Consider the following 57,117-nt stretch of genomic DNA (forward strand, 5'->3'; position numbering starts at 1 on the left):
GTCCGACATGGAGTCAGCCGCTACGATGTTCAAACCGGATTCGTTCAAAATTTTCTTCCCGAGATCGACGTTCGTGCCTTCGAGACGGACAACAAGCGGACGATCCAAGCCTACTTGCTTGGCTGCCTCGACGACGCCGTTCGCGATGACGTCGCACTTCATGATGCCGCCGAAGATGTTGACGAAGATCCCTTTTACTTTTGCATCGGACAAGATGATCTTGAACGCTTCCGTTACTTTCTCGGTTGTCGCGCCGCCGCCTACGTCGAGGAAGTTGGCCGGCTCGCCGCCGAAATATTTGATAATGTCCATCGTCGCCATAGCCAGGCCCGCACCGTTAACCATACAGCCGATGTTGCCGTCCAGGGCGATGTAGCTCAGGTCGAACTTGGACGCTTCGATTTCCTTCGCATCTTCTTCATCCAGGTCGCGCAGCTCCACGATGTCTTTGTGGCGGAACAGGGCGTTGGAGTCGAAGTTCAGCTTGGCGTCCAGCGCCATTACGTCGCCGGAGCCCGTTACTACCAGAGGGTTAATCTCGGCGATCGAGCAATCTTTGTCCACGAACGCGCGATAAAGAGCCGTCATGAATTTGACCGCCTTGTTCACGAGTTCATTCGGGATGTTGATGGCGTACGCCAGCTTGCGCGCTTGGAACGGTTGCAGGCCGACAGCCGGGTCGATTACTTCTTTGAAAATTTTCTCAGGCGTATGTGCAGCGACCTCTTCAATCTCCGTGCCGCCTTCTTCCGAAGCCATCATGACGACGCGACCCGTGCCGCGGTCAACGACAACCCCGATATAATATTCTTTCTTGATATCGCAGCCTTGCTCGATGAGCAGTCGCTTTACTTCCTTACCTTCCGGGCCGGTTTGATGCGTCACGAGCGTCTTGCCCAGAATCTCGCTGGCGTATTTGCGCACCTCGTCCAGATTTTTCGCAACTTTGACGCCGCCCGCTTTACCGCGGCCGCCTGCATGGATTTGAGCCTTCACGACAACAACGGCAGTTCCGAGCTCTTTGGCCGCTTCTACAGCTTCTTCCACTGTGAACGCCACCTTGCCCTGCGGAACGGCAACCCCATATTGTCTCAGGACTTCTTTCCCTTGATACTCATGGATATTCATTCTCGAATCCTCCTATCAAATATGTTGCAGAAATGTAAAGGAACAGTAAAGCCGAAACAGTAGCTTTGCTGTTGCAAAACATAAACCTTTATGTGCCGGCTTGGCACAAAAAACCTTATCTATTGTACCACTTTTCTTCGACACTTTCCTTACTTTTTTTCATGGTGATTTGTTAAAGTTTCACGAACGATCGCTATGCTTGGAACCGTAACCAGTATTTCCTGATTCCGGCCATTTTACTAGTTGCAGGAGCAGGAATTTGGATTGCGGCGGCGAATAGAGAGTAGGAATAGGAACAAAAGGAAGCACCTTTTTCCGAAATTAACGCTTCAGGGATTGTCGAAATCCGTCATGATGCGAAATGAGGAAGAGGTGTTTTTACGTTGTATGGAAAAGTGACGGGCGCTTGCCTGCAAGGCGTAGAAGGAAACTTGATCGAGGTCGAAGTCAATCTGATGAGCGGTCTTCCGCAGATGACGATCGTCGGCCTGCCGGACTCGGCGGTGAGAGAATCGGTGGAGCGCGTGAGGGCGGCATTGAAAAACTGCGAGTATAAATTCCCGCTCGAGCGGATCACGGTCAACCTCGCCCCCGCGGATATGCGCAAGGAAGGCGCTTCGTTCGACCTGGCGATTGCCGTCGGATTGATTGGGACAAGCGGGCAAATTCGTTTGGCAGGGTTGGAGAAATGTCTAGTGGCTGGGGAATTGGCGCTGGACGGCAGCCTGCGGCCCATTCCAGGAGTGTTGTCTATGGTGGAGGCGGCCCGCAAACGCGGGTATACGCACGTCATGCTGCCTCGCATGAATGCGCCCGAAGCCCGGCTCATCGAGGGCATCGAGGTGATCGGTCTCACGCATCTGAATGAACTGCGGGAAGGGACGGAATTAGCGGCGTGGGCAGATAGGGAGACTATTAAGAGCGGGAGTGAATCGGTGAACCGGCGTGGGGTTAAGGATTTGGGGGAGGAGTACGCCGGGCTCGAGGACTTCGCCGACGTGAGCGGCCAGCAGCATGCGAAGCGCGCCTTGCTCCTCGCCGCCACCGGCATGCACAACATCCTGCTCGTCGGGCCGCCCGGCTCCGGCAAGACGATGCTCGCCCGCCGGCTGCCGTCGATCCTGCCTCCCCTCACCGACCAGGAGGCGCTTGAGGTGACGAAGATCTACAGCGCGGCCGGCGCGATCGTAGACCGCAGCCAGTTCATTCGCGTCCGGCCGTTCCGGTCGCCTCATCATACGATCTCGCCCGGAGGGCTGGTCGGAGCCGGTTCGATCCCGAAGCCGGGCGAGATCAGCCTGGCGCATAAGGGTGTGCTTTACCTCGACGAAATGCCGGAGTTCCCCCGGTATGTGCTCGAGGCGCTGCGGCAGCCGCTGGAGGACCGGCGTGTCACGATTAGCCGGGCGAAGGCCGTCTTCACCTTCCCCGCTCATTTCATCATGGCTGCTTCCATGAACCCTTGCCCTTGCGGTTATTTCGGGAGCGATCCCGGCGGCGTAGCCTGCACTTGCAGTCCGCTAAAGGTACAGAATTATCGCGCTCGGCTGAGCGGTCCCCTGTTGGACCGCATCGATATGCATGTGGAAGTGCCGCGCGTGGACTTGCATACACTGTCGGAGCCTAGCGCGAGCGGCTGGTCCTCCGCGGAGATGCGGGAGCGAATGCTAGTCGCGCTCGAGCGGCAGGCGCACCGCTATGCGGGCTTGCCGGTCCGGTTCAACGGCGAGCTCGCCGGCCGGCTGCTGCGGGACGTATGCGCGATTCCGGCCGAGGCAGAGCGGATGCTGCTGCAGTCGTTCGATGCGCTCGGCCTGAGCGTCCGGGCGCACGACCGGATCTTGAAGCTCGCCCGCACCCTCGCGGACTTGGACGATAGCTCGCGCATCCGGACGGAGCATATTGCGGAAGCGATCCAGTATCGGGTGTTGGATAAGAAGTGGGGGTAGGGTCTATTGGGGGGAGTTAGCACGTTTTCGTGCCAATTCGGCGGCGACCATGGCCCTTAGGGGCAATTAAAACGCATTCTCGATATGATCCAGGCTGGCGAGGCTGCCGTCTCGCGAGAACGTTGCGCAAATGACATCGAAGCGAATCGGCGTATTGCCGTCCCATTTCGATTGGTGCAAATACACTTGGGCAATTTCGCGGACTTGCCGAATTTTGCGCGCGTCGACCGATTCCTGAGGGGTTCCGAAGGTGCCCGTATTCGTGCGCGAGCGTACCTCGACGAAGGCGAGCACCTCGCCATTATCGGCGACGAGGTCGAGTTCTCCGCTCCGGCAACGCCAATTGCGCGCGACGATGCGGTAACCGACCCGCTCCATGTGGTCCGCGGCCAGCTGCTCTCCACGGGCCCCTAGTTCTCGGCGGGATGGACGGTTGGAGGACGAGCTATTGTCTAAGGTCATCTCTAAGGCTCCCTCCAATGTCTCGCACGTTGGTCCGATCGGTAGATGAAGCTGAGCACTTCCGCTACGAGCTGGTACAGTTCAGGAGGAATTTCCTGGTTCAGGTCCAGCTTCGACAGCACCTCTACGAGGGACGGATCCTCCTGGAGCGGAACGCCATGCTCCTTCGCTCGCTTGATAATCTCATCGGCAATCGCCCCCCTGCCCTTCGCGACGATGACCGGCGAAGCGTGCTTCTCGGGCGCATACTTCAGCGCCACCGCCTTCTTGGGAGCGGATGGGTTCGGTTCCTTCATACGCGAAAATCCACCCCTCGGTAAGGCTTCACATGGTACGCAGCGGCTCCAGCCGATCGTGGAGCGGCTGACGGCGCACCTTCGCTCTCTCCTGTCCCGGTCAACGGTTGCGGCTGCAGCTCGGGAAACGGCGCGCAGCGCAGCGTCACGAGCGAATAGCCGGACTGGACGAGTGCGGCCTCGATCTCCTCCCGGTACGTGTCGAGGAGGCCAAGCATAAACGGATGATCGTTATGCACCTGCAGCTGCACCTTCCGGTCATACACTTGCACATCGACGAGCGTATCGCCGATCGCCTGCATGCGAAGATCGAACAGCAACCGGCAGTTGTGCGCATCGATCTCGCCCTTCTTGCCCTTGCGCGATTGGATATGGATCGAGGCCGTTTGTTGGCCGGCCCCGTTGTAGAACGGCACGAACAACGTAATGTGCGACATAACGGCTCCCCTGTCCGGGGTGAGCAGCAGTTGCTGGCCGGTGACGTGCTGCAGCGCCTGCTGGACCTGCTCCTTGAGCGCGGGCGGCACCCCGTCCGCGTCCGAAAGCTGCAGCAGCACGCTCTTCAGCGACTCGGCCGACGCCTTCTGCGCCGCATTGTCGGCAGCTGGGGATTCCGGCGCGTCGAGCGGCCCTCCCGGGAGGAGGATCTCCGTCCCGGCTACTACGACGCGCGTCTTGGCCTCGCCGCCGTCGTGGAGCAAGCTCTTCGCGACGGTATGCTCGTGCTCCACCCCGACGGCTCTCAGCAGCCGGGGGATCCAGTCCGCGGCCGCGCCGCCCAGGCGCTCGGCCGGCCGCTGCGGCGCCGCAGCGCCGCTCGCGCGGGCATCGCCCGCGGGCGCCGGCGACTCGCCGCCGCGCGGCGCGGACGCGCCCGCCGCCGCGGGCCGCACCGCGTCGCCGGCGCTTGCCGCGCTCGGCGCGACAGGCGCGGCCGCGGGCGCTGGCGCTGGCGCGTCCGCCGCGCGGCCGAGCGCGCGCGCGCCGCCGGCGCCGCCCGCTGGCGCGGCGCCCGGGCCCGCCGGCGGCGCGGCCAGCGGCGCGCGCGCGGGCGGCTCGCCCGGCCGCGCCTCGCGCGGTGGCGCGCTCGCGCCTGCGCCGGGCGCGGGGCCCGCGCTGCCGCGCGAGGCCGCGGGCGCGCCCGGCGCAGGCGCCTCGGGCGCCGCGTCCGCGGCGGCGCCGGCGGCGGCGCTGCGCGCGTCGCCCGCGAGGCCGCCGAGCAGCGCCTGCAGCTTGCCGGCCGCCTCGCGGACCGCGGGCGGCAGCTCGGCCGCGCGCGACGGCTGCAGCGCCTCCGCGAGCCGGTCCGTCAGCTCTGCCAGCTCCTGGTGGAACGGCGGTCCGAACATGACCTGCTGCAGCGCGCGAACCGTGCCGACGGTGACCGGGAGCTGACGCTTCATTGCCACGATCGCCGCTTCCGTCCATTGCTCCGGCTTCGCACCTGCCGGCAGCTGCTCCAGGACATTCTGCAGCTGCAGGACATTCCCCCGAGTCAGCTGTACGCCGGACTGCTGCATCGTCTTCACCAGCTCGCGCGAAGCCGGCTGATCCTTCAGCCCCAACCCCTTCACGAGATCGCCCAACGTCTCGTCGGACAAAGCCGCCTCAGGCGACACGACCGGCTTCAAAATCAATTGATTGCCGCCCCCGTTCGGCTGCACCTGCAAGAGCGTCACTTGCCCTTGCTGCAAAGGCGTCTCCAGCTTCGCCCGGACATGCACGCCCCCGATATTGACGAGCGCTTCCTGATCGCTGATGAGCTGCAGCACCATCCCTTTGACAACTTGACCGACCTTCAGCTCGAGCGACTTGGCATCGCCTGCTTGCACATCCCCCATCAGGCCTCGCAGCATTTGGCCAATCTGCATACTCACGGGCGTCCCTCCTCCGTTCAACCCCATGCGGTTCCATCTATGTATCTATGTATCGGCTAAAGCGGCCCTCTTCAACAGCCTATTCAGAACAACTCCTGCTGCACGTTCAAAATCTTCCCCAGAAACGATTTCCGGTGTAGAGGACTCGGCCCGTATTCCGTAATCGCCTCGCGATGCTGTTTCGTCGCATATCCTTTATGGACCGCGATCCCATATTCCGGGTAATCGAGATCCCAATGCCGGCACATGCGGTCTCGGGTCACCTTCGCTACAATCGAAGCCGCCGCGATCGATTGGCTGAGCGCATCCCCATGAATGATCGCGAGCTGGGGAAGCTTGCTGTCCACCTTCTCCGCATCGATGAGCAAATATTCGGGCGTCACCGTGCCCGCCACTTGCTCGAGCGCCTGTTTCATGGCTAGTCTCGCCGCTTGCTTAATGTTGATCGTATCGATCGTCTCCGCATCAACTTGCCCTACGCCGATCGCTACAGCACTTTCCAGTATCGCTTCGTACAGCTCTTCCCTGCGCTTCTCGCTCAGCTTCTTGGAGTCGTCGATCCCTTCGATGACGAGTCCCGCCGGGAGCACGACCGCGGCTGCGACGACATCTCCGAACAAGCAGCCGCGCCCGACCTCGTCGATGCCTGCCACGTGCTGCAAGCCCCGCGCCCACAAATCTCTCTCATAATCCAACATCTATGTATTCCCTCCCAGCTTATCTAGCTGTAAGCCTCTATCTCTCCATTGTACGGGTTCTCGTCCATGAAAAAAAGCACTTTCCCCGATCCGGAGAAGCTTCAGCGCCCAATAAGCGACTGATGCTCCATCCTGTAAATCGGTTCAGGTGCTTCCCGTTCCCGCTTCCGGCCGTTCCAGACTGATCCGGCCCAGCTTGCCTCCGCGCAAATCGCGCAAAATAACCATCGCCGCCTTCTCGAGATTCACGCCGCCCCCGCTCTGCAAGCAGCCGCGCCGGCGGCCGATCTGCTCCATCACGTCTACGACGTCATTCGCCTCCAGCTCGTCGCTGTAGGCCGGAACCGACTCCAGGTCGTAGCGCTCCTTCAGCTCGTTCCCGTATTCCTTCAGCATGTAGCGAACCGCTTGGTACGCGACATCCTCCAGCCCGAGCAGCTGGTCCTTGATCGAGCCGATCATCGCCAGGCGGTAGCCGACCATCTGGTCCTCGAACTTGGGCCACAAAATGCCCGGTGTATCCAGCAGCTCGATACCGCCGCCGGTCTTAATCCACTGCTGGCCTTTCGTCACGCCCGGCTTGTCCCCGGTCGCCGCGATGTTGCGTCCCGCCATCCGGTTGATGAGCGTGGATTTGCCGACATTGGGAATGCCCACGATCAGGGCCCGAATCGCCCGCGGGTTCAACCCTTTGCTGATTTGCCTGTCGATCTTTTCCTTCAGCACGACCTTCGCCCGCTCGGGAATTTCCTTCACCCCGAAGCCTGTCGTCGCGTCCATCGGCAAGGCGTCGATGCCCCGATCCGCGAAATACGCCACCCATTCCTTCGTCACCGCCGGATCGGCTAGATCCGACTTGTTCAGCACGACGAGCTTCGGTTTTTGCTGCAAAATTTCATCCACCATCGGATTGCGGCTCGACAGCGGCACACGTGCATCGAGCAGCTCGATTGCGATGTCGATCAGCTTGAGCTTTTCTTGAATTTGCCGTTTCGCCCGGGTCATGTGCCCCGGGAACCATTGAATAGTCATTTTTCACCTCAACTTGCTAGTGGATCAGGCGAATCTTCGACGCCGGCCAGAAAATGACGTCCGCCCGTCCGACCACCTTCTCCAAATCCACCGGACCGACGGTTTTGAACCGGCTATCCGTGCTGTTCGGCCGGTTATCGCCCATGACAAAGACGCTGCCTTCCGGAATTTTCGTTTCCGGGAAATCGGTGTTGTTATAATTTCTCCCTGCCGCGTGGGCTTTATCCACCGCTTCCTTCAGATACGGCTCGTCCAGCAGCTCGCCGTTGACGTACACTTTGTCGCCTTGCACGCGTACGGTTTCTCCCGGAAGCGCAATGACCCGCTTGATAAAATCTTTTTCCTCCGTCGCATGGAACACAAGCACCTCGCCGCGCTTCGGCTCCCGCACCGAGTACAAAATTTTGTTCACGATGATCCGCTCGCCGTTCTCGAAGTTCGGCTCCATCGACTGCCCGTCCACGATAAACGGCGCGAAGATGAACCAGCGTATGACGAACACGAGCCCGAGCGCGATCAGCAGCGCTTTGGCCCATTCCCACGCTTCGTTCTTGGCACTGTTCTTGGTATGTATAACCGTTTTCTCCGTCGTCTCCCTAGGCTCATCCGGGGTCGTCGACGCTGCGAGCGACGGACTTGCTTCGACTTGCGCCTCCGACCGTTCGTCGCGAGGCTCGTCCGTATCCGGACGCGATTTGTTCGCTTCGTTATCCATACAGCCACCATTCCTTCTATGTAACGGTTCTACCGGTTTCCCCAAAATGACGCAAAAGGGGACTTGTATCCAAGCCCCCTCCCGATCTCTTATCGAATTTCTTTGATTCTCGCTGCTTTACCGCGTAGGCCGCGCAAGTAGTACAGCTTGGCGCGACGAACTTTACCGCGGCGAGCCACATCGATCTTATCGATCTTCGGCGAATGCACCGGGAATGTTCTTTCCACTCCTACGCCATACGATACTTTACGCACCGTAAACGTTTCGCTGATGCCGCCTCCACGACGGGAGATGACAACACCTTCAAAAATCTGAATACGCTCGCGGGAACCCTCGATAACTTTTACGTGTACTTTCAAAGTATCGCCGGGACGAAAGCTGGGAAGATCTTTGCGGAGTTGTTCTTGTGTAATGGCTTGAACAAGATTCATAGGACTTCCTCCTTCCACTCAGGTGTTCGTACGCGTTCCAAGAGCGAACCTATGTCGCTCTGTCATTACGAGCAGCGGACCACCGATCTGAAAACTGCAACAGATGAAATTTTACCACAAACGCTAGGCGATTACAAGCTATGTCTCGTGATTGTTCTCGCTCTCCAGCTTGGCCAGCCATTCCCGGTCTTCCTTCGTTAAAGCTGCGGATTCGAGCAAGTCGGGACGCCGCTTCCAAGTCCGGGCCAAAGCCTGCTGACGCCGCCACTTCTCGATATTGCCATGGTGGCCCGAGATGAGCACCTCCGGCACCGTCCAGCCGCGGAAATCGGCGGGACGCGTGTAATGCGGATATTCCAGCAGTCCGGTGCTGAACGAATCCGTAACCGCCGACTGCTCATTGCCCAGCACGCCCGGCAGGAGCCGTACGACGCTGTCGATGATCGCCATCGCGGGAATTTCGCCGCCAGTCAGCACGTAATCCCCGATCGACAGCTCGTCCGTCACGAGGTGCTCGCGGATGCGCTCGTCATAGCCTTCGTAATGGCCGCAGATGAACACGAGGTGCTCGGCTTGGCTCAGTTCCTCTGCCTTGCGTTGCGTATAGCGCTCCCCTTGCGGGCACAGCAGGATGACGCGCGGTTTCGCAGCCTCCGGCTCCACGGCGAGCGCTTCTACGGCCCGGAAGATCGGATCGGGCTTCAGCACCATGCCGCCTCCGCCCCCGTACGGATAGTCGTCCACCGTATTGTGCTTGTTCTCGGCGTAATCGCGGAAATTGATTGCGCCGAGCGAGACGAGGCCTTTCTCCCTAGCCTTGCCCAGTATGCTCGCCTGGAAAACGGCCTCGAACATTTCGGGGAACAACGTCAGCACGTCGATTCTCATACGTCCAAGCCTTCCATCATGTGTACGCGAATGCGCTTGGCCTCGACATCCACGTTCAAGATCACATCGTCGATGACCGGCAGCAGCAGCGGCTTCCCTTTCGGCCGGTTTACGACCCACACATGGTTCGCGCCCGGCGTTAAAATCTCCGATATGGTGCCCAGCGTTTCGCCTTCATCCGTCACAACTTCGCACCCTACGATTTCATGGTGGTAGTACTCGTCCTCTTCCAGCTCGGCCAACTGGTCTTGATGGATTTTGAGCGCCCAGCCCTTGTATTTTTCTACATCATTTATGTGGTCGTAAGCTTTGAGCTTAACGATGTATGCGTTCTTATGTAGCCGCGCGGTTTCCACTTCCACCGGCACCTTTTCCTGATTCGAAGCGTCGATCAGCGTGAGCCGGCTCCCTTTGGAGAATCGCTCTTCCGGGAAGTCCGTTTGCGGGATGATTTTCAGTTCTCCTCGAATGCCGTGCGTATTCGCCACTTTGCCCACATTGAACCATTTCGTTTCCAAGGCAAGTCCCTCCAACCCAGCTTATTGCGGTTTCCCAACCGTGTATATACCAGAAAAAAGGGTTAGGCGCGGTACACGTTCCTAACCCTTCCTCTGTGAAGTTTGCCTGTCCGAGCGGCGGTCTATGCATGTCCCGGCGTCTTGCGGCGCTAGGAAACAATTTCAACCGAAACCCGCTTCGGTTCTTTCACGGCAGCCGAAGTGACGACGGTACGCAGCGCTTTGGCGATGCGTCCCTGCTTGCCGATGACCTTGCCCACGTCGGACGGGTGCACGGCCAGCCGGTAAATCGTCTCGTCCTTCTCGTCCACCACATTCACGATCACATCTTCCGGATGATCCACCAAAGCCTTAGCCAATACCGTGATAAGGTCTTTCATGAGGATTGCCTCCGATCGAACGGATTACTTCTGAAGCTTGCTCTCGTGGAATTTGGTCATGATGCCGGCTTTGCTGAACAGGTTGCGCACGGTATCGGATGCTTGTGCACCGTTTTGCAGCCATTTCAATGCTTTTTCTTCGTCCAGGCTAACTACAGCCGGCGTTGCCACCGGGTTGTATGTGCCGATTTCTTCAATAAAACGTCCATCGCGCGGGGAACGGGAATCCGATACAACCACACGATAGAAAGGCGCTTTGTGCGCACCCATCCGCTTCAAACGAATACGAACTGCCATGTTGATTCACCTCCTAATAGAATTTCCTCAAAAACACATCTCCCACAAACATCAACCGAACGGGAACTTGAACCCTTTGCCCGGCTTGCCCATGCCGAACTTGCCCTTCATGCCGCCCTTAGGGCCTTTCGGCCCCATCATGGAGGAGAACTGCTTCATCATCTTCCGCATGTCGTCGAACTGCTTGATGAGCCGGTTCACATCCTGGAGCGTCGTCCCGCTGCCGGCGGCGATCCGCTTGCGGCGGCTCGCGTTCAGCAGCTCGGGCTTCTTCTTCTCTTCCTTCGTCATCGACTTCACGATCGCCACGACGCGACCCATCTGCTTGTCGTCGACCTTGACGTCCTTCAAGCCCTTCATCTTGTTCGCGCCGGGCAGCATGTCTAGAATCTGGTCGATTGGACCCATCTTCTTGACTTGTTCCATCTGCTCCAGGAAATCCTCGAATGTGAATTCCGCCGTGCGCATCTTGCGCTCCATCTCGGCGGCCTTCTCGGCGTCGATCGTCGTCTGGGCTTTCTCGATCAGCGAAAGCATGTCGCCCATCCCGAGAATCCGCGAAGCCATCCGGTCCGGATAAAACGGTTCGAGCGCGTCGATCTTTTCGCCCAAGGTGGCGAACTTGATCGGGCATCCGGTCACCGACTTGACGGAGAGTGCCGCCCCGCCCCGGGTGTCGCTGTCCAGCTTAGTGAGCACGACGCCGGTCAATGTGAGCCGTTCGTTGAAGCTCTGGGCGACGTTCGCGGCTTCCTGCCCGGTCATCGCATCGACGACGAGCAGAATCTCGTCCGGCTTCGTCACCTGCTGAATGTTGCTCAGCTCTTCCATCAGTTGTTCGTCGATGTGGAGACGGCCGGCCGTATCGATGATCACATAGTCATGCCCATGCTCGCGGGCGTGCTCGAGACCCGCCCGCGCGATCTCCACCGGGCTTACTTGGTCGCCGAGTGTGAACACCGGTGCCTTGACTTGTTCACCCAGAATCTGCAGCTGCTTGATCGCCGCAGGACGGTAAATGTCGCACGCGACAAGCAGCGGCCGGTGATTTTGCTTCAGCAGCAGCTTGGCGAGCTTCCCGGAGGAGGTCGTCTTCCCTGCCCCTTGCAAGCCCACCATCATGACGACGGTCGGAGGCTTGTTCGCCCGGGCGAGCTTCGCCTGCGTGCCGCCCATAAGCGCGGTCATTTCCTTATTCACGATGTCGATCACGGCCATGCCCGGCGTGAAGCTCTTCAACACTTCCGTGCCGATCGCCTTCTCTTTCACCCTGGCCACGAAATCTTTCACTACTTTGAAGTTGACGTCGGCCTCCAGCAGGGCGAGCCGTACCTCGCGCATCGCTTCGGTGACGTCGTCTTCCGTCAGCTTGCCTTTGCTGCGCAGCTTGCTGAACACATTTTGCAGCCGGTTCGACAATCCTTCGAATGCCATCTGAGCACCCCCATTTCGGTTCGGAGTCCTGCACGTCTTGCTAATCTAGATTGTACAATTGTTGGACCAGGGAGTTCAACTCGCGACCCGTGTCGCCCGGAGCCTCGGCCAGTTTAAGCTCGATGAGCCGGACAATGCGCCCCCGCTCCTCGTGCTTCGCCAGCAGCTGCAACTTCTGTTCCAGCTCCTCCAGCGTGACTTCCGCGCGTTTGATATGTTCATAGACCGCCTGCCGGCTGATCTCGAAATTCGCTGCAATCTCGCCAAGCGAGTAATCTTCGTGAAAATAAAAAGAAAGGAACGTGCGTTGCTTATCCGTCAGCAGCTGTCCGTAAAAGTCAAACAGCAGGTTAATGCGGTTCGTCTTCTCGAGCTGTCGTTCTTCCGTCATTCGTGTTCACTCCTCTGTAAAGGAAAAACACTTTACAACTTCAACCTAGATCATAATACCGGGTTCGTTGCCTATTGTCAAGTAAAGTTCGTTGACAGCCTACCGGATCGACTCCAGAATCGGCTTAAACGCTTGCACCTCACCGTTAAAAGAATTAGCATCCCATTTCGAAAAAAGTGCAGCCACCGACAAACGGAAAACAACTGCCCTTACGATCATCTCCCTGTATAGCTGGGTATCGGGAAGCAAGCCTAACTCCGCCGCTTGGCAACCCTGCCAGGCGATACAATCGCAAACTAAAATGGCTTCCGCATACTCTACCGGGGCTACCGTAGGGGAAAAATCAATTATCAGCGGACTGAGCTGTGGATCAAACAGGATGTTACCCGCCAAATCACCATGAACGATCTGCATCGTATAAGTTCGTTTCAGGCTTACCCTTTGAAGCAGGGGCACAATCACCTCATGGATTTCATCGGGCATCTCCTTCGGTAATCGTTCCAGTTGCCACGCAATGCGGTGTCCTTGAGCCCAAGGATTGTCCGGATGCGGAAAACCTTGAACCGGAACCGACGCCAGATCACGGTGAAACAACCTCGATACTTGAAGCTTCTCTTCGATTCGGCCGCTTACGTGCTGTCCTTCCTCATAATGCGAGCAAGCCCAACCTTGATGGACGAACGTCCCGGATTTACTCCGAATAGGTTTCGATACTCGATAGCCCTCAGGATTCAATTCATCCATCCTAGTCAGCAACCATTCGACATGCCGGGCATCTTCCACAGGTTTTAATACGCCTTGACCTATTCTAACCGATGTATGCTGTCCGCCCTCCAGCGGTACCAACTCTCCGCTCAGACGAAATGCCTTAACGACCTCTCTGGAAAGCTCCATCTTTCAACACCCCCGGCTACAATGAGAAAAAGGGACTGCACCAAGCGTGGCAGCCCCTTCATGACTCGGTTATTCCTCGTTCGTCTCGGCGGCGATCAGCCCCGCGAACAGCGCATGCACGAACTGATCGGAATCGAAATCCTGCAGATCGTCCATCTTCTCGCCCAGCCCGACGAGCTTGACCGGCAGCGACAGCTCCTGGCGAATCGCGATGACGATACCGCCCTTGGCCGTGCTGTCCAGCTTCGTCAGCACGAGGCCGGTGACGCCGGTCTTCTCGCCGAACAGCTTCGCTTGGCTTAGGGCGTTCTGCCCCGTCGTCGCGTCGATGACGAGCAGCACTTCATGCGGAGCGTCGGGAATCTCCCGGCCGATGACGCGGTAAATTTTGTTCAGCTCGTCCATCAGGTTGGCCTTGTTCTGCAGCCGGCCTGCCGTGTCGCACAGCAGGATGTCCGCCTTCCGCGTCTTCGCCGCCTGAATGGCGTCGAACATGACGGCGGCCGGATCGGAGCCGGGCTGCTGCTTGATGACGTCAACGCCGACCCGCTTCCCCCAAACTTCCAGCTGATCGATGGCCGCGGCGCGGAACGTATCTCCCGCGGCCAACAATACGTGTTTGCCCTGCTGCTTGTACCGGTGTGCGAGCTTGCCGATCGTCGTCGTCTTGCCGACTCCGTTCACGCCGACGAACAGGATGACGGTCAAGCCGCTCTCCGCCAGGCGCAGCTCGGAGCTCTGGTCGTCCTTGAGCAGCCCGACCAGCTTCTCGGACAAGATCGGCTGCAGCTCGGCCGGCTGCTCGATCTTGCGCTTGCGGACTTCCGCCCGCAGCTCTTCGATCAGCTTGACGACGGTATTCACCCCGACGTCCGCGCCGATCAATATTTCCTCCAGCTCCTCATAAAACTCTTCGTCGATTTTTTTGCGGCGCGTAATGAGGTCCTCGACTTTCTCGACGAACGCGGACCGCGTCTTAGACAAGCCTTCCTTGAACTTTTGCGTCACCGCTTCGGTTTTGCTCGAGATGCTCTCGCGCAGCTTTTTGAAAAAACTCATCCGGATTGATCCTCCAACTGGATAATAACTTCACGTGAACTAGCTTATGCGGAGATCGCGCTTTCCTCGTCCAACCGGACGGAGACGAGCTTGGATACGCCGCCTTCCTCCATCGTCACACCGTACAGAACGTCGGCGGATTCCATCGTGCCCTTGCGGTGGGTCACGACGATGAACTGCGTCTCGCCGCTGAACTCGCGCAAGTAGTCGGCGAAACGGGACACGTTCGCCTCGTCCAGCGCCGCCTCGACCTCGTCGAGCACGCAGAACGGCACGGGCTTCACCCGCAGGATCGAGAACAACAGCGCCATGGCGGTGAGCGCCCGCTCTCCCCCGGACAACAGCTGGAGATTTTGCAGCTTCTTCCCGGGCGGCTGCGCCACGATCTCGATGCCGGTCTCGAGCAGCTGGGACGGCTCCGACAAGATCAAGTCCGCCCGGCCCCCGCCGAACAGCTTGGCGAACACGACGACGAACTGCTCGCGAATCGCCTCGAACGTCGTCCGGAACCGCTTGGACATTTCGTCGTCCATCTCGCGGATCACTTGGTACAGCGTCGTTTTGGCCTCGATGAGGTCGCGCTTTTGCCCCGCGAGGAACTCATAGCGCTCGCTGACCCGCTGGAACTCCTCGATCGCGCCCAAGTTCACGTCGCCGAGCGAGGCGATTTGGCGCTTCAGATCGCGCACTTGATTCTGCGTCCCGGCGATATCCTCCGGCACGGGATACCGCTCCTTCGCCAGCTCATAGCTCATTTCATAATCTTCGCCGAGCTTCTTGAGCAAGTTCTCGAGCTCCACGTCGAGACGGTTGACCCGGATGTCGGTCTGCCGGATTTGATCCTCGACGTGCTTCAGCTGCAGCCGCTGCTCCCGCGTCTTGCTCTCCTCCAGATCGAGCTGGAGTTGGCTGCGCGACCGCTCGGCCCGCTTGAACTCGATCTGCTCGGTCGAGCTCGATTTCTTGATGCGCAAGTCGTTCAGCTGCTCGATCTGCTGCACGGTCATTTGCTCGTTCGTTCGCGCGTCCTCGTCCATCTGCTGCAGCATGCGCTCGTTGACGCCGTGTTCGCGCAGCAGCGCGTCCAGATCTTCCTGGAATCGGACGATCTGGCTGTCCAGCGACTGTTTCTCCTGCGTCGTCGAAGCTACGCTGACTTTCAAGGTCGTCAGCTGAGATTGCAGCTCCTCCTTGGCCAGCTCCTTCTCCTTGCGCGCCAGCTCCGCCTCGCGGATCGCTTGCTGCAGCTCTACCTCCCGCTGCTCTGCGAGGGTGAGCGATTCGGCGGCCAGCTTGCGCTTCGCCGTATGCTCCCGCTGCTCGCCGGAGAGCGAGCCGCGGTCCTGCGAATATAACGCCACATGGTCTTCGGCGTTTTTCAGCTCGGTCTGCAGACCGCTCAATTCCGAGCGGATCTGCTGCTCCTCGAGCCGCTGCTTTTCGCCGAGCGCCCGAAGCGCTTCCAACGCCTCGCCGCCTTGGGCCATATCGCGCCGCAGTTGATCCCATTTCCCGCGCAGCTCCTCCAGCTGGCGCTCCGCGGAGGCAACCTCGCGATCCATCTCCTCGATTTGGCGCTGACGGCCGAGGAGACTCGTCGTCTTCTTCTGCAGGCTGCCCCCCGTCATCGAGCCGCCCGGGTTGACGACGTCGCCCTCAAGCGTGACGACGCGGTACCGATACTGGCAACGGGCGGCGATGCGATTCGCGTCCTCGAGCGACTTGGCGATCACGACGTGGCCGAGCAAGCTGCTCATGATCGAGCTGTACGTGTCGGAGAACCGGATCAGGTCGACGGCGATGCCGACATAGCCGTCCAGCTTGGTGATGCTCGCCCGGTCATGGTCGGCTATCGACCGGCCCCGGATGACATCGAGCGGAAGGAAGGTGGCGCGCCCGAACTGCTTGCGCTTCAGGAACGCAATGGCTTCCCGGCCCAACGCTTCGTTCTCGACGACGATGTTCTGCATCGCTGCACCGAGCGCGGTCTCGATCGCGAGCTCCACCTCGGCCGGCACATGGACCAGCTCCGCGATCGCTCCGTGGATGCCCCGCAGCCCGTCGGATCGATTTTTGGCCTTCAGCACTTCCTTGACGCCGTGGGCGAACCCGTCGTAATCGTTCTGCAGCTCCCGCATCGTATCCCGGCGCGAGACGAGCGCGTCGATCTTCTGCTCCCACTTGCGCACCATCCCCTGCATCTCGCCGAGGAGGTCCTGCTTCGCCTTCAGCTCCTGGCTCAGCGCCACATACTGATCGCGGCTCTCATCGAGCTGGCGCGCCAGCTCCTGCTCGTGCTGCACGAGCGTCTCGCGGCGCTCCGTCAGCGTCGCAAGCGCCGAGGTCCACTTGGCCTCGTCCTCGCCCATCCGCTCCATCCGGCGGTCGAGCGATTCCAGATGCTGATCGGCGAACCGGATTTCGTTGCGGTATTGCGCCATCTGGTTCAGCGTGTCGAGCAGCTCCGCCTTCAGGCGCTCCTCCGTCTCGCTGCTCACGCCTCCCGCTACGCCGAGGAGACGGTCTTCCTCCGCGGATAGCGTCCCGGCCAGCTCGGTCAGCCGCTCGGCCAGCACCGCCTGCTTGTCCCGGTAGGCCGTGAGCTCCGCTTCCTTCTCCGCGATCCGCTCGGCTTGCTGGTTCACCGTCTGTTCCAGCTGAGCCCGGTTGCGCGCCAAGTTCGCGGTCCGCTCTTTCAGCACCTCACCCTGGCCTTCGCACTTCTCATATTCCTCGCTCAGGCGGAGGATCGTCTCGTGGAGCTGCTCGATCTCCTCCTCCAGCTTGCGGATGGCTAGCCGGTCCTTCTCGAGCTGCGCGTCATGCAGGCTCACGACGCTCGCCAGCTCCAGCTCCTGCTTCTGCAACGCCTTCAGCTTCTCGCTCTCCTCGGTCCACGTCCGGTGGATCGACTCGATCTGATGCACGTACATCGACACTTCGCCCGTCTTCAGCTGCTCCTTGAGCTGTTTGTACAGCACAGCCTTCTCGGACTGGGTGCGCAGGGGGTCGAGTTGATCCTCCAGCTCGGACACGAGATCGTGAATCCGCAGCAAATTTTGCTCCGTCTCCCCGAGCTTCTTCTCCGCCTCGCGTTTGCGCGACTTGTACTTCACGATGCCCGAAGCTTCCTCGAAAATGCCGCGGCGATCCTCGGAACGCGTACTTAAGATTTCCTCGATCCGGCCCTGCCCGATAATCGAATACGCTTCCTTCCCGATCCCGGTATCCATGAACAGTTCGGTAATATCTTTCAGTCGGCAAGCTTGCTTGTTAATAAAATATTCGCTGTCCCCGCTGCGATGAATGCGCCGGGTGACCGTCACTTCGTTAAAATCGAGCGGCAGCGCTTGATCCGCATTGTCCAGCGTAAGCGACACTTCCCCGTAATTCACCGCTTTGCGGCTGTCGCTTCCCGCGAAGATAATGTCCTCCATCTTGCCGCCGCGCAGCGACCGGGCGCTCTGCTCGCCCAGCACCCAACGGATGGAATCGGAGATGTTGCTCTTCCCGCTGCCGTTCGGTCCGACAACGGCGGTAATGCCTTGCACGAACTCCAGCTCGGTCTTATCGGCGAACGACTTGAACCCCGCCAGCTCCAACCGTTTTAGATACATTCCTTACCCTCCAAACTTGCCCATATCCATTACTCCCCATTATAACACAAAACTTCCCCACAAAGTGAGGTTGACCTTCGAAGCATACTCCTCGGCGAAGCCCCTTTGCGGGGACCCCCGGATTTTCCCCTCGAAGTGAGGTTGGCCTAAAAGCAAGAAGAACCTCTGGAGCAAGAGCGCTCGCAGGGGTCCTTTGGCGTTGAGGCAAGTTTGTTGGCGTGTACAACTCGATTGGAATGTAGCGGGGTTTCACCCCTACCTCGGTACAGGCATACTGCCGTAAAACATAGACCAGAGGGCCTGCCGGTTCGCCAACACCCACTGTCCGATAGAGGCCTCGTCCAGGCTTCTCCAAAAAAGCATCCCGGTAGTCGGCACGGCTGAACCGGCGCCCTTCTCCAGCATCTCTCGCTGGTCAATCAAATAATCCGCCACATCCTCGGGAACCGGATTGGGCACTACCCCGTCCCGCATCACCCGCTTCATGAAATGAAACATCGGCCAGCCGCCGGGCTCGCTGCTCATCTCGAGCGGGAACCCGGTATGCGCGGAAACCACATTCAGCTCATGCAAATGCCGTGACAAAATAGCGGTCACATGGGTCAAAATCGCTTGAGTGAGCGGGACCAAATACAGGTTGGCGTAAAGTCCCATATGGGCGGACAGTCCAATCAGCGTTCCGCCCGAGCTGAATACACCGGCCATCGCGTTGATCCCGTTAGCCGCGGTCACCAGCTCGGTCGGACCTTGAATATTCGCCAAGCTATACATCATGTTAGCCGCAGCCAGTGTTTTGTTGATCACGCTGATCATTTCGGTGTAGCGGGATACCGCCGGGATCGTTCCCCCGCGCGCCTCCGCGATCGCCTCCGCCATATTGCGAGCCAGCTCTTGTACGCCTAACCCAATGTCCGTGGCCGTACCGATATAGTTGGCCGCTTGGGCAATCGCATTCTCGTCGCCGCTTAAGAAGGCGCTTCGCATCTGGTCGCGCATAGCATCCCGCTGCTCAAGAAGACGAGTTCCCGCCTGAGCGAGCGCGTTCTTGGCGGACTCCAGATTTCGTTCAATGCGTTCACGCTTATAAGCTTGAAGATTCGTTCGGAGCCGGAGCAGTTCCTCGTACCAAGCCGCGGCTTGGCTCGCCGTTATGGAGTCTATCGGTTCCTCTCTCCGGCCCAGCAAATAGGGCTGCAGCAGCTGAATGCCGTTCAGCCATTCTTCACATTCGGCGCGAATCGGGGCGCCTTCCTCTACTTCATCCAGCTGCCGGCGCAAATCGTTCGCAAGCGTCAGGCTGATGGAAAGCAGCTGGCCGTAAGTTTGCGGGGCATACGGGCCAAATCGGGCGGGGCTCCCCTGAGCCGTCTGGGCGGCATTGGTATCGATCCGATTTTGGATCAGCTGCTGCATGGCTTGATTACCGATTCTTTGCTGCATCTGCACGATCGGAACATGGGCACGATCCGATCCGTTCATCCCGGCTCGGGACGACTCTTCGGCATTCCGTTGCCGACCCGTTCTAGCCACCTGTTCGTACTGGCTTCCCATAACGGCACAGCCCCTTACTCATTAGTCGTATAAAGGATACGTCATGAAGCTGATTACATCCAATCCGTTCCGGAGCACCTTGCCGTACCAAGGAAGAGCGGATTCACCGTGAGGCGAGTTGGTCGTTTCGATGGTCCAATTGATAAGCTCTCCGCCAACATCGTACTTTTGACTTATAACCGCGGCATAAGCCGAGTTGAAGGCCGCATTGGCGGCCTCGCTATTCAACGGATCAAGCGCCAGTTGATTTAGTCCCGCCTCTATCCCTGCTGCCATCGCCTGCGGCATATAAATCACATCTCCGATCGTTTCCCCCAGTGCAGGAACATTCACATGGGTGAGCAGCGCCCAGGGCAAGCGCCCGATGGCGGGGACACCATTCGCAAAATCGAAGGCGGCGACGTGGATTTGATACGAAAATTCCGTGCTGCCTTCGGCCCGGGCCGCAAGCTCCTCATACCCGTGCTCGATCCCATACTGCAGCAGATTGCTCTGGAGCCCCCACCGCGTCCGGTTATTCACGGGATCCCGAGCCGTATAGCCGGCGGCTGCGTTGTAATTCGCTTCGGTCGTGGAGGACGGGAGCACTTGGGAGTAAATGTTCCCCGTATAGTCTTCCGGATAATGCTGGACCAACTGTTCGTATTGATCGATCAAGAAGTTTCGCATACTCGAAACGTTCGGATCCCTCTCATACGAAGTGCTTCGCTGCAGCTCCTGAAAACGACGGGCTTCCGCTGCGTTCTCGCTCATTCGCTGCTGAATCAGCCGCAGCATAGCCTGATTCCCCACCAGCTGCTGCATTTGAACGAGAGAGGGGCCCGCCCCGGAGCTCGACACGGCGGACCTTCCTGCAGAGGAAGATCTTTGCTCCTGCTCATTCGCCCTTGCCGATGCATCGTACCGGCTTCCCATGGGACGTTCGCCTCCTTTTTAGAAAGTGAGGTAAAAATAGTCGCCATCCCGCTTCACGTAGCCCTCATTTTCCAACTCTTTCAAAACCTCTTCCAGTTGATCCGCATTCCATAAGAGCTGATAACTCTTCAACTGCTCCAGGCTCGCGCCGCCGGTCATGTAAATCCGGCTCAGCACATATTCCTTGTACCAAGGTACGCCGGGCGCTTCTGCCTCTACATCCGGGTTGAACGAAGCTGACGGAATGATCCAATAACGTACCGTGTAATTAAACTCCCGAACTCCGCTGTTCTCATAATGCGCGTCTTGCAGGACGATTCTGAAATGCTTCTTGTTCAAGTCGTAAATGACGGACAAATTGGCGTCCGCTCCCACAATGGAACCGATGATTCCGGTGAAATCGAACTCCAGGGCGGTTTGGATCGAAACGGGCCCCTTAAATGGAATCTCAATGTAGGGAGATATGCGGGTTTCGCCAATACCTACCTTCGTGTACGCCACTCTTCCCGAAACCGCTCCAATGCCCTCAAGCGGGGCCTCTCCGCCTGTAATATCGACTTGGAGGAATCCGTTATTCATGACCGCCGTCGCGCCTGAACCGGAAAAACGGATGCCATTCGCGATATAGGTGTTCCCGGCAAAACCTACGTTTACTTTCTGAGGCTCGGCCAATACCCCCGGGAGGTTTTTGACGTTGATCGAATCGGTACCGCCGGCTTCGTGGCTTTTGGCGTGCGGAGTCGCACCGTTGATCGAGACTTGGATATGGTCGTTGCCGAAAGGACCTTTCTCCACCTTGATCCCGGTCCCGGCGAAGCTAAGCTTGCGGGCCGCCACATAGTTGTCGCCTTGCGTATAAATGGCAAGCTTTTGCGGTTCGGCCAAAACTCCCTGCAGATTGGTCACATCGATCGGATCCGAACCGCCCGCTTCATGCGTATCGGCGTGGGCGACACCGGAGATCCGGACGCGGACATGATCGTCGGCTTCCGGGTTCGTATCGACCTGTACCCCCGCTCCCTCGAACGAGAATCGTCTTGCCCGGATGCTGTCATTCCCTTCCGTAAAAACTTCCACCCATTGCGGATCGGCCAGCAGTCCATGCAGATCGGTCACATTGAGCGGATCCTCACCCTCGGCGCCATGCGACAAGCCATGGAACGGGAGTTTTCCGATGCGATCCTCCTCGAACTTGACGAGTCGCCCGAGCAGCGGATTGTTATACACATACCTCCGTCCCAGCTCGTTCAGCCGGGTGATCAACCCGTCTTCGTTGATCGTCAACGCGGCTAGAAGCACGCCGGGCTTCTTTGCCCCCGCCAGGTCCTCGTTTTTTTGCTCCGCAAAATGAAGCTCGACCGCTTTCTCGCTGACTGCTTTCTCCGTAAATACCGTAACCGAGTTGGACGGCGTCCGCTTCTCTTCCGCAGTTCCTCCGTTTCCGGACACGCGGAGCTTCCCGCCGATGGAATAAGGTCCCGAAACGGAACCTGCCCTTACCACATACCGATTCTCGATGACGGTCCCCTCTTCGGCATTGGAAACGACAAACCGCATCGGTTGCGAATGCAGCAAAATCAAATCTTCCGGCAGCTCTTCCGCAACCTCCGCTTCCCATACCTCCTCGGAGGCGATCGTTTGAAGCGTCGTCAGCTTGATGACGACTTCGAATACATCTTCTCCTTTGACCCATCTGGGTGCGGTTCGTTCCAGCTTGAGCTTGCCTTTTTGGTAAAGAACGGACGTTCCATTCCACAACGAGGACCATCCCGGCTCCGATCCGGGAGGGGTAACCGTCAACGTCAGTTTATAGCATTCGAGGATCCGGTTCGACTCCGTAATGTCCTCGCAGCCGCATTCATTAACAAGCGCCGGTACCGGCTCCTTGGCGGTTTCGTCGTATTCCAGACTAAGATACAGCGTCTTAGGTCCTTCCTCGTCCAACGGATACCCGGTAAGCTCCCGTATATCGGTCTTCAATAATTCCCGGCCCACTACAATTTCCCGGCCCCAACCGTCGATCGCTACCCCCGGATCCAGACGAACGCCCCGGTTGTCGACGATTTCCGTATGAAGTCCGCACACAATTCCCGCTCCGTGGACGAGCCGGTTCAGCAGCTGCCGTTTCTCGTTGAAATAATCCTGCTCGGTTTGGAAGTCCCGGACGGTCAGCAGCTTCCCGTAAAAATAGTTATTTCGTTCAAAGGCTTTCAATTGCCCGTCAGACATGAGATTAACCTCCTAGTCTATGTACAAAAAGTGCCGAATCGGGAATTAAGTCATCACGACACGTTTGCTGCCGACCGTGCCTTTATCGAACGTTTTGGGAAATGCCCACCAACGGAGCTTCACATTGATGATGTTGCCCTTGGTGCTGATATTTTTCAGGCTGAAGCTCAGCAGTTTCTCCGCCTTGTTATAGGAGCAGGTCGTGTCGATGTCGCTGTACTTTTCCAGATAAACTTGGCCCCAATCCAGCGTGTACGTAATCGCCGGGTCCGTTAGTTCGGTCAAATAGATGGAATCGGAGACAAACACTTGCCCAGCGAGCACGTTTTGAAACACGACGTCACCCGATAACACCTGATATTGCGGGGTCTGAGGAGTCTTGGGGATATACATATACGCGTAACCATTGTCCTCGCTGACCGTTACGCCGTCGCCGTGTATATAAATCCCTCTGGCTTTAATGTTTTCCTGATCATACATGATCTCCACCAATTGCGGCTCGGCCAGTACGCCTCTCAGGTTGGAAACGTTGATCGGGTCGGACCCGCCCGACTCATGACTCTTGGCGTGAGGTCCGCCTCCGGGTCCGCCGGTGAAATGCACACTGATATGATCGATTCCATACGGTCCGGGCTTTACCTCCACACCGGTGCCCACGAAGCTGAACCGGCTCGCCGTAGTATAATTATCGCCGTCTGTATAAACGACGACCTTTTGCGGTTCGGCCAGCACGCCGGGCAAATCCGTCACATTCAGCGGATCGTAGCCTGTCGCTTGGTGGGTATTGGCGTGGCTCTGCATACCTGGGATTTGGACGCGCACTTGCCCCGGAATATCGGGGTCTTCTTCAAGCCGGACTCCTTCTCCGTCGAAGTAAAGCCCGCTTGCGACGTAGTCCGTGCCTTCCGTCTGTAGCTTCATCCTCTGAGGCTGCTCCAACAGGCCGGGGAGGCCGGTGACGTCAAAGGCATCGTCCCCGTCTCGCTCGTGGCTGGAGCCGTGATGCGGTAATTTCCCAAATCGCTCTTCTTCTGTGGAAAGCAGCTGCGCCAATAGGGGGTTGCCGTAGACGACGTCCAGGGAGTTTTCAATCCCGGTAATGATCCCTAGATCGTTGACCGTAAGAGACGCAATTACGACACCGTCCTCCGCCTCTTCCTGCGGAGCATCCGATCCACCGGCGTCCAACCCGTCCAAGTAACGCTCAATCAGGAGATTCCGAAAAGTCCTCCCCGATACGACCGAAACGGTGCACTCGCCCGTCTCTCTTGGGTTGACCTCTTCGCCGTCGTCCAAGTCATATAGGGTCGCTCGGATCAAGCCGGTTCTCGGCTCCTTCCCCGCCCGAACCAAGTACTTCCGCTCGACGATCGTGCCTTCGGCCGGATGATCGGCAAGAAACACGAGCCCATCCGATCGCAGCACCGTCAAAGAAGGCAGGTCCTCTCTCAGTTTGACGGCGATCATGCCTGACAGCTCATGTTTGACCGTAAGCTTAACCGCGACCTCGAATACTTCCCCCGTTCTTACCCAACGAGGCAACGTGCGCTCGAGCCGGATCGTTTCATCGTTATAAATCGTTGTCGTCTCGGGCGGCGGATTGAGCGAAAGCACCGGATCGGGCGGGGTGGTGGACAGCTTAACCTTAAAGCTTTCCAGAATCCGGTTCGGTTCGCATACTTCGCCGCAGGTCGCTGCATTGGAAAGCGTATGAACCCGCTCCCTCGAGCATTCGTCGTACTGGAGCATGACATAAATCGTCTTCTCCCCGCCGGCCTCCAGCGGGTATCCCGGAAGCTCGCGGATATCGGATCGTTTGTAGTCCCGGCTCACAACAATTTCACGTCCGCAGCGGTCGATGGCCACTCCGGTTTGGACCACGATCCCCCGGTTGGCCTGCTCTTTCTCTGGCAGCACTTCAAGCCCATACACAATCCCTGCTCCATGAACAAGACGGTTTAATAAATGCCGTTTCCCGTTGAAGAAATTTTGTTCGGTCTGAAAATCGCGAACCGTCATCATTTTTCCGTAATAATAACGGTTCTTCTCAAAAGCGTTCAGTGGGCCGGTGCTCATAAATCGGTTCCTCCTTAGGCAAGTACCGTGTCCGTATTCGTCCGGGACCTGATGTCGATTTGCCCGAACGCCACCCGATCCGTCAATACGGTGTCACGCTGAATAACTCCCGTCCCGATCGTGGAAGACGGCTTCGTTAGATACGAATTGACCCCTAAATACGAATGCATATCCAGGTATACCCAGGGCTGGAGAACGGTTAAGCCGGCACTCGTATGGGCGGGTTTCTCGGCGTCGAGAATGCGTTTTACGGTTGCATATTCGTGGTCCGTGGTAATTTGACCGGTTTTTAAAAGGACGCAAAAGCTGTATGGATCGGTTCCGTAAAGCTTCTCCAATATAGCTTTGACCTCAGGGTCCGTGGCTGATTGCAGTTGAAACTGCTCCACGATATAGGGACGGATGCCGGTGAACAGCTCGATCATATCTTCAATGCCTTCGCGAGTGCCACGTTTTCGGTACAACGCCGGAATGTGCCTGACCAGCTCCCTCAGCTGTGTTTCGCTCCAGTTCTCGTCGTAGGCGACGGCGAGCCAGGAGGCGAGCCAATGCAAATACTCGCCTGACACGGCATCCGCGTCAAACCATCGGGCGATCCTGTCGATCTCCCGTTCCGAGTCGGTGAGAAACGTTTCGAACAGCGATAAGAACCGCTCCAGAAAATCCCGGCTGCCTTCATCGTCCTGGTATACAGCCGGCAAATAGCGAAGGTAGGATTGACGGGGAAACACGGCACGGATGCTTTTCACGACCGGCGATTGTTTCTCGCTGCCGATCAGCTTAACGCGAAGCCAAAGGTACCTGCCCGTGCGTCCCCGGATCAGCAGCTCCTTGGGATTCACGAGCGGCTCCGACCAGTCCGACGGATTCGTCTCGCCCAGCCTGTTTAAGGCGTCAACCCTCGTTTCCGCCGAAACGTCGGGATCGTGTAAGAATACATCCAGATCCTGTTCCTTCCCCATCAGCCGGAAGGTTTTGGAGTCGGCGGTCATATAGCACACTTCCACTTGGGTATTAGCTGGAATATGGGCGTCAATCGCGAGCTTATGCCACCGGACCGCCAAGTCCGTGCTGTCCAGCGCTTGGGAATAATAGATGCCCCCGGCGAGCGGATCGCCCGGCCGCTTATACAGCGTGCTTTCCAAACGCAACAGGGCAAGGCGGCGATTGTCCCGGTCAAGGATGTACATGCGGTCGCATTCGTCGATTACTATCTTGTGGGCCGCACCGCGGTAAGCCGATAACACTTCGACTTCCAGGCCGTCCCGGTCGAATTTGTGGATATACCGGTCCTCTTCCTCGCCGCCAATCGGCCGGCTCTCTCCGATATACAGGAAGCCTTTGGAATCCACAGCCAACCCGGACGGCGCCTCAAGGGACAGCTGGAATTCTCCGCATTTCGTTCCGCTCTGGAACGCCAACACCTTCTTCTCCTGACGGTCCAGCACATAACACACGTTATCGCCGGAAAGGGCGATGTCCGCCGGCTGCTTGCCATCCAGTTCGGATTGTCCGAACACGACGGCCCTTCCGCTGCGGTCGAATTTAACGACACAGCCTTGTTCCGCATCCAGGACGAATACGTTCCCTGCGGAATCGGCCGCCAGCTGCGAGGGTCGCATGGGTAACGCGGTTTCCAGCTTGCGGCGCGCGCCGTCCTCCGCCGCCCCCGCCCGCCAAGCCAGCTGCCAGTTGACGCCGGCCAAGCGAAGCACGCGGTGCTCCGCCTCCATGTCCGCGGCAAAGACCCATCCCTCCGAATAGGCAATGGCCGATGGCTCCTCGAACAAGCTCCGCAGACTGTCAACCTCGTCGAAGCGCCTCTCGATTACGTCATAGACGTAGATCGTGCGAGTGGAACCATCCAATATGTACAAAGTTTGGCAGGGGCCCGCCGCTACATCGGTCAGTTCGATCCCGTATGGCAAATCCGGCATGGAGATCGATCGATCCGCTACGTATTGAACCGCCTCCCGGAGCGCGATTCCATCCTCAACCGGCTGAAGATCGTATAACAGTCCCTGCTCCCAGGCTCGTTTGTGATTGATGGCGAGAAACAGAAACTCATCTCGTGCGTTCGCTGCCATGACAGCCTCCATTCATTCCGCAGCTCGCTTCCGCGGCAGCGATTTCGATCTGATGCCCCTCGGAATAAACAAGACTTAACGGCGAAATCACGACGTTCCCCGAGTCGTCCCGCTTCACTCCTTGGCCCGCCGCCGTAATTCGGACGTCCTGCGCGCACTCCGCACCGGGAATGAGCTCAATCGCTTCGTAAATTTCGGACAGGTAAACCGGCCTTCCGAACGGCCACCCGGTTCCTTCCGGACCTCCTTCAAGAGGATGAAGGAATTTCAGCAGAGCAGCCTCAACTTTATCGCGCGTACCGGAAGGATTGAATCCGGGCTTGAGCTGGATGACTCCTTCAATCGTAATTTTCACGTATTCCGGGGGTACGACGCGTACGCGGGTCGTGATAAGCCGATGGCGATTCAAGTGCCGCCAAACCGTGGCCAGGAAGCCTTCGCTCGGCAGCGGATTCGGATATTCGCTGAACGGCACGACAACAATGGTTACGACTCCTTTGGTGGAGGTGCCATCCTCGCCGAGCAAGGGCAGCGCCTTTGCCCGCGATACCCGCAGCCCGGGAGTGGATAAAGCCAGCGTTTCGAAATCGTCGGACGTTACCGCCCGGGTGCAGGCCAAGATTTCTCGGCGGGCTCTCGTCTTGGCGTCCTCCAGCGTTTCCCGGGACACTCCGCCTGCCGCGGGGAGCCGGTTTTCTACCGTAAGCTTATGCAGGCTTCCGTTCGGCTCCGCGATTTCGCCCACGGTGAAGGCGCCCACATTGCCTCTCTCCCCAAGGGTGGATTGATAGCGGAACGCTCTGATGTTGGATGAATCCGGATCTGAGCGCAGGGACGCCGGCGGAATCGCACCGTTCAAGCCGTCCCCGAACAGGATCTGGCCCGTCTCGGCCTTAAGCACATAATGCCGGTCCGTCGGCCCCGATGCCTCAAAGCCGTCGACTTGCCTCCATTCGGTCCAGCTCAAGACGCCGTCGGTCATCTCCTCCACCTGAAGCTGCAAGCTTCCGGAAATGACAGGAAAGCGGGAAAGCGCGAACGTTTGACCGGGCAGGCCGATCGATTGTCCGATCGATTCGCTGGATGTCACGGTTTGTACGGCCGAAACGGTATGGAGCAATATCCCTTCCAGCTTTGGAGGAAGCTCGTAGCTCCCTTGCCGGACCGTTGCCCGGATCCAGTATAGACTGTCGTTAAACGGGTACACGACATGCATGTTCGGGTCGTCCGGCGCGAGAAACGTGAGTCTTCCGCTTCGGGACAGCATCAGCGTACCGTCCTGTTCGACTTCGAGCGGCCACCACGAACCGCCGTCCTTAGCCGAGTAATACTCCCAGGCAACAAGTGCCGAAGGGGTTACATCGGGCAACCCGATTCCTGCCGGAACCTCGTAGGCCTCATAGAACCGAAACGTAATTGGAATCCGTTCCTTTTCCGGAAAAGGCCGATCGAATCCGAGATACAGCTTGCTGCCCGGTTCGGCATTCGGACCGAAAGGGGAAAACGTGAGACCAACGCGGAGATTCGCGTCGGTATGGTCCGTTACCCCCGATGAGTGGAAGCTTACGATTTTATGTAGTCCAACCGAAGTAACCGTCAGCGGTTCATCCGTTTCCAACCGCACATCGCCCGCTGCAAGCGCCGTTCCTTCCGGGACTGTAACATAATCTCCATCCGCGCCCGTTAACGAGAAAGTTACATCCGTTCGGGCAGGCTTGGCGTCCTGGGAAGTCACACCGAGCAATTTAAGATACTTGCGTTCATTCTCTTCCCGGACCTGATCCAAATAGTAGATCTGCAGCTCGGTCAGCCAGGCGAACATTTCGACGAACGTAATGCCCGGATCATGCACATTATGGTCTGTCCATTCGGGAGCATAACGGGGAATCCATTTTTTGGCGTCCTCCGCCAGCTGGCCGAATGTTTTATCATCCAATTTCGGCAAAGGCAGCACTTGTTTCACCTCCTTCGTTCACATTCACCGAGTATCTAGTACGGGCTCGCTGCCGAGGCTCTGACGGTTGTCTTATGCTCGCCGCTGTATATAAGGAAGAACGGACCGGAGCCCGCCGCGATCGGCCGGTCCGGTGTTACCTCGATAGAGTTTCCAGTTGCCGGATCCCGAATCGTCATGCTGAGCGTTTCCACATGGTCCACGTTACGGTCCGCTTCAAGCAACGCATAGAAATCGCTTAAACACGGCAGCCTGCCGAATTCCCAGCCCCTTCCGTCCGGTCCTCCCGAGAGAGGGTGGAGAAAGGCACTCAGCTTCCGCATCGCTTCCCGTTCGACGGCCGGAACAGCATCGAACGTCCGGGCCGCGAGTACGGTAGAAATGGAAATTTCAACGTACACGGGTCCGATCACCTTCAAGTGATTCGGAAAAACCGCCACATTCGAAGCCCGGGCTTCCAAATAGCTTTGGACTTGGCGCCTCAGCTGCGGTGTCGGACTGGGCTGCCGGTCGCCGCTCTGCGGAACGACGATCACCGTCACCCATCCGGCTTCGTGCTCGCCTTGATCGTTCCATCCCGGCAGGCATTTGACCCTGGCAATGCCCTGGGCGGCCTGTAACGCCAACTGCTCGTAATCCTCCGCCGTTACGGCGCGGTTGCGGTGCTTAATCGAGTGAGGTCCCCGTTCCAGCGCTTGCTCCATCCGTTCCGTATCGAATCCGCCTGCCGCACCATCGGGATTGGAGACACGATCTATGAACGCTATGGACGTCTTCAACATAGTGATTTCGGAAGGCCCGACATTCCCTATTGCACCGCCGCCCGTCCGGTAGACAGCCTTGACGTTATCCGTCCCGATCGGCGGAACCATGCCATGGACTCCATCGCCGAAGCGGATCGTCCCGAACGTCCGGTCGATTTCATAATGTCGGTCGCCCGCTTTCGATTCCTTAAGATCGTCTACAGGAGACCATCGCACCCAAAAACCGGTCGTTTGGCCGGATCCGTCCTTCACTTCCCTCACCGGGACACTCCCGCTCTCGGCCAAATCTTGGCGCTCCCCTTCCGATAGAGCGTTCATCTCGTTCACGTAGATTTCCTCGGAAAGGACCGGGAATCTGGAAAAGTTGAAACCTAAGGACGCCGTGCCGGAGCTCGAGCCGAGCATCTCCTCCGGGATGCTCTCCGCATGCGTCACCATCGCGGAGTTCAAGTAAATGCCGTTCAACTTCGGTGCCGGCGGGAACTCCCGCATTTGGTCGGCAAGATTAAACCTGAGGTCGAAGAGGTCGACCGTATCGGAGCAAGCCGGCGGCGCACAGTTGCACCGGCTATCCGGAGTAGCTGCAGCCGCTGAAGAGGGGTCTCCCTGGCTCGCACGTTTACCTGCATCCAAGCTGCGGCCGGCCGGTACGAATTTGTCTTCCGCGTCGATGCCGCGTATCCAGATCAGCCTTTTCCCGAACATCACCAGCTCCATAAAGTCCGCCGGGCCAATGAATTCGATGCAGCCGTTCTGCGTAAGATGCCTGGTTTCGTCCCGGACGTCCAGCTTGGCCCAGCTCCCTTGCCCGTCCTGCACCCGATAATACTCCCATTCCAGCCGGGGCCGGTTGTCTTCGGCATATTCCTGTTCCATGACGGAGAAGTACAGGCTCACCGGACCTTTGAGCGGCGGCCTGTCAAAGCCGAGATACAGCGATTGATGTTTGTCCTCCAGCGTATAGAAAGGCCGGAACGGGCGGCCGCCGGCCACCTCTGCGGTACGATCCCTGAATTCCATGTTATTGCGGGTCACGATGTGCTCCAGGTTCGTCGGCGAGCCGGAAGAGGACTGCCCATATTGAAGCTTGAGGCCGCTTATTTTCGGCACGACATAGTTCCGGGTCAGTGCATACTCACTAATTTTGAGCGCCAAAACTTCAGTCCCGTAACCGCCGCTTACGATTCTTACCCGGATCCAGTAGTTCAGCTGGCCTTGAATCATAACCTCCGAACTATCCGGGGGATTGACGAAGGCGATCTTGCGATCGAGCCTGATCGCGCCGGAGCCGGTTCTTTTGACGGAGAAGTTCTCCGAGATCCCTGCCAGCTTCATCCAGCCCTTCCCGTTCCAATACTCCCAGGAAAGATCGGTGGTTATGGTGTCGTCCGGCAAATTATTCGGATTGTCGTGTTCGAGCGTGAAGCGGATTTGAACTTCCGCGCCTTTCTTGGACAACGCCTCCTGGCTGGCCAAATACAGCGTATCGTAAAGTCTTGGAGTTCGGCCGAACGGATACAAGGCGCTCGTCGGATCCAGCGGGATATCGTTGTAAAAGGCGAGGTCCGGCGCGGGAGGCAGCTCATCGTTCAGCACCGTCACGTTCAGAGAACGGAGTTGTACCTCTTGAAGCAGCCGGATCGCCGACGGAGCGGCAACTCCCCGGAGCCAGCGGCAACGAAATCCATCGATTTCGGTTTCCTGTATCCGGATCGGCTGCTTTTTCTTCAGGAGAAGCCTGCCGGCTCCGTTCTCCGAGTACTCCAGTTCGACGGATAGTTCCGACCAACGATTGTCTTCGGACCAATAGTGCCATTCCACCGAGGACGCCAGCAGTTCCCCCTGTTGAACGGTAAGCGATGCGCCGGACAAGTCGAGTGCGAAGCTGACTTGTGATTCCACGTTGAACAGCTCGCGGTGGCCCAGGTACAAGATATGGGTCTGCTTGTTCTTGCCTTCGAACAGCTCGAAATCCGTGACTCTCCGCACCGGTGAACCCGCTGTGTGTGGACGCAGCAAAGGATCCGACGCGATGATTGCATCTTCCTCGACGTTCTCCGCTTCGAAGTATTCGGCTTGTTCCGGTCCTTCCACTCGGAGAGCATCTCCTTTGTTCAACCCTTTCAACTGCTCCAGGTACAGACGATTGCCTCCCGCTTGTGTGTCGATCAGCAAACTGGAGGAGAAGGGCTTGATCCGGGCTGGCAGCAAAAAGCCTGCGGGAGCTTGGTAGATTCCGTCTTCCTCGGGATTGTAGCAGATCGCTTCCACAAGCTTGGCCGGCGTGGCCAATATAGGTTTCTCCGTCTCGAAAATAATCGGTTTGCCGCCGTCCGCCGGCTGTGCGGCGAGCTGCGTTGCCGCCGGTACCAGCACCGGATCGGACGCGCCTTCGCTCAAATAAAACGTCACCGGCCCCCGTGATGGCCTGGCTGGCTGCAGCTTGACTCCAAGCATGTTCAGAAAGGCGATGAAATTTTTATCGGGCACCTGGTTCAGCCGGTGAACAATGCCCATGTACAATTGGGCGAACAGCTTCATGACGGCCACGCCCGGGTCCTTGTCATCCTCGGCCTTCCATTCGGGAACGTAATAAGGCACCAATTCCCGCATTTGCTTGAACAATTCGTTCATATCTCGCTTGTCGATCAATGGAGCCTTCATCATTTCACCACCACATAAGGTCGGTTACCCTTCCCTCAAATAAAACGGATAGACAAGATTGAATAGCTGGTTCGTCGTTCGGACCGCATATCGGATATGGATCATAAGCCTTCCGGCGTAGCCGCTGTCCTGAGCTGCCGTAACTTCCAACACCTCGATCCGAGGCTCCCACCGGGTCAACGCTTCCCTTACGCTCGATTCCGCCAACCCGATCATGGTCGTATTCATGGAGTCAAAGACGAAATCATGAATGCCGCATCCGAACTCGGGCCTCATGATCCGCTCGCCTTTTGCCGTAAACAGAATGAGGCGAATAGATTCTTCGATATCCCGCTCGTTCGAGGACAAGGCCACTCTCCCCGTCGTTCCATCGATCCGGACGGGAAAGGCCCAGCCAGTTCCTAAAAATTCGCCTGCCATCTCAGCCTCCTTATCCGATCATCACCGTCGGATCGCCCATCAATATTGTGTTCGGAGGTCCGCTTTCAGTGATGACATCACCAAGACGAACCGCAGGAAGCGAGTTGATCAGAACCGTAGCGCTGCCCATGGCGACCACCCCTCCTACGTGCGGATTCGGCGTTGCCGCCGGGCATGTGTGCATATCCGACGCCGCCCTCCAGGCCGGTTTGCCGCCGATCAGCACGTTCGGGCTTCCCGGTCCGGGGCTAAGAGGTGTTCCGTGGCTGGTCAAATCTCCCATTCTTGCCGCTGGAGGCATAACCTGTGCACTCCTTCGCTAATTGATTTTTACAAGTGCGCCTTGCAGCGTTAATGTGGCTCCGGCTTTGATCGTCATCATCGAGCCCGCCTCGATTTCCACGGTTTGCGATTTCAGCTTGAGCTGCATGGCGCTCTCCATCGCAATTTCATTTTTAGCCGAATCGAACACGACCTTGTTGGAGCCCGATTTATCCGTAATCTCGATTTTCTCGGAGCCGGAGGCGTCGTCGAGTACAATCTTGTGTCCCGCCTTCGTATGGAGCGTTACTTTCTCCTTGCCGCTTTCGTCGTCGAAAATCAGCTCATGCCCGCTTCTGGACTTGATTTTCCGAATGTTGTTCTTCCCGTCCCCGTGCGTATCGGGCGGCTTATCTTCCCCGTTCCAGAGCGAGCCAAGGACATACGGATGCTGCAGATCCCCCATCTCGAAAGCGACGAGCACTTCGTCCCCAACCTCGGGAAGAAAAAAGCTGCCGCGCTCCTTCCCCGCCATCAGCGTGGCGATTCTCGCCCAGTAGCTTTCGTCGTCGCTGCCCCGCCATGGGAATTTCACTTTCACACGCCCCATATTTTCCGGATCCTGGATGTTCGTCACGATGCCGACGGAAACGCCCTGCACCTGATCCCCTCTCGATCCTCCGGGCTGCAGCAAGTCGTACAAGCTCATATGGCGTTCTCCTTGATCTGAAATGTAGTGTGATACCCCGAGGCACCGATGCTGTGAACCGCTCGTTCGATATAGTAGGTTTTGCTGAACCGTTTCCCGAGCCCTTCAAGCCGGATCGTTTTCCCTGGCAAGATGTCCGGAATCCCAATCGTTTCCCCCGTGCCTTTGATAAGGCCTTCGGCATGCTTGTTGAGAATGGACTTGGCCAGAAGATCCGCTTCCTGTTGGGAATACACCGGTTGTCGCACGTTCTCCCGAATCGTTTCCCGGGTCAGTCCTTGAATGAGCTCGCCGCCGCTTTTGCCGGACCGGCGTCCCAGTTCGTCGCCGACTTTGGCCACACCTACGATCTCCTTTTTCGCCTTCGGGTCCCAGCCCCTGACCTCTACCTCGCCGACTTGGCCGGCCAGATTGATTTCCGGGTTAAAGCTGATCAAATTCTGATGCCATCTTAGCGTGACGACCGGTTCGCTGTCTTTGGCCGGCGAGCGGAAAAACAGAGTTTCTCCGAATACGAAGCATTCGTAGAAATTGCGCCGGGCTAAGTCTTGCAGAAACTGGTAATCGCTCTGCCCGGACGGCTTCATCACTTTCGGGTACGTCACCCGGGTGTCGTCTACTGCGCTCTTGAGACCGTAGTCCTGCAGTGCCAGTCTGGACGCGATATCGCTGTGTTTGATGTCATCCCACGAGCGAGGCTTCATGCCTTTCATCAGCAAATGGGATAGATCGAATCCCCCGATCTCCAGCTGAGGTGTACCGCCCGCAGGAAAGCGGGTTTCGATCGAGGTGACGATGCCGACCATCATCAGCGGTTTTGTTTCCGCATACCCCATCCGGATGGTCACTTTCTTGCCGGCGGGAAGGAAGGAATCGATCCATCTCAGCTCTTGCCCGGCCACGTCGAATGCGCTGTTGATCGTAAACGTGAAATGATCGGCTTCGTTCAGGACGTGTTCGACACTGACGCTTACGATCTCCATCCCTTCCCGGGCCAGGTTAATGCCGGCAACCTCGATTTCAAATCCAGGAGCCAGAAAGTTTCCGTATTTCTTCTCCAGCTGCTCGAAATCCATTTCATCACTCCAAAGGAGGAACCTTGATTTGCATGCCCGGCTGCAGCTTGCGGGGATTGGAGATGCCATTCGCTTGGGCAATCAACCGCCATTTGCTTGCGTCTCCGTATTGACTTTCCGCTACCGCCGACAGCGTCATGCCGGACTTGATCGTGATTTGCTTCGTTTTGTCCAACAGTCCGGAGCTTGCGTCGACCTGCTCGGTGATCGTCTTATATTCCTTGAATACGACTTGGAGCGTGGCTCGAACCGGGATGCCGGTGCCGAGAAACATGGTGAAGCGCTGCGACACCTTCTCCAGGACGGCTTTGAATTCGAGCTTTCCCCAAATGAACTTGCATACGGGCGGAGCATGCAGACCGCTGTCAATTTGCATCAGGGAGGTCACTTTTCCCGTATATTTTCTTACGTCTTCGCCTTCTTCGTACGAATCGAACAACAACTCCATCGTCAGCGTGTCCGCATTGCCGCTCACGAATTGCGTCGCCGGCGCGGACTTCCCTGGCAGGGCTACGGAATGGTACTGATTGCTTTTTTCGATCGAATATTCCGTCGGATTGAACAGCACCTTCACCGGATCGCCGTTTGGGCTGCCTTTGTCGTTCAGCGGTTGAATCCAAGCTTTTTCCAAACCCATTTGTTCTCCTCCTGCCCCAGCCGATCTCGGATGGGATAAGCCCGCCATTCGCTAGGGCTTCCGGGCGGTGAGTGCTCATAAGCCTTTTCGTTGTCTTTCGATCGTCAACTTCCGCTCAAGTACTTGATACACTTCCTCCGACAGCCGCCGAATATCGATGGCCGGCGTACGGACGGCTTCCGGAGGCATCGGATCCGGCCAGGCCGGTACCGATGTTCTCGCCACCAATTCATCCTTGGCGAACCGCTCCGGGCTCAATTCCTCATGCTTGAGGCTTGCAGGAGGCTGCGTCTCCCGTGATTTCGCGTATGTAAACGAAGCGGTTCCCCTTCGAATTTCCGGAAAATCAACCGGATTGGCAGCCGGGAGCCGCCCGGCTCGGACAAGCCCTTCCGCCACAGCAGCAGGAGCTTGGTCCGAACCGCCCGCAGGCGTACCCGCATACCGACCGGTTGCAGAATTTAGAATCGTTTCCGATAAGCGGAGCCTAAGCTTTGAGAAGAAATTGACCCGGTTACCCGCAGGTGTTTCCCAGATGGTGCGGCCGGACGAAAGGACCTGATACTTTGTGAAGCTAGTGCTCCATGCCTGTATTGCCGGATTCCTTAGAGGTTCTGCCGCCGGCTGACCTTGCCCGGCTTCAGGAAGATTCCGGATCGGCTCCGCCTTGGATTGCACTTTAGCAACATCACGAGAGCCTTGAAACGGACTCATTAAAGAAACCGGATGAATCGTTGGCGGCATGGTCAGGTATCGATTCGACGTGAATAATCGTTGCGACGTGAATAAGGCCGTCTGCCGCGGGTTCGACTGATCCTTGCCCGGCACGTAAGAAAACCGGTTGCCTGCCGTATCGCGTGTCGGAGTGGTTGCATTCGCGTGCCCTAATCCTGACACGCCTACGGTAAAGATCTCGGTCGGCTTTCGCATAACCAGGGAGACAGTCGAACGATCCCGGTCCTTGGGTATAACCGCTTGAAATCCGCCGAACGTGAATGCCCGTAAGTCCGCGATTTCGATGGCGGGATGAACCGTTCCGGTTCCCCGTCCGGAATGAAGGACATGTCGTTCCACTATCCGTTCCTTTTGGAAGTGAACCCAGCCGCCATGGCGGTTTTTCAGCAAAACGAGATGAGGAAACGCCAACCCTCTCCTGGACCCGGAAGTATATTTGGTTCGGATCTGATTGGCGAAGTCCTCGTGCAGCCTGGACGGTGTCCGGTTGTCAATTGGCGTCACCTTCATCCGTCCTTGCTAAACCCGTTATGGGCCAATTCGATCGTTTCAAAAGCAACGCCGCCTCTTTCCGCCTGGAGCTCGGGTCCATTCCATTTGACCGGATACGCCTGATAAAAATTCCATCTCCATACTTCGGTTCCGTCATAATCCAGCAGCAGAACGGAGCCGCTCTTCCGGTTCACATCCCCGCTTGCGGCATCCCGGTACCATTTCCACAGCGTGTCGGAATACGTAAGTCCCCGCTTCAGCTTCAAATTCGGATATTTCGTCGTTTTGGGAAGCTTGTGAGCGTACCCGTTCACTCCGCCTTCCCGGTACTCTTCCGTTTCGGTTTCCGCTTGAAGGCCGGTAATCTCGGAAAATCCGCCTACGACCAAGCCGTCGATTTCAACCAAAAATTTGAAGTTCAGGAGCGGATCGTTTCTGAGCAGCACTGCCATACGAGCTCCTCTCTAGAGCTTGAACACGTTATCCGGCTCTTCGTTAACTTTGCGGTTGATGGCCGAGATTTGCTCGCACCACTTGACCCGTTCCCGGTGCTCCAGCTGCATAATTTCGTGGTGCGGCCAGTGAAAGTAATAAGCAATGAAGGCTACCTCCTCGTAAAGCTTGTCAAGGGGATAGCCGCTTAAACTTCCCCCAATCCCGTCACCTCGACCATAAACTTGTGATCGCATCGCGGGCATTCCGCTTCGACTCCGGGCAGGCCGCTTTCATTGATCTGCCGGTAAAACTGCTGCAAAAAGGCCAGATCCGCCGAGAACAATCCTTCCACCACGCCCGGATTTATCGTTTGCAGATCTCCGAGCTTCGTAATGACGCGCGACAGCAAAATGATGGTCAAGTACGCCGGATTTTGCTGGACTCTGGGGTCTTTGAGCGGCAAAATTTCATCGGCTGCCGTAGCGAGGCGCATGATGCCTTCCCGGTGAAGGCTACCGTGCTTGTCGACATACCCTTTGGGCAGCGTAAATTCATATTCGGTTACAAAGCTCATTCGGACATCCTCCAGCGATGTTTATTTACGGTGCCTGATTGGGCTGTCAGACTTGCCCAGGGGCTAGCTTACGCGCGACATCCCCTCATGGACGATTTCCAGCGATTCCACGGCGATATCGTTCCCCTTGGCGTTGAAGTCGGGAGCATCGTATTTGCTCGGCCAAGCATTGACGAAATCCCAACGTGCTTTGTCGTTGCCGGCCTCATCCACGACCACAATCGAAATGTTTTTGCGCAGCACATTGCCGCCGGACACTTCCTTATGCCAGTTGTAAATCTCCATGGAGTCCGTGATGCCCCATTTCAGACTGATATTGCCGTATTTGGTCAGTCCGGGAAGCTTGCGCGCGTGCGTAGGCTCATTGCCCTCCCGGTATTCGATTACGTCGATGGTGGAGTCAAAGCCCGAAACGTCGCTGAACCCCGCCTGTTGAATGCCGTCGATTTCCACCCGGAACCGAAAATTTCGGAACGGGTCTTTCCGCTGTCCTGTAGCCATTTTTATGTACCTCCCTTATTTTTGCTGGCAATCTTATTCGATCCAGGTTAAGCTCCGCTCGCGTCCGATCCGCCCGCGACCTGGGCTATGCGGAAGACGACGAACTCGGCCGGCTTCACCGGCGCGACGCCGATCAGCACGATTAACCGTCCGTTGTCGATGTCGTCCTGGGTCATGGTCGTGCGATCGACCTTGACGAAGAACGCCTCTTCCGGCTTGGTGCCCATCAGTGCGCCGTCCCGCCATACCCGGGTTAAAAATTCCGTAATCGTACGTTTCACCCGGGCCCATAGCTTCTCGTCGTTCGGTTCGAACACGACCCACTGCGTGCCTTCGTCAATCGATTCTTCGAGGAAAATGAACAAGCGGCGGACGTTGATGTACTTCCAGGAAGCGTCGCTCGACAGCGTGCGAGCCCCCCAAACGCGGATGCCGCGGCCCGGGAACGCCCGAATGACATTGACGCCGCGCGGATTAAGCACATCCTGCTCCTGCTTCGTAATCTGGAACTCCAGATCGACCGCACCGCGAACGACCTCGTTAGCCGGTGCTTTGTGCACGCCGCGTTCCACGTCGGTCCTGGCATATATGCCGGCCATATGGCCGCCGGGCGGTACGGTGCGCAGCATGCCGGTTTCCGGATCGACAACCTTGATCCACGGATAGTAGTACGCGGCATATTTGGTTTCGATGGAATCGCGCGGCTTAAGCGAATCCAGGTTGGCGGAATTCGGAGGAGCGTCGATAATTGCGAACCGGTCCTTTAAATTCTCGCAGTGTGCGATCAACGCTTCCGTCAAACCGGCTACGGCATTGGAGTCCGGGGCGTATACGACCGAGATTTCATCGATTTCGGCGAATCCGGTCAAGCCTTTACGGCTCCCGGGCACATTCGTGTCCGTTCTTGAGTAATCGCTGAGCGCAAGCGCCGGCTTTCCATCCGCGGAATCCGACCCTCCCGCCAGAGCTGCAATGGCGCTTGCCTTCGGGACGGCCCCCGAATCCCCGCTCGCTTGGGAAATGACGACCAGGTTGGAAATCCCGTTTATTCGCTTCGCATAAAAATCCGGGGACCCCGCGTCGGTGGAGAGATTATCGAAAACTTCCGCAACCGCGGGACGCGGAAGCGTTTTGGAATCCGACTCCGGATCGTATAAGGCCGATACGGTTTGCTTCCAATAAAAGAGGCTGAGTTTAAACCCGCCCAGCGTTCCCGCCGATACTTTGACCGCAATCCGGTTTCCCCAAGCTCCTTCGCCTACCGCTTCCAAGGTGAGGACGTCGTCCTCGTCGTCTTTTAGTTTAAGATCTGCTTTCTCTGCGTTGGCCTTTACGATGCTGCCGATATAGCACCGTTGTCCGCCGTTGTCGAAAAAGCCCTGCACCGCGTAGGGCAAATGTTGGCCGGCGCCAATGTAACCGCCGAACACCCGCTGGTAATCCAACCAGCTCGTTACGAGCCTAGGCGACGTAGGCCCCCGTTCCGTTTGCCCCAAAAAGCCGACGGTGCTCGTTGATACACCTTCGACGGGTTTCCCACCGATTTCAATTTCTTCCACATAAACTCCGGGCGATAAGTATTCCGGCATTTTGGTTCCTCCCTTATGTAACTGGATCATTTATTTAAGCCAAAAGCGTTATTACTCCCATTGACACCGATTGCCCATACACAAGCTCTGCGTCTCGCCGAAAGGGCTGCAGTCCCGATGCTTCGATCACGATCGCGCAGCTGAGCTTGACCGCGTTCATGTTCGCAACGGGAATCACCCACTCCCCGTTCTCCGTCGTTTTGGACTGGATCATCCACGACTCCTCCTGCATATACAGCGGCGTCAGTTCAGAATGTCTGAATCGGATTGGTTCCGCGATAGCGTAGGCATTACTTTCCGGGTAGTCCGGAAGCGGCTCGGAAATTCGGCAAAACTCGCTCTCCGCAAAGCCTGTTTCCCGGATCATGAGAAGGTCGCCGGCTTTAAGGGCTCCCTGGACGTCCCGAAGAAGAATCGAGCTGTCCCCGGCTGCAGCGGTGGCAGCCAGTTTGGCTTTTACCTGGGACTGCGACTGCATGACAACGGCCTGAATCACCACGTCGCGCAATACCTTCCCATCCTCCCTCCGGACGATGCCCCGCAAGAGAGCGGTGTCCTCGGGAAACGGGTACACGGGCTTAGGCAGCAGGGAAATGGTCAATACCGGAACCTCTTCGTCTGAACCCGGTATAGCGACCTTACGCTCTTCGTCGGAATAAAACTCGGAGGTGATACGGACCGTATAGGTACCCGGCTTATGATCGCACAGAATGTATGTGCCTCCGGCATTTTTCACCGCCTGTTCATTCGTCTCCCGCACCCAAACCCGTATGGAGCCGGCCGGCTTTCGGTCCGGGATCAGAGCGTCTTCGAGGACGATAGCGGCGGACAGCTTTGTCACGGAACGATCGATAAGGAAGATAGAGGGTTCGAATGTCATGCTCCGGCCTCGTTTACGGTATAGTTCATCTCTCGGTGCGTTACCCGTTTCGGTTGATGGATGCGTTCCGATTCAATCGCGACAGGAGATACGATATAACAAACGGACGGCTTGAGATTCTGATCGGAGAAAGTATTCCATATCTCGGACAGCTCGGTGAACGAGACGGAGTTGAGCGTAACGCGCAGCTTCTCTCCGCTAGATACCAGCCCGCCTTGCAGATACGGTCCTCCTATGATCGAGTGATCGTACAGCACCTTCATCGCCCTTCCCAGGATCCGATGCTCCTCCAGCGTTCGTTCGGTCAAATCGAGTACGGAGGAATGGACGGTAAGCATAAAGTACAGATCCAGGACGAGCGGGGGAGCTTGAAGCTTTCCGGTCCCCCAAGCAACCGGTTCCTGATTGCGCATATACTCGTTCTCCTTGAGGCCGTACAAAAATATCGTGAGCCGGGTGTTCGGCCCGATCGGGTCCGCCGGCGACTGAAGCCCAATGGAGCTCGGGCCGGCCAAGTCCGACATATGCTCCTGCAGCAGCCGGAGCAGCGTTGCACTCGTGTCGGCTATCACTGTATCTCCGCTCAATTCCGAAACCTCCTCGCGAGACGTGTCAGGACAAGAGCTCGTAATAAGGGCCGAAATGATCCTTCGAGCAAATTTTGCCGGTCTTGTCCATTTCCCTTGCAACCGCACGGATCAGATGCTTCATGCCGATCGCTTCCGATCGTTCCGCCGCCAGAAAAGCGGCCGACAGTACGGCATTTTTGATATGCCCGCCGGAAATTTTGAAGCTTCGGGACAAAAATTCCCAATCGATATCGTCCGCAAGCGGGGCTTCCGCCGGGAACATGGCTTTCCAAATTTCCATCCGGTACTCCTGCTCGGGAAGTGGAAATTCAATGCTAAACTGCATGCGGCGAATAAACGCCTCATCCAGATTGTTGTACAGATTGGTGGCCAAAATGGTTACTCCGTCGTACTCCTCCATTTGCTGGAGCAAATAAGCGATCTCGGTATTGGCATGGCGGTCGTGGGCATCCTTCACTTCTGTTCGTTTGCCGAACAAGGCATCGGCTTCATCGAACAACAAGATGGCGTAACTGTCCTGCGCCTCCCGGAACACTTGTCGAAGGTTTTTTTCCGTTTCCCCGATGTACTTGCTCACCACTTGGGAGAGATCGATCCGGTACAGATCCAGCTCCAACTCTTTGGCAATCACTTCCGCCGCCGTCGTCTTGCCGGTACCAGGAGGACCGTGCAGCAAAATGTTTAATCCTTTGCCCCGGGACAACTTATGTCCAAATCCCCATTCCCCATGAACAATGCGGCGTAATTGAACCTGGACGATCAGTTCCTTCAGACGTTTGATTTGGTCCGCCGGGAGAATAAGATCGCTCCAACTGCCTGCCGGCTTCAATTGATCGGCATGAAGCTGCAGCCGATGGTTCGTTTGCGCGTGACAGGCTTGCAGCAAATCGTCTCTTCCGATCCGCCAGTCTTCGGGATTGCGCCATAGCGCGTACGATCGGGCCGTACGAAGCGCGTCCTGAATACGTCCGGGTGTGAAACGAAACTTCTCGGCCAGCGCCTCGAAATCAATCGATTCTTCGAAGCAGTATCGTTCGGACAGCTGCTTCCACAAGCGATGACGGGCCTTCAAATCGGGGAGTTCGAATGGCACCGGAATGTACGAGATTTCCCCGTCGGACTCCCATGGAATCCGCGATTCCGCGCCGAGTAGAAAAGTAAGCGACGGGAAGCTTCGACTCGATTGCTTAAATCGCTCGATCTCGAGCCGGTATCGGTCCCCCTGGCCAAACAAGGAATCCATATTGTAAAGACATAGTGCGGCGGAATGAAGATAGGCTTCACGGCACAACAGGAACAAGGCATCGTGGAACGAAAGAGGATGATGAAGCATAGTTTGGACGTCCCCAACGATCAACGGAATTCCAAGGTCCCGACATACCGCTTCAGCCAAGCTTTGTTTACCTGACCCTCGTGGGCCGTTCAAACCGAATACGAGCTTTTGCATCAACATTCCGTTTGCATTCAATTGGGTTGCGACCAGCTGTCGCACGCGGTCCGTCAACTGTTCATCCGAGAGCGGCACTAAATCGGCTGATGGCTTGGCGAACCGGGCAGCCGGCTCCAGTCTTGGGTCCAAGTCCCGATGCCCTAACAAAAAATGAATAATTTGCGAGTCCAAATGGAGGGAACGAGTGAGTATGTTAGTGGAGGCGTCCGATTCGGCGAATCGCAAAAGCTGATGCTTCATCAGTCCTGCGTGTGGATGAAAGATCGTGCGGGCGATGACCGGATCCGATGCGGAGGGATCCAGCAGCTTCAAGATCAAGTCGGCGCACGGTTTGTGCCTCGTCACGTCATCCTGCAGGTAGGCGTAAATTTTTTCATACTTGACATTCAATTCGGGGGCCAAGCAAAGGAGTACAATTTGCTCTTCCAATTCGGTAAGTTGAAATCGTTCAGCTATGTGAGGAAGGGCAAGAGGAATATCTTGAAGTAAGCTAAGGGCCCTTTTTTGCTTGATTACGGGTTGAAGCCGTTCCAGCTGTTCCGTTAAGTCCTTCAGCTTCGAAGATTGGGTTCTTGCTTCCAGAGGGTCCGCCAAGTCTGGTTCGGGCTCCAGGAACAAGCGCAGAACCGCTTCTTCCGAGAGAACAATTCCGCGAAACGGGTCCAAAGGATGTTCGGGCAGCTGTCCCGCGCAGCGTAGAACTTGGATGTGGAGGATGAGATCGAGACGCTTGAGTTCGTCGCGCAGATAGTCTGAATCGCTTGAGTAAGGCGCATGCAGCAGATCCGCGGAGCTGCTTCTTCTCCCTGGTAAGTCAGCCATGAAGCGGTTTTTCGACCTCCTCGTGCGAAGCGAATAGGGTTTCATTAACTCGTTCTCGCGAAGAACATAAATATCTTATTACAGAGGAAACCCTATTTGCTATTGGTCCTTTGTTCCAGATGAGGCTTAGGCATTAAAGTCTAATTCTTGTAAAAAGTCACAGGGAATAATATGTATGATAGGTATTAATACCCATTTTAGAGCGTTCCATTTCGATGCAATATTGTCAGGGTCCGATAAAAGTCGTAGGAACCGCCTTCCGGGGTGTCGATCAGCCCTTTTTGAACCGCACACTGTACGCTGTCGGCCGCCCAATCGGGTATTTGCGATAAATAGAGCGCCTTCTCCAGTTGATTGAAGCGGTTTTCCAATTCCGAATTTCGGGCTTGCAGTTCCTCCATTTTTTGTACGAGCTGCTGCAGCATGGTCAGCCCTCCCTCTCTTAATATCACCGTCAAATCAGCTACGTCCGATTTGTACGCTCGCCATAAGGCTTCGCCGAGCAAGCCGTCGATGTGTAGATGATCCCGGATCCAGGCCGTTTGTGCCTCGGTGAATCCGAGCGCGGCGCAATGCCTGTTATCGTGCACCACATCTGTAAACGGGAGCGGACAGGGCTTACCCGTAACGTCATAATGACGCATGACGGCGGAGTCGGCGTCCCATCCGAATTGAAAACACCAATTGGCCATGACCCACACGGCTCGCTTGTACGATTCGCGGAAATTGCCGTCCGCGTTCACACACATCTCATGGCCTAGCGTGGATGCGTTCGGGTACGCTCCGAAGTAAGAGGTGCGGTATGACGCGGCCCCGACGTGATAAGCCATCTCCACCTCCTCATTCAGGCAGGGCAGTGCCGCAAGAATGGTAGTGTCGTCACCCACGGTATGCGCGGAAGCGTAATTGTCCCGTAAGGAGTCAAAATAATTGCGGTTCGCCCAAGCATTCGCCCCGCGCCCGATATTGCCGGTCCAATGTATGACACCCCCCCGGGGGACAATATGCCGTCCGGGTCTTGCCCATGGACTCGAATTAATGAAGGCGTTAACAATCTCATAACCGCCTTCGGACAAGATTTCATCCAGTATCGTTGCGATTTCTAATCCACCTCCTTCCCTCAATAACCGGCACGAAAACCAGTATTCGTCTAATCTATTTCAATTCCTTTCATAAAATGGCAAAGTTGGGTCTTCTCTTCTTAAAATGCAACGTTATGCCTATATTTTCCAATGTATACCTGATACTCAAGTTGCAAATATTTCCTGTTACTTTTGACTCTTTTAATTGATGTTCCGAGGCATAGGGCCTTCGCTGCCTAACTCCAAGCAAAAAAAAAGAGCAGATCAACGTCTGCTCTTCTTACTTGGATATGCACTTTAGGGCTCAATGACGTGCAGCGCGATAAGCGCTTGAGACGCGGCCTGCTGCTCCGATTCCTTCTTGGAGCGGCCCACGCCCTGGCCGAGCAGCTCGCCGTCCAACCGCACCTCGGCAGAGAATTGACGATCGTGGGCCGGCCCCGTCTCGTCGACGATCCGGTATTCCACTGTGCCCAAGCCCCGCTGCTGCGTGTGCTCCTGAAGCCAAGTTTTGTAGTCGGCCACTTGTAGCTGTGCCTCGTCCGGCAGGTCGAGGAAGACGTGCTTCCGGAGGAAATCGCGTACCGCCTCCAGGCCTTGATCCAAATACAAGGCGCCGATGAACGCCTCGAAGACGTCCGCCAGCATAGCCGGACGGGTCCGTCCTCCAGTCAGCTCCTCGCCTTTGCCGAGAAACATGTACGACCCGAACTCCAGCTTCTCCGCGAATCCGCAGAGCGAAGGCTCGCAGACGATCGAGGCCCGCAATTTGGTCAGCTCTCCCTCCGACCGCCTGGGGTAGGCGTTGAACAAAAACTCCGAAACGCCGAGCTCGAGCACCGCGTCGCCCAAATACTCCAGCCGCTCATTGTCCCTCAAATGGAGGGAGCGCTGTTCATTCACATAGGAAGAATGCGTAAACGCCTGCTTCAGCAAGGAGGTCTTGCGGAAGGCGACGCCAAGCGTTGCCTGGAGTTCTTGTAAGTCCCTCAACCGATTCACCGCCTAGTGTTGTTCCATATAGGGTCTGAAGTTCGGCGAATTTTATGCTTCGAAGCGCTTCAATATAATCGTAGCGTTGTGCCCGCCGAAGCCGAACGAGTTCGACATCGCGATACGTACGTCCGCTTCCCGCGCCTGATTCGGCACATAATCCAGATCGCATTCGGGATCCTGGTTGTCTACGTTGATCGTCGGCGCAATCCGGCGGTTCACGATCGTAAGACCGGTAATGACCGCCTCCACGCCGCCCGCCGCCCCGAGCAAGTGCCCGGTCATGGACTTCGTGGAGCTGATGGCGAGCTTATAAGCATGGTCGCCGAACGCGGTCTTGATCGCCGTCGTCTCCGAACGGTCGCCGACCGGCGTCGAAGTGCCGTGGGCGTTGATATAGTCCACTTCCTCAGGCGCGATATCCGCGTCCTTGAGCGCCTTCTTCATGCAGCGCGCCGCCCCTTCCGGGTCGGGATCGGTCATGTGGTAGGCATCGCCGCTCATCCCGTATCCGATCACTTCGGCGTAAATGCGGGCCCCCCGCTTCTGCGCGTGCTCGAGCTCCTCGAGGATGAGAATGCCCGAGCCTTCTCCCATGACGAACCCGTCTCGGTCCGTATCGAACGGCCGGCTCGCCTTCTCCGGCTCTTCATTGCGGGTCGACATCGCCCGGAGGGCGCAGAAGCCGGCCATGCCGGTCGGACGGATCGTCGCTTCCGCTCCGCCCGCGATCATCACATCGGCGTCGCCGCGTTGAATGAGCTTGAACGAGTCGCCGATCGAATGCGTGCCGGTCGCGCAGGCGGTGACCGCCGTGCTGTTCGGCCCTTTGGCCCCGGTCTGCATGGAGATTTGGCCGGAAGCCATGTTCGCGATCATCATCGGGATGAAGAACGGACTTACGCGCTTCGGCCCTTTCTCGAGCAGGATGTTATGCTGATCCTCCCATGTGCCGAGCCCTCCGATACCGGAACCGACGTAGACGCCGGCCCGCTCCGGATCCATATCCGTCTGAATGTTCAAGTTCGCATCCTTAAGCGCCATAAGACTCGAGGCGACGGCGAACTGCACGAAGCGGTCCATCCGGCGGGATTCCTTCTTGTCCATGTAATCGTCCGGCTGAAAGTCCTTGATCTCCGCTGCGATCCGAGTCGGGTACTCGCTCACGTCGAACGCCTCGATCAGGGAAACCCCGGATTTGCCTTCCATCAAATGGTTCCAAAATGTATCCAAATCATGACCAAGCGAGGTCATGACGCCCATACCGGTAATGACGACTCTGCGCTTCATCTAATCCACCTCTCCGACAGAAACCAAATTTATCGTTGCATCGCACCAAGAAGTGCGGATCATATTCGTAAAATAACCGATTCATAGATGTCAAAGGGTTCATAATGGAGAGAAGTCCCGTTATCCGAAAACAACGGGACTTGTCTAAAGTTCTCAAGCCAATTCGTTTTCCACCCCGCACACGGTACCGTGTGATGATGAAATTCTAGGTGTGAGACTTTATGTATTCAACAACTTCTCCCACAGTAGTAATCCTCTCGGCATCTTCGTCAGAAATCTCAAGATCGAACTCGTCTTCCAGTTCCATGACCAGTTCCACTACATCGAGAGAATCAGCACCCAAATCGTCTTTAAAAGAAGCCTCCAGGGTGACTTCGCTCTCTTCGACCCCAAGGCGATCGATTACAATTCGCTTCACACGCTCCACAACATCGGACATCCGGTTCACCTCCTCTTCGATATTATACGAGAATTGCGTTCAAATTGCCAGACCTGTCCTACTCTGTCATTTCTCAGCATTAGCCACCGCGACCTTACATATACATGCCGCCGTCCACATGCACCGTCTGGCCGGTCATATACGAGGCATCGTCGGAGGCGAGGAATCGGACGACCCGGGCGATGTCCTCCGGCTGCCCGAGACGGCTGAGCGGAATTTGCTGCAGCAGCTGCTGCTGCGTCTCCTGGGACAGCTTGTCGGTCATATCGGTCTCGATATAGCCCGGAGCGACCGCGTTGACCGTGATGTTGCGGGATGCGAGCTCTCGGGCGGACGCCTTCGTAAGCCCGATCACGCCGGCCTTCGCGGAGACATAGTTCGCCTGCCCGGCATTGCCCAGAACGCCGACCACGGAAGAGATGTTGATGATGCGGCCGAAGCGCTGCTTCATCATCGGTCTAGTAACCGCCTTGATGCAGTTGAACACGCCCTTCAAGTTCGTGTTCACCACTTGGTCGAACTCTTCTTCCTTCATGCGCATGATGAGGTTGTCCCGGGTAATGCCGGCGTTGTTCACAAGAATATCCAGCCGCTCGAACCGGTCGAGCACTTGCTTGACCATCTCTTCTACCTGCGCGGACGAAGCGACGTCTGCCTGCACCTTGAAGGCGCGGCGGCCCAGCGATTCGATATGCGCGACGACCTCCTGCGCGGCTCTCTCGCTCCCGGCGTAGTTCACGGCCACGTCGGCTCCCGCTTCGGCGAGCGCAATCGCGATCGCGCGGCCGATGCCGCGGGAAGCGCCGGTCACAAGCGCGATTTTCCCTTGTAAAGGCTGATTCAGGCTGCTCATGGACACTTGCCTCCTCTAAGCTTTGATTTCCTCGGCGAATCGTTCGATGGCCTCGAGACTGTTTAGCGTGTGGATCGTAACGTTCTTGTCAATCTTCTTGATGAGACCGCTCAGGACGCTGCCGGAGCCGATCTCGACGAACGTGTCGACGCCCTGCCCAATCAGCCACGAGATGCTGTCCTCCCACAGTACAGGTGCACACACCTGATCGACGAGCAGCCCGCGAATGTCGGAGGCCATCTGCACCGGCCGGGCCGTCACGTTCGCCACGACCGGCACGGAGGCGTCCTGCATCGGCAACCGCTCCAACACGGCAGACAGCCGATCGGCGGCGGGCTTCATAAGCGACGAGTGGAACGGTCCGCTGACCTCGAGCGGGATGACCCGCTTCGCGCCCACTTCCTTCCCGCGCTCAACGATCGCCTGCACGCCCGCGGCCGAACCGGACACAACGATTTGCCCCGGGCAGTTCACATTAGCCATCTCTACCACATGGCCGGCCTCTGTAACCTCCCGGCACAGCCGGTCTAGATCCCCGCGTTCGGCACCGAGCACAGCGGCCATTGCGCCCGTCCCTCCGGGAACGGCGGCTTCCATGAACTCGCCGCGCGCCCTTACGGTCCGGACGGCGTCCTCCAGCGACATCACGCCCGCCACCACCAGTGCGCTATACTCGCCCAGGCTGTGGCCCGCTACATAATCAGGCGCAATCCCGTGACCTCGGACCGCCTCGTACAAGGCGATGCTCGTGGTGAGCAAAGCGGGCTGCGTATTCGCCGTCTTCTTCAACTCCGTGTCGGGGCCTTCGAAGATCAAGCCGGATAACGAAAAGCCCAAAACCTCGTCCGCACGGTGAAACACTTGACGGGCTTCCGCATGCCGTTCGTACGCGTCGCGCCCCATGCCGATCGCCTGCGCGCCTTGGCCGGGAAACACAAAAGCGATTTTACCCATTTGTAGCCGCACCCTCTCCCTGTTCTGACCTAACCTTCTAATTCGTTATTCTCAATGATTGCAGGTTGGAGACGACACCGATTACCAAACGAGGACCGAAGCGCCCCAAGTCAAACCGCCGCCGAAACCGACTAGCAGCACGGTGTCGCCTTCCTTCAAGCGGCCTTCGCGGTTTGCTTCCGCCAGCGCCACCGGAATCGAAGCGGCCGACATATTGCCGTACTTGTTCAAGTTCACCATGCACTTGTCTTCCGATAATTCCAGCCTCTCGAGCGACGAGCGAATGATCCTCAGATTCGCCTGGTGCGGCACGAGCAAATCGATATCGTGCTTGTCGAGCTCCGCCTTGCGGAGCGCCTCCTCGGCGGCGCTTCCCATAATCTTGACCGCGAACTTGAACACTTCGTTGCCGGCCATATAAATATACTGCGAGCCGCTGTCGAGCACTTCCTGGCTCACCGGATGGCGCGAGCCGCCTCCGCTTGACCGGAGCAGCGGACCGCCGGAACCGTCAGCTCCGAGCTCGAAGGAGCGGAACCCGCGGCCTTCCGGTACAGGTCCGAGGACGACGGCACCCGCGCCGTCGCCGAACAGGATGCAGGTGTTGCGATCGGTGTAGTCCGTAATCTTGGACAGACACTCGGCGCCCACTACGAGCACATGCTTGTACATGCCGGTCGCGATGCTGTTCGTGGCATTCGCGAGTCCGTAGATGAACCCGGAGCATGCCGCCGAGAGGTCGAACGCCGCCGCGCGCTTCGCGCCCAGCTTGTCCTGCAGGATGCAGGCGGTCGAAGGAAACGCCATATCCGGCGTTATCGTCGCCACGATGATCAGATCGAGCTGCTCCGCCGTAATGCCGGCATTGCGGAGCGCTTCCTCCGCCGCACGAAAGGCCAGATCCGAGGAAGCCTCCTCAGGAGAAGCGAGTCGCCTCTCCTGGATTCCGGTGCGGGTCACGATCCATTCGTCGTTCGTCTCCACCATCTTCTCCAGATCCGCGTTCGTCAGCACCCGCTCCGGCACATACATGCCCGTTCCCCATACCCCTACTGGCGTAAGATTCATCATTCTCCATCTCGCTTCCCGCTAATTTCCTGACTGATGGCTTGCACCAGCTGATTGCTTACCGCGATCCGCGCCTGGCGAACCGCGTTCTTGAACGCATTGGCGTCGGACGAGCCGTGGCTCTTCAGCACCAAGCCGTTGATGCCGAGCAGCGGCGCGCCCCCATGCTCCGTATAATCGAGTTTTTTCTTGAACTGGGACAGTCCCGGCTTCAGGATCGCCGCGGCCAGCTTCGAGAACAAAGTCTTCGTGAATTCCGACTTCAAGGCGGAGAAAATGGCTCCGGCGGTGCCTTCCATCGATTTGAGCAAAATGTTACCCACGAAGCCGTCGCAGACGAGTACATCGCATTCCGCGTTCAGCACGTCGCGGGCTTCCACGTTGCCGACGAAATGAATCGGCGCTTGCTCCAACAACGGAAATGCATGCTTCGTCAGCTCGTTGCCCTTCATCGCCTCGGTCCCTACGTTCAACAAGCCGACGCGGGGCTTCTCTACGCCGTGCACCTTGCTCCGATAGATGCTGCCCATGATCGCGTACTGCAGCAAGTTTTCCGGCGACGCATCCATATTCGCGCCGAGGTCGAGCGCCAGCACACCCTTGCCGTCCATCGTTGGGATCATCGGCGCGAGCGCAGGCCGTTCGATGCCCGGGATACGGCCGACGATCAGCAAACCGGTGGTCATGAGCGCCCCCGTGTTGCCGGCCGAGATCATCGCATCCGCGGCGCCCTCTCGGACGAGCCTGCCGGCGACGACCATCGAAGCTTCTTTTTTGCGCCGAACGGCCTTCACCGGCTCCTCATCCGCCGCAATCGCATCCGCAGCATGGTGAATCTCGGCGTTCGCAGGCAAGCTCCTTCCCGCCAGGCCGGCCTCGATGCGGGAACGATCGCCCACCAAGATGATATGCGTATCCCGCCATTCGGCGGCCGCCGCAAGCGCCCCTTCGATTACCGCGTTCGGAGCGAGATCGCCTCCCATGGCGTCTATCGCGATTCGCATGCGATCACTCCCCTCCGTCTGTAATTTCTTTGGCGAACCGGTAAATCAGGAAATGGCCTTGAAACACCATCTCCTCCCCTACATACGTAAACACTTCCACTTTAGCTTTCCCTTTTTGTCCGGAAATGGACCGCACGTACGCCTTCGCAATACATTTCTCAAGCAGGCGCACCGGCCGGATGAATCGGAGGTCGGCGGAGGCGGTCAAAGCTTTTTCATTATTAATCACTGCTATAGCCAGGGAATTCGCCTGGGCAAAAATATGATGGCCCCGTGCGATCTGCGTACGGGAGAAGACGTGCTCCTCGCGAATTTCGAAAATCGAAATGCCGCTTTTGTCGAGCTGAAGATCGATGATGTCTCCGATCACTTCATGCAGCGGCATCGATTGCACTTGGTCGTAGGATCGTTCCGCCATCAGCTTCATGCGTTCGCGCAGCTCCGGAATGCCGAGCTCCAGCCGATCGAGACGGATCGTCTGTATGCTCACCTTGAACTTGCGGGTCAGCTCCTCGTCGGTGACGAAAGGATTGTCTTCGATTTCTCGAGCCAGCTGCTGCTGGCGTTGACGCTTCGGCATCCGTTCGATGGCAGCCACCCCCTTAGCTTATCCTTACGATGTGCGTTTCTGAGAAACGCTTGACGATATAAAATAAATACGCTTGGCCGGAACCGATTATGTAGAATCAGCTTTTGTTACCTGGTCCTAAATAAGTATATAAAATTCCTCGGCAAAAGACAAACAAAAAAGCGCCTCATCCAGGACGAAGCGCCTTCTCGCGAAAGGTCTTATTGTTTAACGATCTCTCTGCCCTTGTAAGTACCGCAAACTTTGCATACCCGGTGAGACAGCTTGTATTCACCGCAGTTGTCGCATTTGACCATGCCCGGCACTACGAGCTTGAAGTGCGTACGACGCTTATCGCGGCGGGTTTTGGAAATTTTTCTAAAAGGAACTGCCATTATTCCCACCTCCTTCAACGAATCTACTCATTCTTCTTAAGCAATTGGGCGAGCACTTCCAGACGGGGATCGATCCGGTCCGCGGCCGGCTTCGCCGGATGAATGTTCAGGTTGTCGCCCGTCTCCGGGTCGAGCCCCTTGCAATCCTCCTCGCAAAGCGGCACATAGGGAAGGCCCAATTGCGCCGTTTCCTCGATGTAAGGCATCAAATCCACCCGGTCTTCGACCGTGAGGTGCATATGCTCATCGTCCTCATCCACTTGATCCGCCTCTAACGCGAACATCTCCCGGAACGGCAGCGTCAGCGATTGGCAGTATTGCGTCAAGCAGCGTGAGCAGACAAATTCGACAGGCACTGTTAACGTTCCCGCCACTTCCACGAGTTCCGAAGCGGCAGCGGCATGAAGCGTCGCTCGCAGCGGCTCTACCCGGACGATATCCCTGCGGCCCTGCGCCAGAGACGGCAACTCGACGGACTCCGTTATCTCCACTCGATTGTGCTTCGCTCGCAAATCACGGACATTAAGAATCATATACGCTCACTCCAAACAAACAAAAATTATTATATCGAGGACGGTCGTGTTTTGTCAACCTTTAGCTTGTCTTTTCGAGCAATTCGCAACGCGGGTTGTCAAGAGGGTTTCACAGGAAGCGTCGCCAAATAGTTCAAGGCGTCGCCGATCGTCCCGACAGAAATGACTTTCATCCGCGAATCGATGCTCTTCGCTTTTTGCAAGGCGTCGCTCGCGTTCGCCACGTCGACTCCGAGTCCGCATTCGCCGGCCTTGCGGTCCATCGGCGCGAAGAACACGTCCACGCCTTCCCGATCGGCGGCTACGATCTTGTGCTGGATCCCGCCGATGGAGCAGACATTGCCCGTCGGATCGATCGTGCCCGTGCCCGCGATGCGATACCCTTTGGACAAATCTCCGGGCGTCAACTGGTTGTAGATCTCGAGCGCAAACATCAAGCCGGCCGATGGCCCGCCGATCTCACCGGCCTGAATTTGCACCTTCTTGTCCGCCTGCTCCGGCACGACGGCCCGCATGTCGGCCGTCGTCACGCCGATGCCGGCTTTCGGCCCTGCGCCGCCCGGACTCGCCGTGGGCGCCGCCCCTGGCGTCGCGGCCGATACGTCAGCCAGGACGATCGAGTAGCTGAGCTCATCCGCATCGCGTTTGATCCCGACCTCCACAGTGTCGCCCACCTTCTTGTCTGCGAGCGCCGCCTGAAGCTCCTTGATGCCTTCAATAGGCTTTCCGTCTATGCGAATGATCATGTCTCCGGGCTTCAGCACTTCCGCGGCGGGCAACCCTTTTCTCGTCTCGGCTACGTACGCGCCCACGCTTTTCAACTGATACGGGACGTTCGCCTTTTTGTAGGCGGCCTGAATCGCGTTGCTCTGCGACTCCAGCATGACGATTTCCTGATGCTGCATGTACTGCTGCTCGCTCTGCCCCTTCAGCACGTCCCGTTTGCGCTGGACTTCCGCGTTCTCGTCCCATTGGGCGAGCAGGAAGCTGAGAACGTTCGCCTTCGGAATGAGGCTGACGGTCGTTAGCATGAACGTCCCGTTCTCGATCGGGTCGGGCTTCGTCACCTGCACCATCGGTTTGATGCTCTCGGCCGTTCCCGGCTGGTAGATGTAATACGGAACTTGGACGAAATAGACCAAGTACAGCACCGCGAACGTGATGCCAAAAGATAGCAAGAATCGGCGAAGCCCCTGATTGCGCCGTACGTGCACCGGTGACCTGTAGATTTGATCGTCATGGCTGTCTTCGCTCATGTGCTCACGCTCCTGTTTCGATGCCGCGAACGGCCGGAGGCTTGGTCTAAACGCCCGGCTCGTCGCGTACACTTGTACCACCCTGTTCTTATAGAGGAGATGGCCTTATGCCGCGCGGCCTGTTGAATCCGCGAAGCCGTCCCTATACGGTGCTGCTCGCGGTTCTAACCGCTTCATTCGTGATCTGCATCTTATTGTTTCCCGATCGGGCGTTTCAATCGTCCATGAAAGGATTAACGCTTTGGTGGACCCTCGTGTTCCCGACGTTATTGCCGTTTCTGATCCTCTCCGAGCTGCTCGGCGGCATCGGCTTCCTTAGCGGAGCCGGCGTGCTGCTCGATCCGCTGATGCGGCTCTTATTCCGCTTGCCCGGGGCGAGCGGCTGGGCGCTCGCCCTAGGCAGCGTCGCCGGCGGCCCGGCCGGCGCTCAGGCGACCGGACAGCTGCGGCTCGACGGCGCCGTCACCCGCGAGCAGGGCGAGCGGCTGCTCGCGCTGTCGCACCTGAGCAGCCCGTACCTCATGACGGGCGTCATCGGTGCCGGCTTCCTGCATCGGCCGGAGATCGGCGTGCTGATCGCCGTCGTCCATTATATCGCGGCGCTCATCGCCGCCGTCCTCATGGGCTTGCGCCGCAGCCCCGGCAGCCGGCCCCCGCGCCGCGGGCTGCTCGGCAAGGCCGCCTTGCCGAAGCGGCCCCCCCGATCGATCTGGGTCCGCTTCGTGCACGAAATGCACGATGCCAGGCTGAAGGACGGCCGCGGCTTCGGGAAGCTGCTGGGCGACGCCGTCGCCAACTCGATCCAGGCGCTTATGATCATCGGCGGGTGCATCATCATGTTCTCGGTGCTGCTGCACGTCCTGCAGCTGTCGCTCATCACGCCCCACGTCAACGGCGTGCTGTTCGCCGTCCTGCACGCGCTCGGCTATCCGAGCGCAGAGGCGCCGGACTGGATGCCCGGCCTGCTGGAGCAGCACCTCGGCACGTTCGCCTTCAGCCAGCTGAACTTGGCCGCGTCCTCGCTGGAGTGGAAGGCGGCGCTCATCGGCTTCGCCCTCGGCTGGAGCGGCATCTCCCAGCATTTGCAAGTGCAGGCGCTCGTGCGCCATACCGACATGCGCTACATGCCTTTCTTTGTACAGCGCCTGCTTCACGGCGGCTTGGCCTTCGGGCTCACGTTCGCGCTCTGGAAGCCGCTCACTTCCCTCATTCCGAGCGTCGCGCCGAGCTTTTTGCCATACGGGGGCGGTGCAGCCGCGGCAGAGTCGCGGTTCTCGCCTACGGACATGATCGCGGCTTGGCAATCGGTGACCTCCCGCATGGAGGTGCTCCTGATCACGGTCGTGGCCCTGGGGCTACTGTCGGCGTTCATAGGCTTTTGGGGAAGCCGCAGCCGCCGGCGAGTTATGTAGAGGGGGCGCTGAATTTGCGCAGCAGCGCCTCCGCCACCGCATCCGGCACCAGGTCGGCGATCGGGCCGTTGTAGCGGGCAATCTCCTTCACGATGCTCGAGCTGAGATAAGAAAACTTCGGATTCGTCATCATGAAGAACGTCTCGATCTTCTCGTTCAGCTTATGGTTGGCGGACGCCATCTGCAATTCGTATTCGAAATCGGATACGGCCCGCAGGCCCTTGACGATCACATTCGCGCCTCGTGCGGCTGCATAGTTGATCAGCAACCCGCTGAAGCTGTCAATCACCACGTTCGGCCAGCGGCTCGTGACGTCGGCCAGCAGCTGCTTGCGTTCATCTACGGTGAACAGCGGCTGCTTGGAGCTGTTCGTCGCCACGGTGACGATTACTTTGTCGAAGATGTCCGCCGCGCGGCTAATAATATCCAAGTGACCGAACGTAACCGGATCGAAGCTGCCCGGACAGATCGCCACCGTATATTCATGCTTAGGCTTGCTCATCCGTCATCTCCTCCTCGTCTTCTTCGATTGTATTTACCGAATAGATCGATACCATAGTGTCGCCGTACTGCACCCGCCGGATACAAGACGCTCGCCCGATCCGCTCCTCGACGGCATAATCCGTCTCATGCTCGACTACGATCGTTGCGTTCGGTTCCAGCAAGGCGAGCGACTGAAGCGACTGCACGATCGTCTCGATCGTCCGCAGCTTGTAGGGCGGGTCGAGGAAGACGAGGCGGAACCGAACATCCCGCTTCGCCAGCGCCTTCAATGCCCGCTGCGCGTCGTTGCGGTACACCTCCGCCTGTTCCTCCAGGCGGGTGGCTTGCAAATTGTGCTGCACGACGTCCAGAGCCCGCTTGTCCCCATCGACGAATACCGCGCGGTCCATCCCCCGGCTCAGCGCTTCGATGCCCAGGCCGCCCGTTCCCGCGTACAGATCGAGCGCCTGCCCTCCGTCGAAGTACGGGCCGATCATGCTGAAGATCGCTTCCTTCACTTTATCCGTCGTAGGCCGCGTTCCCGTGCCGGGGACCGCCTTGAGCGCCCTGCCCTTTGCCGTGCCCGAAATGACTCTCACGATAGTTGTCCCTCACCCTTGGTCCCAAATTCATGAAGCTATCGTACCATATTCTTCGAACGGTTCACAAAATTTTGCAACCCGCATGTATAAACGTCTCCAATCGGGTAACAATGAAGCTATCGACATGAAAGTGTCGTAGACAACCGCGGAGAAGACTTACGTTTCCCCATAAGCTCTTCGTCCGGTTTCTCCTCTCCCATGAGGTACCTGCGCAAGCAGGTACCAAAAAATTAATCCCGCAAAGCCTTATGCTCTGCGGGTTCTTTTTATTGCTTATTTTGTCCGGTTGTTTGTTGGGTGCAGATTGGGAGCAAATTTTCTCGAGACATCCATTCCTAATTCAATTCCATCTCGAAATCCGTTTCGATAGGCCAAGTCTGCTCCAAGGCGAAAAGATGCATTGAAAAGGTACTCTAAATCAATAACCAGCTCCGGACATTTCTCATGCAGAACTCTCATGTATTCATTATATAGGTCCTTAACTCGGTGATCATCGCAACAGTTATCGACGGCATGATCGATCCGATCCTTAATTTTAGGTTCAAGCCATTCCATCATCATTCGGTTTGGGCCCTCCTCATCTTGAACGAATAAAGCCTTTGGGTGTATACTTCTTCATGACAACAAAATAAGAGGTGTAGAATGGCTCTTCGGATGAGGAGCCGTTTGCCTGAATGGTTCAAAAAGACCGGGAAGAAACAAGTCGAT

General features: G+C 57.4%; 57 protein-coding genes (2 of these 57 running past the window's edge). 4 read left to right on the forward strand and 53 right to left on the reverse strand.

Annotated features, from left to right (window positions below; genetic code table 11):
- Positions 1-1,128, reverse strand: partial view of an ADP-forming succinate--CoA ligase subunit beta gene (sucC, locus tag ACI5FR_RS23740; protein WP_405458996.1) — the 5' portion only. It extends 33 nt beyond the left edge of the window; 1,128 of the gene's 1,161 nt are visible here — the first part of the coding sequence; it begins with the start codon at positions 1,126-1,128; its stop codon lies off the left edge, out of view.
- A gap of 383 nt (positions 1,129-1,511) precedes the next feature.
- On the opposite strand from sucC, the gene ACI5FR_RS23745 reads away from it, so the two are divergent.
- Positions 1,512-3,077 carry a YifB family Mg chelatase-like AAA ATPase gene (locus ACI5FR_RS23745; RefSeq protein WP_405458999.1) on the forward strand — a complete coding sequence of 522 codons (1,566 nt, stop codon included), beginning with the start codon at positions 1,512-1,514 and terminating at the stop codon, positions 3,075-3,077.
- Positions 3,078-3,143: 66 nt separating this feature from the next.
- Here ACI5FR_RS23745 and ACI5FR_RS23750 read toward each other — a convergent pair whose 3' ends face one another.
- Genes ACI5FR_RS23750 through ACI5FR_RS23760 form a run of 3 tightly spaced genes read right to left on the reverse strand, consistent with a single transcriptional unit; the run spans position 3,144 to position 4,728 of the window.
- On the reverse strand, positions 3,144-3,539 hold the full coding sequence (locus tag ACI5FR_RS23750) for a YraN family protein (protein ID WP_405459001.1): 396 nt from the start codon (positions 3,537-3,539) through the stop codon (positions 3,144-3,146).
- Positions 3,540-3,541: 2 nt separating this feature from the next.
- Positions 3,542-3,835 carry an EscU/YscU/HrcU family type III secretion system export apparatus switch protein gene (locus tag ACI5FR_RS23755; protein WP_405459003.1) on the reverse strand — a complete coding sequence of 98 codons (294 nt, stop codon included), beginning with the start codon at positions 3,833-3,835 and terminating at the stop codon, positions 3,542-3,544.
- Entirely contained in the window at positions 3,832-4,728 is an 897-nt protein-coding gene (locus tag ACI5FR_RS23760) for a hypothetical protein (protein ID WP_405459005.1), read from the reverse strand. The genes ACI5FR_RS23755 and ACI5FR_RS23760 overlap by 4 nt, the downstream gene beginning before the upstream one ends.
- Before the next feature lie 435 nt (positions 4,729-5,163).
- Here ACI5FR_RS23760 and ACI5FR_RS23765 point away from each other — a divergent pair, with 435 nt between their 5' ends.
- Positions 5,164-5,772, forward strand: a complete 609-nt coding sequence (locus ACI5FR_RS23765; protein ID WP_405459007.1) for a hypothetical protein — start codon at positions 5,164-5,166, stop codon at positions 5,770-5,772.
- A gap of 23 nt (positions 5,773-5,795) precedes the next feature.
- On the opposite strand, the gene ACI5FR_RS23770 is transcribed toward ACI5FR_RS23765, so the two are convergent.
- From ACI5FR_RS23770 to ACI5FR_RS23995, 46 genes are all read right to left on the reverse strand, one after another.
- On the reverse strand, positions 5,796-6,410 hold the full coding sequence (locus ACI5FR_RS23770; protein ID WP_405459009.1) for a ribonuclease HII: 615 nt from the start codon (positions 6,408-6,410) through the stop codon (positions 5,796-5,798).
- A 144-nt stretch (positions 6,411-6,554) separates the two neighbouring features.
- Positions 6,555-7,442: a ribosome biogenesis GTPase YlqF gene (ylqF, locus tag ACI5FR_RS23775; RefSeq protein ID WP_405459011.1), complete on the reverse strand. Its 888-nt coding sequence runs from the start codon at positions 7,440-7,442 to the stop codon at positions 6,555-6,557.
- Between the two features lie 16 nt (positions 7,443-7,458).
- Positions 7,459-8,157 (reverse strand): signal peptidase I, encoded by a 699-nt coding sequence (lepB, locus tag ACI5FR_RS23780; RefSeq protein ID WP_405459014.1) that lies wholly within the window; start codon positions 8,155-8,157, stop codon positions 7,459-7,461.
- An 89-nt stretch (positions 8,158-8,246) separates the two neighbouring features.
- Positions 8,247-8,588: a 50S ribosomal protein L19 gene (gene rplS, locus ACI5FR_RS23785; RefSeq protein ID WP_405459017.1), complete on the reverse strand. Its 342-nt coding sequence runs from the start codon at positions 8,586-8,588 to the stop codon at positions 8,247-8,249.
- Between the two features lie 138 nt (positions 8,589-8,726).
- Positions 8,727-9,476 carry a tRNA (guanosine(37)-N1)-methyltransferase TrmD gene (gene trmD, locus ACI5FR_RS23790; protein WP_405459018.1) on the reverse strand — a complete coding sequence of 250 codons (750 nt, stop codon included), beginning with the start codon at positions 9,474-9,476 and terminating at the stop codon, positions 8,727-8,729.
- Positions 9,473-9,994 (reverse strand): ribosome maturation factor RimM, encoded by a 522-nt coding sequence (gene rimM, locus ACI5FR_RS23795; protein WP_405459020.1) that lies wholly within the window; start codon positions 9,992-9,994, stop codon positions 9,473-9,475. Before rimM ends, trmD begins: the two co-directional genes overlap by 4 nt.
- 149 nt (positions 9,995-10,143) lie before the next feature.
- Positions 10,144-10,374 (reverse strand): KH domain-containing protein, encoded by a 231-nt coding sequence (locus ACI5FR_RS23800; protein ID WP_405459022.1) that lies wholly within the window; start codon positions 10,372-10,374, stop codon positions 10,144-10,146.
- A gap of 24 nt (positions 10,375-10,398) precedes the next feature.
- Positions 10,399-10,671: a 30S ribosomal protein S16 gene (gene rpsP / locus ACI5FR_RS23805; RefSeq protein ID WP_405459024.1), complete on the reverse strand. Its 273-nt coding sequence runs from the start codon at positions 10,669-10,671 to the stop codon at positions 10,399-10,401.
- A 51-nt stretch (positions 10,672-10,722) separates the two neighbouring features.
- On the reverse strand, positions 10,723-12,105 hold the full coding sequence (gene ffh, locus ACI5FR_RS23810; RefSeq protein ID WP_405459026.1) for a signal recognition particle protein: 1,383 nt from the start codon (positions 12,103-12,105) through the stop codon (positions 10,723-10,725).
- A gap of 40 nt (positions 12,106-12,145) precedes the next feature.
- Complete coding sequence (locus ACI5FR_RS23815) at positions 12,146-12,496, reverse strand: putative DNA-binding protein (protein ID WP_405459028.1); 351 nt, start codon at positions 12,494-12,496, stop codon at positions 12,146-12,148.
- A 99-nt stretch (positions 12,497-12,595) separates the two neighbouring features.
- Complete coding sequence (locus ACI5FR_RS23820) at positions 12,596-13,390, reverse strand: aminoglycoside phosphotransferase/kinase family protein (RefSeq protein ID WP_405459030.1); 795 nt, start codon at positions 13,388-13,390, stop codon at positions 12,596-12,598.
- Between the two features lie 69 nt (positions 13,391-13,459).
- The gene (ftsY, locus tag ACI5FR_RS23825; protein ID WP_405459031.1) at positions 13,460-14,449 is read right to left on the reverse strand and encodes a signal recognition particle-docking protein FtsY; all 990 of its coding nucleotides are present in this window, start codon (positions 14,447-14,449) and stop codon (positions 13,460-13,462) included.
- Between the two features lie 44 nt (positions 14,450-14,493).
- Positions 14,494-18,066 carry a chromosome segregation protein SMC gene (gene smc / locus ACI5FR_RS23830; RefSeq protein ID WP_405459034.1) on the reverse strand — a complete coding sequence of 1,191 codons (3,573 nt, stop codon included), beginning with the start codon at positions 18,064-18,066 and terminating at the stop codon, positions 14,494-14,496.
- A 255-nt stretch (positions 18,067-18,321) separates the two neighbouring features.
- Positions 18,322-19,617, reverse strand: coding sequence for a hypothetical protein (locus ACI5FR_RS23835; protein ID WP_405459037.1), 1,296 nt, complete (start codon positions 19,615-19,617; stop codon positions 18,322-18,324).
- A gap of 21 nt (positions 19,618-19,638) precedes the next feature.
- Positions 19,639-20,532, reverse strand: a complete 894-nt coding sequence (locus ACI5FR_RS23840) for a hypothetical protein (RefSeq protein WP_405459039.1) — start codon at positions 20,530-20,532, stop codon at positions 19,639-19,641.
- An 18-nt stretch (positions 20,533-20,550) separates the two neighbouring features.
- Entirely contained in the window at positions 20,551-22,761 is a 2,211-nt protein-coding gene (locus ACI5FR_RS23845; protein ID WP_405459041.1) for a hypothetical protein, read from the reverse strand.
- 45 nt (positions 22,762-22,806) lie between these two features.
- Positions 22,807-24,837 (reverse strand): hypothetical protein, encoded by a 2,031-nt coding sequence (locus ACI5FR_RS23850; protein ID WP_405459043.1) that lies wholly within the window; start codon positions 24,835-24,837, stop codon positions 22,807-22,809.
- A gap of 14 nt (positions 24,838-24,851) precedes the next feature.
- The gene (locus ACI5FR_RS23855; RefSeq protein ID WP_405459044.1) at positions 24,852-26,924 is read right to left on the reverse strand and encodes a phage tail protein; all 2,073 of its coding nucleotides are present in this window, start codon (positions 26,922-26,924) and stop codon (positions 24,852-24,854) included.
- Positions 26,902-28,878: a putative baseplate assembly protein gene (locus ACI5FR_RS23860; RefSeq protein WP_405459047.1), complete on the reverse strand. Its 1,977-nt coding sequence runs from the start codon at positions 28,876-28,878 to the stop codon at positions 26,902-26,904. The genes ACI5FR_RS23855 and ACI5FR_RS23860 overlap by 23 nt, the downstream gene beginning before the upstream one ends.
- A 35-nt stretch (positions 28,879-28,913) precedes the next feature.
- Positions 28,914-32,306, reverse strand: coding sequence for a putative baseplate assembly protein (locus ACI5FR_RS23865; protein WP_405459050.1), 3,393 nt, complete (start codon positions 32,304-32,306; stop codon positions 28,914-28,916).
- A 24-nt stretch (positions 32,307-32,330) separates the two neighbouring features.
- Positions 32,331-32,726, reverse strand: coding sequence for a GPW/gp25 family protein (locus ACI5FR_RS23870; RefSeq protein WP_405459051.1), 396 nt, complete (start codon positions 32,724-32,726; stop codon positions 32,331-32,333).
- Between the two features lie 10 nt (positions 32,727-32,736).
- Positions 32,737-33,027, reverse strand: coding sequence for a PAAR domain-containing protein (locus tag ACI5FR_RS23875; RefSeq protein ID WP_405459053.1), 291 nt, complete (start codon positions 33,025-33,027; stop codon positions 32,737-32,739).
- 18 nt (positions 33,028-33,045) lie between these two features.
- Positions 33,046-33,696, reverse strand: coding sequence for a phage baseplate assembly protein V (locus tag ACI5FR_RS23880; protein WP_405459055.1), 651 nt, complete (start codon positions 33,694-33,696; stop codon positions 33,046-33,048).
- Positions 33,693-34,772 carry a phage late control D family protein gene (locus ACI5FR_RS23885; protein ID WP_405459057.1) on the reverse strand — a complete coding sequence of 360 codons (1,080 nt, stop codon included), beginning with the start codon at positions 34,770-34,772 and terminating at the stop codon, positions 33,693-33,695. Before ACI5FR_RS23885 ends, ACI5FR_RS23880 begins: the two co-directional genes overlap by 4 nt.
- Positions 34,773-34,776: 4 nt before the next feature.
- Positions 34,777-35,409, reverse strand: coding sequence for a CIS tube protein (locus tag ACI5FR_RS23890; RefSeq protein ID WP_405459059.1), 633 nt, complete (start codon positions 35,407-35,409; stop codon positions 34,777-34,779).
- A 75-nt stretch (positions 35,410-35,484) separates the two neighbouring features.
- On the reverse strand, positions 35,485-36,648 hold the full coding sequence (locus ACI5FR_RS23895; protein WP_405459061.1) for a hypothetical protein: 1,164 nt from the start codon (positions 36,646-36,648) through the stop codon (positions 35,485-35,487).
- Between the two features lie 2 nt (positions 36,649-36,650).
- Positions 36,651-37,088, reverse strand: a complete 438-nt coding sequence (locus ACI5FR_RS23900; protein ID WP_405459062.1) for a phage tail protein — start codon at positions 37,086-37,088, stop codon at positions 36,651-36,653.
- A gap of 12 nt (positions 37,089-37,100) precedes the next feature.
- Positions 37,101-37,325: a DUF6760 family protein gene (locus tag ACI5FR_RS23905; protein WP_405459064.1), complete on the reverse strand. Its 225-nt coding sequence runs from the start codon at positions 37,323-37,325 to the stop codon at positions 37,101-37,103.
- Positions 37,277-37,645 (reverse strand): phage tail assembly protein, encoded by a 369-nt coding sequence (locus ACI5FR_RS23910; protein ID WP_405459066.1) that lies wholly within the window; start codon positions 37,643-37,645, stop codon positions 37,277-37,279. Before ACI5FR_RS23910 ends, ACI5FR_RS23905 begins: the two co-directional genes overlap by 49 nt.
- A gap of 63 nt (positions 37,646-37,708) precedes the next feature.
- Complete coding sequence (locus ACI5FR_RS23915) at positions 37,709-38,146, reverse strand: phage tail protein (protein ID WP_405459068.1); 438 nt, start codon at positions 38,144-38,146, stop codon at positions 37,709-37,711.
- A gap of 47 nt (positions 38,147-38,193) precedes the next feature.
- The gene (locus ACI5FR_RS23920) at positions 38,194-39,735 is read right to left on the reverse strand and encodes a phage tail sheath family protein (protein WP_405459070.1); all 1,542 of its coding nucleotides are present in this window, start codon (positions 39,733-39,735) and stop codon (positions 38,194-38,196) included.
- Between the two features lie 34 nt (positions 39,736-39,769).
- On the reverse strand, positions 39,770-40,615 hold the full coding sequence (locus ACI5FR_RS23925; protein ID WP_405459073.1) for a peptidase associated/transthyretin-like domain-containing protein: 846 nt from the start codon (positions 40,613-40,615) through the stop codon (positions 39,770-39,772).
- Positions 40,612-41,202, reverse strand: coding sequence for a Pvc16 family protein (locus ACI5FR_RS23930; protein WP_405459074.1), 591 nt, complete (start codon positions 41,200-41,202; stop codon positions 40,612-40,614). Before ACI5FR_RS23930 ends, ACI5FR_RS23925 begins: the two co-directional genes overlap by 4 nt.
- Before the next feature lie 25 nt (positions 41,203-41,227).
- Complete coding sequence (locus tag ACI5FR_RS23935) at positions 41,228-43,477, reverse strand: AAA family ATPase (protein ID WP_405459076.1); 2,250 nt, start codon at positions 43,475-43,477, stop codon at positions 41,228-41,230.
- 197 nt (positions 43,478-43,674) lie between these two features.
- Positions 43,675-44,601: a peptidoglycan recognition protein family protein gene (locus ACI5FR_RS23940; RefSeq protein WP_405459078.1), complete on the reverse strand. Its 927-nt coding sequence runs from the start codon at positions 44,599-44,601 to the stop codon at positions 43,675-43,677.
- A gap of 255 nt (positions 44,602-44,856) precedes the next feature.
- Positions 44,857-45,552, reverse strand: coding sequence for a ribonuclease III (rnc, locus tag ACI5FR_RS23945; protein ID WP_405459080.1), 696 nt, complete (start codon positions 45,550-45,552; stop codon positions 44,857-44,859).
- A gap of 51 nt (positions 45,553-45,603) precedes the next feature.
- Positions 45,604-46,842 carry a beta-ketoacyl-ACP synthase II gene (fabF, locus tag ACI5FR_RS23950; RefSeq protein WP_405459082.1) on the reverse strand — a complete coding sequence of 413 codons (1,239 nt, stop codon included), beginning with the start codon at positions 46,840-46,842 and terminating at the stop codon, positions 45,604-45,606.
- A 205-nt stretch (positions 46,843-47,047) separates the two neighbouring features.
- On the reverse strand, positions 47,048-47,281 hold the full coding sequence (locus tag ACI5FR_RS23955; protein WP_405459084.1) for an acyl carrier protein: 234 nt from the start codon (positions 47,279-47,281) through the stop codon (positions 47,048-47,050).
- 94 nt (positions 47,282-47,375) lie between these two features.
- Positions 47,376-48,134, reverse strand: coding sequence for a 3-oxoacyl-[acyl-carrier-protein] reductase (fabG, locus tag ACI5FR_RS23960; RefSeq protein WP_405459085.1), 759 nt, complete (start codon positions 48,132-48,134; stop codon positions 47,376-47,378).
- 15 nt (positions 48,135-48,149) lie between these two features.
- Positions 48,150-49,088: an ACP S-malonyltransferase gene (gene fabD / locus ACI5FR_RS23965; protein WP_405459087.1), complete on the reverse strand. Its 939-nt coding sequence runs from the start codon at positions 49,086-49,088 to the stop codon at positions 48,150-48,152.
- An 81-nt stretch (positions 49,089-49,169) separates the two neighbouring features.
- Complete coding sequence (locus tag ACI5FR_RS23970; protein ID WP_405459137.1) at positions 49,170-50,156, reverse strand: beta-ketoacyl-ACP synthase III; 987 nt, start codon at positions 50,154-50,156, stop codon at positions 49,170-49,172.
- Positions 50,156-51,160: a phosphate acyltransferase PlsX gene (plsX, locus tag ACI5FR_RS23975; protein WP_405459090.1), complete on the reverse strand. Its 1,005-nt coding sequence runs from the start codon at positions 51,158-51,160 to the stop codon at positions 50,156-50,158. The genes ACI5FR_RS23970 and plsX overlap by 1 nt, the downstream gene beginning before the upstream one ends.
- 4 nt (positions 51,161-51,164) lie before the next feature.
- Positions 51,165-51,740 (reverse strand): transcription factor FapR, encoded by a 576-nt coding sequence (gene fapR, locus ACI5FR_RS23980; protein ID WP_405459139.1) that lies wholly within the window; start codon positions 51,738-51,740, stop codon positions 51,165-51,167.
- A gap of 209 nt (positions 51,741-51,949) precedes the next feature.
- Entirely contained in the window at positions 51,950-52,123 is a 174-nt protein-coding gene (gene rpmF / locus ACI5FR_RS23985; protein ID WP_405459092.1) for a 50S ribosomal protein L32, read from the reverse strand.
- A 23-nt stretch (positions 52,124-52,146) separates the two neighbouring features.
- A complete protein-coding gene (locus ACI5FR_RS23990) occupies positions 52,147-52,656 on the reverse strand; it encodes a YceD family protein (protein ID WP_405459093.1) in 510 nt (169 codons plus the stop codon).
- Between the two features lie 98 nt (positions 52,657-52,754).
- Complete coding sequence (locus tag ACI5FR_RS23995) at positions 52,755-53,912, reverse strand: YlbL family protein (RefSeq protein WP_405459095.1); 1,158 nt, start codon at positions 53,910-53,912, stop codon at positions 52,755-52,757.
- A 107-nt stretch (positions 53,913-54,019) separates the two neighbouring features.
- Here ACI5FR_RS23995 and ACI5FR_RS24000 point away from each other — a divergent pair, with 107 nt between their 5' ends.
- Positions 54,020-55,324: a nucleoside recognition domain-containing protein gene (locus ACI5FR_RS24000; RefSeq protein WP_405459097.1), complete on the forward strand. Its 1,305-nt coding sequence runs from the start codon at positions 54,020-54,022 to the stop codon at positions 55,322-55,324.
- Here the strand turns inward: ACI5FR_RS24000 and coaD are convergent.
- From coaD to ACI5FR_RS24015, 3 genes are all read right to left on the reverse strand, one after another.
- Positions 55,317-55,826, reverse strand: coding sequence for a pantetheine-phosphate adenylyltransferase (gene coaD / locus ACI5FR_RS24005; protein WP_405459099.1), 510 nt, complete (start codon positions 55,824-55,826; stop codon positions 55,317-55,319). The genes ACI5FR_RS24000 and coaD overlap by 8 nt on opposite strands.
- A complete protein-coding gene (gene rsmD, locus ACI5FR_RS24010) occupies positions 55,813-56,406 on the reverse strand; it encodes a 16S rRNA (guanine(966)-N(2))-methyltransferase RsmD (protein WP_405459100.1) in 594 nt (197 codons plus the stop codon). The genes coaD and rsmD overlap by 14 nt, the downstream gene beginning before the upstream one ends.
- Before the next feature lie 276 nt (positions 56,407-56,682).
- Positions 56,683-56,970 carry a hypothetical protein gene (locus tag ACI5FR_RS24015; protein ID WP_405459102.1) on the reverse strand — a complete coding sequence of 96 codons (288 nt, stop codon included), beginning with the start codon at positions 56,968-56,970 and terminating at the stop codon, positions 56,683-56,685.
- A gap of 81 nt (positions 56,971-57,051) precedes the next feature.
- On the opposite strand from ACI5FR_RS24015, the gene ACI5FR_RS24020 reads away from it, so the two are divergent.
- Positions 57,052-57,117, forward strand: partial view of a helix-turn-helix transcriptional regulator gene (locus tag ACI5FR_RS24020; protein WP_405459104.1) — the start only. It continues 150 nt past the right edge of the window; only the first 66 of its 216 coding nucleotides appear in the window; it begins with the start codon at positions 57,052-57,054; its stop codon lies beyond the right edge, outside the window.

The sequence above is a fragment of the Paenibacillus sp. HJGM_3 genome (genome assembly GCF_045062745.1).
Classification (GTDB): Bacteria; Bacillota; Bacilli; order Paenibacillales; family NBRC-103111; genus Paenibacillus_AA.

Bases quoted from the DNA above. Each gene is read 5' to 3' on its own strand.
- ffh (WP_405459026.1), bottom strand. From the start codon at position 12,105: ATGGCATTCGAAGGATTGTCGAACCGGCTGCAAAATGTGTTCAGCAAG.
- ACI5FR_RS23910 (WP_405459066.1), bottom strand. From the start codon at position 37,645: ATGAGCTTTGTAACCGAATATGAATTTACGCTGCCCAAAGGGTATGTC.
- ACI5FR_RS23850 (WP_405459043.1), bottom strand. From the start codon at position 24,837: ATGAGCACCGGCCCACTGAACGCTTTTGAGAAGAACCGTTATTATTAC.
- plsX (WP_405459090.1), bottom strand. From the start codon at position 51,160: ATGCGAATCGCGATAGACGCCATGGGAGGCGATCTCGCTCCGAACGCG.
- ACI5FR_RS23880 (WP_405459055.1), bottom strand. From the start codon at position 33,696: ATGAGCTTGTACGACTTGCTGCAGCCCGGAGGATCGAGAGGGGATCAG.
- ACI5FR_RS23970 (WP_405459137.1), bottom strand. From the start codon at position 50,156: ATGAATCTTACGCCAGTAGGGGTATGGGGAACGGGCATGTATGTGCCG.
- fapR (WP_405459139.1), bottom strand. From the start codon at position 51,740: ATGCCGAAGCGTCAACGCCAGCAGCAGCTGGCTCGAGAAATCGAAGAC.
- ACI5FR_RS23890 (WP_405459059.1), bottom strand. From the start codon at position 35,409: ATGGGTTTGGAAAAAGCTTGGATTCAACCGCTGAACGACAAAGGCAGC.
- ACI5FR_RS23835 (WP_405459037.1), bottom strand. From the start codon at position 19,617: ATGGGAAGCCAGTACGAACAGGTGGCTAGAACGGGTCGGCAACGGAAT.
- ACI5FR_RS23900 (WP_405459062.1), bottom strand. From the start codon at position 37,088: ATGGCAGTGCTGCTCAGAAACGATCCGCTCCTGAACTTCAAATTTTTG.
- ACI5FR_RS23820 (WP_405459030.1), bottom strand. From the start codon at position 13,390: ATGGAGCTTTCCAGAGAGGTCGTTAAGGCATTTCGTCTGAGCGGAGAG.
- ACI5FR_RS23955 (WP_405459084.1), bottom strand. From the start codon at position 47,281: ATGTCCGATGTTGTGGAGCGTGTGAAGCGAATTGTAATCGATCGCCTT.
- coaD (WP_405459099.1), bottom strand. From the start codon at position 55,826: ATGAGCAAGCCTAAGCATGAATATACGGTGGCGATCTGTCCGGGCAGC.
- ACI5FR_RS23755 (WP_405459003.1), bottom strand. From the start codon at position 3,835: ATGAAGGAACCGAACCCATCCGCTCCCAAGAAGGCGGTGGCGCTGAAG.
- ACI5FR_RS23990 (WP_405459093.1), bottom strand. From the start codon at position 52,656: ATGATTCTTAATGTCCGTGATTTGCGAGCGAAGCACAATCGAGTGGAG.
- trmD (WP_405459018.1), bottom strand. From the start codon at position 9,476: ATGAGAATCGACGTGCTGACGTTGTTCCCCGAAATGTTCGAGGCCGTT.
- ACI5FR_RS23925 (WP_405459073.1), bottom strand. From the start codon at position 40,615: ATGACATTCGAACCCTCTATCTTCCTTATCGATCGTTCCGTGACAAAG.
- fabF (WP_405459082.1), bottom strand. From the start codon at position 46,842: ATGAAGCGCAGAGTCGTCATTACCGGTATGGGCGTCATGACCTCGCTT.
- ACI5FR_RS23905 (WP_405459064.1), bottom strand. From the start codon at position 37,325: ATGCGATCACAAGTTTATGGTCGAGGTGACGGGATTGGGGGAAGTTTA.
- rpmF (WP_405459092.1), bottom strand. From the start codon at position 52,123: ATGGCAGTTCCTTTTAGAAAAATTTCCAAAACCCGCCGCGATAAGCGT.
- ACI5FR_RS23840 (WP_405459039.1), bottom strand. From the start codon at position 20,532: ATGGGAAGCCGGTACGATGCATCGGCAAGGGCGAATGAGCAGGAGCAA.
- ylqF (WP_405459011.1), bottom strand. From the start codon at position 7,442: ATGACTATTCAATGGTTCCCGGGGCACATGACCCGGGCGAAACGGCAA.
- ACI5FR_RS23855 (WP_405459044.1), bottom strand. From the start codon at position 26,924: ATGGCAGCGAACGCACGAGATGAGTTTCTGTTTCTCGCCATCAATCAC.
- ACI5FR_RS23875 (WP_405459053.1), bottom strand. From the start codon at position 33,027: ATGCCTCCAGCGGCAAGAATGGGAGATTTGACCAGCCACGGAACACCT.
- rplS (WP_405459017.1), bottom strand. From the start codon at position 8,588: ATGAATCTTGTTCAAGCCATTACACAAGAACAACTCCGCAAAGATCTT.
- smc (WP_405459034.1), bottom strand. From the start codon at position 18,066: ATGTATCTAAAACGGTTGGAGCTGGCGGGGTTCAAGTCGTTCGCCGAT.
- ACI5FR_RS23915 (WP_405459068.1), bottom strand. From the start codon at position 38,146: ATGGCTACAGGACAGCGGAAAGACCCGTTCCGAAATTTTCGGTTCCGG.
- ACI5FR_RS23920 (WP_405459070.1), bottom strand. From the start codon at position 39,735: ATGCCGGAATACTTATCGCCCGGAGTTTATGTGGAAGAAATTGAAATC.
- ACI5FR_RS23815 (WP_405459028.1), bottom strand. From the start codon at position 12,496: ATGACGGAAGAACGACAGCTCGAGAAGACGAACCGCATTAACCTGCTG.
- ACI5FR_RS23870 (WP_405459051.1), bottom strand. From the start codon at position 32,726: ATGGCAGGCGAATTTTTAGGAACTGGCTGGGCCTTTCCCGTCCGGATC.
- lepB (WP_405459014.1), bottom strand. From the start codon at position 8,157: ATGGATAACGAAGCGAACAAATCGCGTCCGGATACGGACGAGCCTCGC.
- ACI5FR_RS24000 (WP_405459097.1), top strand. From the start codon at position 54,020: ATGCCGCGCGGCCTGTTGAATCCGCGAAGCCGTCCCTATACGGTGCTG.
- ACI5FR_RS23885 (WP_405459057.1), bottom strand. From the start codon at position 34,772: ATGGATTTCGAGCAGCTGGAGAAGAAATACGGAAACTTTCTGGCTCCT.
- rpsP (WP_405459024.1), bottom strand. From the start codon at position 10,671: ATGGCAGTTCGTATTCGTTTGAAGCGGATGGGTGCGCACAAAGCGCCT.
- ACI5FR_RS23865 (WP_405459050.1), bottom strand. From the start codon at position 32,306: ATGAAGGCTCCATTGATCGACAAGCGAGATATGAACGAATTGTTCAAG.
- fabG (WP_405459085.1), bottom strand. From the start codon at position 48,134: ATGAGCAGCCTGAATCAGCCTTTACAAGGGAAAATCGCGCTTGTGACC.
- ACI5FR_RS23935 (WP_405459076.1), bottom strand. From the start codon at position 43,477: ATGGCTGACTTACCAGGGAGAAGAAGCAGCTCCGCGGATCTGCTGCAT.
- ACI5FR_RS23995 (WP_405459095.1), bottom strand. From the start codon at position 53,912: ATGAGCGAAGACAGCCATGACGATCAAATCTACAGGTCACCGGTGCAC.
- ACI5FR_RS23770 (WP_405459009.1), bottom strand. From the start codon at position 6,410: ATGTTGGATTATGAGAGAGATTTGTGGGCGCGGGGCTTGCAGCACGTG.
- ACI5FR_RS23800 (WP_405459022.1), bottom strand. From the start codon at position 10,374: ATGAAAGACCTTATCACGGTATTGGCTAAGGCTTTGGTGGATCATCCG.
- ACI5FR_RS24015 (WP_405459102.1), bottom strand. From the start codon at position 56,970: ATGATGATGGAATGGCTTGAACCTAAAATTAAGGATCGGATCGATCAT.
- ACI5FR_RS23750 (WP_405459001.1), bottom strand. From the start codon at position 3,539: ATGACCTTAGACAATAGCTCGTCCTCCAACCGTCCATCCCGCCGAGAA.
- ftsY (WP_405459031.1), bottom strand. From the start codon at position 14,449: ATGAGTTTTTTCAAAAAGCTGCGCGAGAGCATCTCGAGCAAAACCGAA.
- fabD (WP_405459087.1), bottom strand. From the start codon at position 49,088: ATGGGTAAAATCGCTTTTGTGTTTCCCGGCCAAGGCGCGCAGGCGATC.
- ACI5FR_RS23845 (WP_405459041.1), bottom strand. From the start codon at position 22,761: ATGTCTGACGGGCAATTGAAAGCCTTTGAACGAAATAACTATTTTTAC.